The 57671-nt window shown below is 50.8% G+C and carries 34 protein-coding genes (1 of these 34 running past the window's edge); 15 read left to right on the top strand and 19 right to left on the bottom strand.

From position 1 onward, the window contains the following. The 6 genes from B036_RS0114035 to B036_RS0114010 form a co-directional block, all read left to right on the top strand. Positions 1-4242 carry the 3' portion of a T9SS type B sorting domain-containing protein gene (locus B036_RS0114035; protein ID WP_044102750.1) on the top strand. It extends 924 nt beyond the left edge of the window, so 4242 of the gene's 5166 nt are visible here — the last part of the coding sequence; the start codon falls outside the window, past its left edge; it ends in the stop codon at positions 4240-4242. Positions 4243-4384: 142 nt separating this feature from the next. Continuing rightward, a complete protein-coding gene (locus B036_RS29390; protein WP_020569357.1) occupies positions 4385-5776 on the top strand; it encodes a glucosaminidase domain-containing protein in 1392 nt (463 codons plus the stop codon). 73 nt (positions 5777-5849) lie between these two features. After that, a complete protein-coding gene (locus tag B036_RS0114025) occupies positions 5850-6644 on the top strand; it encodes a hypothetical protein (RefSeq protein WP_020569356.1) in 795 nt (264 codons plus the stop codon). Beyond that, positions 6634-7347 (top strand): ComF family protein, encoded by a 714-nt coding sequence (locus B036_RS0114020; protein ID WP_020569355.1) that lies wholly within the window; start codon positions 6634-6636, stop codon positions 7345-7347. Before B036_RS0114025 ends, B036_RS0114020 begins: the two co-directional genes overlap by 11 nt. 221 nt (positions 7348-7568) lie before the next feature. Beyond that, a complete protein-coding gene (gene guaB, locus B036_RS0114015) occupies positions 7569-9044 on the top strand; it encodes an IMP dehydrogenase (RefSeq protein WP_020569354.1) in 1476 nt (491 codons plus the stop codon). Positions 9045-9334: 290 nt separating this feature from the next. Continuing rightward, on the top strand, positions 9335-10435 hold the full coding sequence (locus tag B036_RS0114010) for a glycosyltransferase family 4 protein (RefSeq protein ID WP_020569353.1): 1101 nt from the start codon (positions 9335-9337) through the stop codon (positions 10433-10435). A 191-nt stretch (positions 10436-10626) separates the two neighbouring features. On the opposite strand, the gene B036_RS0114005 is transcribed toward B036_RS0114010, so the two are convergent. Both B036_RS0114005 and B036_RS0114000 read right to left on the bottom strand, forming a co-directional pair. Next, the gene (locus B036_RS0114005; RefSeq protein WP_020569352.1) at positions 10627-11889 is read right to left on the bottom strand and encodes a glutamate-5-semialdehyde dehydrogenase; all 1263 of its coding nucleotides are present in this window, start codon (positions 11887-11889) and stop codon (positions 10627-10629) included. Between the two features lie 494 nt (positions 11890-12383). Continuing rightward, on the bottom strand, positions 12384-13160 hold the full coding sequence (locus tag B036_RS0114000; protein WP_083926208.1) for a T9SS type A sorting domain-containing protein: 777 nt from the start codon (positions 13158-13160) through the stop codon (positions 12384-12386). 316 nt (positions 13161-13476) lie between these two features. Here B036_RS0114000 and pheT point away from each other — a divergent pair, with 316 nt between their 5' ends. The 5 genes from pheT (at position 13477) to B036_RS0113975 (ending at position 20391) form a co-directional block, all read left to right on the top strand. Then, positions 13477-15924, top strand: coding sequence for a phenylalanine--tRNA ligase subunit beta (pheT, locus tag B036_RS0113995; protein ID WP_020569350.1), 2448 nt, complete (start codon positions 13477-13479; stop codon positions 15922-15924). A gap of 193 nt (positions 15925-16117) precedes the next feature. Continuing rightward, positions 16118-16429, top strand: coding sequence for a hypothetical protein (locus B036_RS0113990; RefSeq protein WP_157472161.1), 312 nt, complete (start codon positions 16118-16120; stop codon positions 16427-16429). A 4-nt stretch (positions 16430-16433) separates the two neighbouring features. Next, a complete protein-coding gene (locus B036_RS0113985; RefSeq protein ID WP_020569348.1) occupies positions 16434-16736 on the top strand; it encodes a cell division protein ZapA in 303 nt (100 codons plus the stop codon). A gap of 139 nt (positions 16737-16875) precedes the next feature. Further along, positions 16876-18564, top strand: a complete 1689-nt coding sequence (rny, locus tag B036_RS0113980; protein ID WP_020569347.1) for a ribonuclease Y — start codon at positions 16876-16878, stop codon at positions 18562-18564. Positions 18565-18870: 306 nt separating this feature from the next. Next, the gene (locus B036_RS0113975; protein ID WP_020569346.1) at positions 18871-20391 is read left to right on the top strand and encodes a tetratricopeptide repeat protein; all 1521 of its coding nucleotides are present in this window, start codon (positions 18871-18873) and stop codon (positions 20389-20391) included. Between the two features lie 86 nt (positions 20392-20477). Here the strand turns inward: B036_RS0113975 and B036_RS0113970 are convergent, their stop codons facing one another. From B036_RS0113970 to B036_RS0113950, 5 genes are all read right to left on the bottom strand, one after another. Next, the gene (locus B036_RS0113970; protein WP_020569345.1) at positions 20478-21713 is read right to left on the bottom strand and encodes a T9SS type A sorting domain-containing protein; all 1236 of its coding nucleotides are present in this window, start codon (positions 21711-21713) and stop codon (positions 20478-20480) included. A gap of 361 nt (positions 21714-22074) precedes the next feature. Next, complete coding sequence (locus tag B036_RS0113965) at positions 22075-23127, bottom strand: M20/M25/M40 family metallo-hydrolase (RefSeq protein WP_020569344.1); 1053 nt, start codon at positions 23125-23127, stop codon at positions 22075-22077. Between the two features lie 9 nt (positions 23128-23136). Beyond that, positions 23137-24489, bottom strand: a complete 1353-nt coding sequence (locus B036_RS0113960; RefSeq protein WP_020569343.1) for a TolB-like translocation protein — start codon at positions 24487-24489, stop codon at positions 23137-23139. Between the two features lie 10 nt (positions 24490-24499). After that, entirely contained in the window at positions 24500-25879 is a 1380-nt protein-coding gene (locus tag B036_RS0113955; protein WP_020569342.1) for a dihydrolipoamide acetyltransferase family protein, read from the bottom strand. 206 nt (positions 25880-26085) lie between these two features. After that, entirely contained in the window at positions 26086-27516 is a 1431-nt protein-coding gene (locus B036_RS0113950; protein ID WP_020569341.1) for a carboxylesterase family protein, read from the bottom strand. A 229-nt stretch (positions 27517-27745) separates the two neighbouring features. Between B036_RS0113950 and B036_RS0113945 the strand changes: the two genes are divergently transcribed. Together B036_RS0113945 and ribA are read left to right on the top strand one after the other, a co-directional pair. Then, entirely contained in the window at positions 27746-30175 is a 2430-nt protein-coding gene (locus tag B036_RS0113945; RefSeq protein WP_020569340.1) for a zinc-dependent metalloprotease, read from the top strand. Positions 30176-30617: 442 nt separating this feature from the next. After that, positions 30618-31358 carry a GTP cyclohydrolase II gene (ribA, locus tag B036_RS29385; RefSeq protein ID WP_020569339.1) on the top strand — a complete coding sequence of 247 codons (741 nt, stop codon included), beginning with the start codon at positions 30618-30620 and terminating at the stop codon, positions 31356-31358. Between the two features lie 135 nt (positions 31359-31493). On the opposite strand, the gene B036_RS0113935 is transcribed toward ribA, so the two are convergent. Beyond that, a complete protein-coding gene (locus tag B036_RS0113935; RefSeq protein WP_026231979.1) occupies positions 31494-33743 on the bottom strand; it encodes a S9 family peptidase in 2250 nt (749 codons plus the stop codon). Between the two features lie 251 nt (positions 33744-33994). Between B036_RS0113935 and B036_RS0113930 the strand changes: the two genes are divergently transcribed. Both B036_RS0113930 and B036_RS0113920 read left to right on the top strand, forming a co-directional pair. Beyond that, positions 33995-37144, top strand: a complete 3150-nt coding sequence (locus B036_RS0113930; RefSeq protein WP_020569337.1) for a VPS10 domain-containing protein — start codon at positions 33995-33997, stop codon at positions 37142-37144. A gap of 249 nt (positions 37145-37393) precedes the next feature. Beyond that, the gene (locus tag B036_RS0113920; protein ID WP_020569335.1) at positions 37394-37852 is read left to right on the top strand and encodes a DUF695 domain-containing protein; all 459 of its coding nucleotides are present in this window, start codon (positions 37394-37396) and stop codon (positions 37850-37852) included. A gap of 221 nt (positions 37853-38073) precedes the next feature. Here the strand turns inward: B036_RS0113920 and B036_RS0113915 are convergent, their stop codons facing one another. From B036_RS0113915 to B036_RS29370, 11 genes are all read right to left on the bottom strand, one after another. After that, a complete protein-coding gene (locus tag B036_RS0113915) occupies positions 38074-41052 on the bottom strand; it encodes a CHAT domain-containing protein (protein WP_020569334.1) in 2979 nt (992 codons plus the stop codon). A 364-nt stretch (positions 41053-41416) separates the two neighbouring features. Further along, the gene (locus tag B036_RS0113905; protein ID WP_020569333.1) at positions 41417-42742 is read right to left on the bottom strand and encodes a YHYH protein; all 1326 of its coding nucleotides are present in this window, start codon (positions 42740-42742) and stop codon (positions 41417-41419) included. Positions 42743-42752: 10 nt separating this feature from the next. Further along, positions 42753-43769, bottom strand: a complete 1017-nt coding sequence (locus B036_RS0113900; RefSeq protein WP_026231977.1) for a hypothetical protein — start codon at positions 43767-43769, stop codon at positions 42753-42755. 119 nt (positions 43770-43888) lie between these two features. Beyond that, complete coding sequence (locus B036_RS0113895) at positions 43889-46324, bottom strand: outer membrane protein assembly factor BamB family protein (protein WP_020569331.1); 2436 nt, start codon at positions 46322-46324, stop codon at positions 43889-43891. Positions 46325-46790: 466 nt separating this feature from the next. After that, positions 46791-47591 carry a CPBP family intramembrane glutamic endopeptidase gene (locus tag B036_RS0113890; RefSeq protein WP_020569330.1) on the bottom strand — a complete coding sequence of 267 codons (801 nt, stop codon included), beginning with the start codon at positions 47589-47591 and terminating at the stop codon, positions 46791-46793. 434 nt (positions 47592-48025) lie between these two features. After that, entirely contained in the window at positions 48026-48664 is a 639-nt protein-coding gene (gene pdeM, locus B036_RS0113885) for a ligase-associated DNA damage response endonuclease PdeM (protein ID WP_020569329.1), read from the bottom strand. Between the two features lie 28 nt (positions 48665-48692). Continuing rightward, positions 48693-51149: a ligase-associated DNA damage response DEXH box helicase gene (locus tag B036_RS0113880; protein WP_020569328.1), complete on the bottom strand. Its 2457-nt coding sequence runs from the start codon at positions 51147-51149 to the stop codon at positions 48693-48695. 195 nt (positions 51150-51344) lie between these two features. Further along, the gene (locus tag B036_RS0113875) at positions 51345-52934 is read right to left on the bottom strand and encodes an ATP-dependent DNA ligase (protein ID WP_020569327.1); all 1590 of its coding nucleotides are present in this window, start codon (positions 52932-52934) and stop codon (positions 51345-51347) included. Further along, positions 52931-53977 carry a ligase-associated DNA damage response exonuclease gene (locus B036_RS0113870; protein ID WP_020569326.1) on the bottom strand — a complete coding sequence of 349 codons (1047 nt, stop codon included), beginning with the start codon at positions 53975-53977 and terminating at the stop codon, positions 52931-52933. The genes B036_RS0113875 and B036_RS0113870 overlap by 4 nt, the downstream gene beginning before the upstream one ends. A 655-nt stretch (positions 53978-54632) precedes the next feature. After that, positions 54633-56945, bottom strand: a complete 2313-nt coding sequence (locus B036_RS0113860) for a T9SS type A sorting domain-containing protein (protein WP_020569324.1) — start codon at positions 56943-56945, stop codon at positions 54633-54635. 362 nt (positions 56946-57307) lie between these two features. Beyond that, the gene (locus B036_RS29370) at positions 57308-57559 is read right to left on the bottom strand and encodes a transposase (protein ID WP_455014819.1); all 252 of its coding nucleotides are present in this window, start codon (positions 57557-57559) and stop codon (positions 57308-57310) included. Positions 57560-57671: the final 112 nt, after the last annotated feature.

The raw sequence follows: 57671 nt of genomic DNA, 5'->3' as shown, positions 1-57671 counted from the left end.
TGGACCGGGCCCAGGGTAGATTCTCTGCTCAACATCACCGACGGTGAGGTCGTTATCCCCAACCTCCCCGCCGGCGATTACGTATTCACCGTTGTCGACCTTGAAAGCACTTGTACGGAAGATTGTCAGGTAACCATCTCCCCCCCAGACTGCGATGACCTGAGCGTAAACATCGTTGATCAACAAAACAGTGATTGTGATGGTGGGCTTAACGGCAGGATAGAAATCACCTTCTCCGGCAGCTTTAACCCTGTTCTAACCTGGAATGGCCCGGGGGTAGATGGTTCTTCCCTGACAACCCTGGAAGACCTGGGGCCGGGCACCTACGCCTACACTGTTGTTGATAGTCGGAACTGTTCCGAAACAGGTAGCATTATGTTGATTTCCGAACCCTCCTTCAACTTCAATTGTGGTGGCGTTGACGAAACGTTGCCTTTTCTGGATGATGGACTGATCGGGCTCAGTCTGACGGGAGGAGGAAGCCCCCCCTTCGTACTAAGTTACGTGGCTATTGACCAGGCAGGTGATAGCCTGCCACCCGTAAACAACCTCATCGTTACCGATGGGGATACGATTCGTAACCTTCCCGCCGGTGCTTATTTCCTCGAAATCGTGGACCAGACCGGTTGTACCAGGACCTGCGTTGCAACGATCGGAGAAGCGAATTGTGATATTTTCCCCAATTGTACGCCTCAGGATCCATTATCCGTGAGTGGCAATGGAAGCGTTACCCTGAACTTTGACAGCGGGCCCGACTGGTTCATTACGCTGAGCGGGCCGAAGGATACAACTTTTGTTAGCTCAACTCCTAACGTTTTCCTGGACGACTTGCCTCAGGGAAACTACGTCGTAAGCGTCTACAATACAGAAGGTTGTACGGGGAGCTGTACCTTTTCTATCGTTCCTCCACCTTGTACTTTGTCCTTCAACTCCTCCTTCAGTCAACCGCGTTGTTTTGCCAATGATGATGGTCGCATAGCTCTTGACATTAACGGGGCCGGAGCGGGGTTAATCGTTGATTGGAACGTAGACGCTTATGATGGTCGCTGGGTCGTCAATAATTTGCCTGCCGGGACCTACATCATCAACATTTCAGACCAGACGCAGTGCCCGCTTGAGCCCGACACCATCATACTTACCGAACCGGCGTTGCTTAGCGTAGACCTTAGCCAGGTGGATCCAATTCTATGTTTTGGAGACAGTACCGGTAGTTTACTGGCAACCGTTGTTGGTGGCACAGGAGCCGTTGTTTATGATTGGTCGGTAGATTCTTTGCCGGGCACAGCGACCGTTGATGGCCTCATAAATGGCACTTATTCTGTAGTGGTAACCGACGCCAATGGGTGCCAGGCTACCGACAACATTATCATCACACAACCACCTTTGCTCACCATGAATTGCAGTGCTACTGCGGAAACCATTGCGGGTGTAATGGACGGCACAGTATCAGTCGGGAACGCAGGTGCAGTAGGTGTTGTAATGCTGAGTGGGGACCTGGGCTCCTTCTCGCTGAGCGCGAACTCAGATACAACCTTTACCGATCTGAACCCAGGAACATATGACCTGATCATAACGGACCAGAACGGGTGTACAACGGAATGTTCCGCCATTGTCAACCCTGGCCCATGTCAGATCGGTTTAATGACGTCTACCGTCCAGCCTGATTGCGACAACCCACTGGGCTCCGCAACCGCAACACCAACTAACCCCTTCGGTCCCGTCTCTTATCAATGGAGCAACGGTGACACGCTGGCGGTAGCAGATAGCCTGCGCGCTGGTTCCTACCGGGTGACCATCGTTGACGCTTCCGGATGTGAAGCGACCGGACGCGTAATCATCTCACCCTTTACCGATACTCCTGGCCTCACGACTTCCGGAATTACCGGTGTGTGTGACGACGGCTGCACTAACCTGCAGCTTGGCCTGTCGGGTACTCCGCCGTTTGCCATTAACTATGCCTTCAGCAGACCTGGCGAACCCGAGCAAATACGCACCATTAACCGTTCGACCTCCGGACAGGAGTCCATTTGTCCTGCTGACCTGGGACTGACTTCACTTCAGGACGTCACCCTCAGGCTACTTGACATTACCGATGGAAACGGCTGTTTACGGCCCATTGACCGTAGCCTTCCAGTGGCGGTATTCCCACAAGCTATTGGCCGATTGGACACGGTTCTTTGTGTGGGGCAACGTTTAAATATTTTCGGTGACGTTTTTGACGAAAACCGGCTAATGGGACAAACCGTCCTTCCGTTTCCATCCGTCAACGGCTGTGACAGTACCTTGCTCGTCAACGTTCAATACTTTGCACCTGCGTTCAGCGCCTTTGACACTACCCTCTGTATCGGCACCCAATTAAACTTCTTTGGCCAGACATTTAACAACAACCGTCGTTCCGGAAGCGTAATAGTTCCCACACCTTCAGCAGGTGGTTGCGACAGTACGGTGCTGGTGACTGTTGATTTCTTCGCGCCATCAATCAGTACACTTGACACCACCCTCTGCCCCGGCCAACGACTGAATTACTTCGGTCAAATTTTCCACTCCAACCGGACTACCGGAGAAGTCGTCGTGCCAACACCATCAGTAAACGGATGTGACAGCACGGTGATGGTGACGGTAAACTTCTTCCCGGAAGCCATGGGCGTATTGGATACCACGATCTGCAATTACACCCGTCTGTTTTATTTTGGGCAATACTTCGACATCAACCGTCCACGCGGTATGGTCCGCCTTCCCATTCCTTCTGCTGCTGGCTGCGACAGTACGGTAATGGTGAGCGTCGATTTTCACCCAGAGGTAATTGGTGTGCTGGATACGGCCATTTGCGAAGGCACAACCCTTCAGTACGGCGATGTACTGTTCGAAGGCGCGGCGAATAATGTGCTTACCCAGCTCGACATTCCGGATCGTTACGGTTGTGACAGCCTTGTTTTCGTCACCGTTAGTACCATCCCTATTCCTGAAGTGAGGATTTCAGGAGATGGGATTATTTGTCCGGGAGGAGAACTGGAAATTAACTTTTCTTATGATGGGCCAGGGATTGCAACGGTCATTCTCAGCTCAAACCCTACGGAAAGAATTACCCTTGTGGCGGGTTCGACCACCATCAACCGGCTGGTTCCGGCGGGCTCCGTGGTAACCATAATAGACGTGACGGGTGAAGGTCCCTGCCCGGCCATCAGTTCAGGAAGCATCACCGTCAGAGAAACAGACCTGGCGGTAAATATTGACATCCTGAGCGGAGACGGCGTTTTTGCCGTAAGCTGTGCCGATGGTTCGGATGGAGAAGTATTGGCCATACCCAGCGGAGGAGTACCACCTTACACCTTCCAATGGAATAACGGTGGAGAAAATGCGGAGCTACGGAACCTGCCGGCCGGGAATTATAATGTTCAGGTAACGAGCTCCCGGGGTTGCCGGGCGGAAGCCAGGATAGGACTAACGGCCCCCGAAATTCTGGTTTCCGTACTCTCGGAGGTAGATGCCAACTGTCGTGACACCTTGCCATCAATCATTTTAAGAGACGTACAAGGCGGCGTAAGTCCTTACCTTTTCCGTATTGGTAATAACAGTGGATTCAGGCCGATAAACAATTTACCGGACACCTTGCTGTTGCCCGTTGGCCGGTCTTTGTTAGAGGTAGAAGACGTCAATGGTTGCCTGCTTTCAGAGACCTTCACTTTCGGCCCACCTCCACTTGCTGAGGTTTTTGCTACGCCTTCACGCACGATCATTGCACAGGGTGATAGTGCCAACATTAGGGTACTAACTAACCTGGACGTGACGGGGTTTCAGGTTAGCCCATGGCCAGACTCCATGATCTTCAACGACAACTTTTTTGTCGGCCCGACCGAGAATACAACTTATCAGATTTCGGTGATGGATGAGTTCGGCTGCTTTGCTTCCACTATGGTGGAGGTAATCATTGATGATTTTGTTCCAGTTTATGTTCCAAACGTCTTCACTCCTAACGAGGATGGGGTCAATGATCTTTTCCGGCTCTATGCCAGACCGAGGACGGTGCTGAATTTTTCCAATTTCACCATTTTCAATCGTTGGGGAGCAATGGTCTATCACCTTGAGGATACAGTAAGCCCCACAGATGCCTCCTGGGGCTGGGATGGCTTTGCACCGAATGGTGACATCAACGAGCAAGACGTTTATATTTACAAGGTAAAAGTGCAATTACTCGATGGCCGGACAGTCGAATTGGCAGGTGACGTACTACTCTTGAGGTAGTATTTCAGCTCATCGTTTGCTTAAAAAGTCTTAAACTCGATTTCTTTCCCTTAAACAAATGTAAAAACTCAATAAGTAAGGCACCGATTACACCCTGTTTTATCGTTAAACACGCACCGATATTCATTTAGAGCATAGAGACATGATTAAGTACATATTCACCAGCCTGCTTTTATTAAGCTCCCTTGGCATTGCCACTGCCGCTACACCAGAAGTTCTTCTTGACGAAGTGATGACTTCATCCGTTGTTGACCAAGCTGAGTACATTAAACGCTACAAGGAAGTAGCCATGCGGGAAATGGAACGCACCGGTGTTCCGGCCAGCATTAAACTTGCCCAAGGCTTATTAGAAAGTGATTCCGGCAAGAGCAGACTTGCCCGCAGCGCCAATAACCATTTTGGGATCAAGTGTGGCAGCCAGTGGAATGGTGACACGTATTTTAAGGAAGACGACGACTATAATGAGCAAGGGCGTCTGGTCAAAAGTTGCTTCCGTCAATACAGAAATGCAGAAGCCAGTTTTGTTGCTCATTCTGAATTTCTTCGAGATCCGGCAAAGTCTTTCCGTTACGGGTTTTTGTTCCGTCTTGACCCTGTTGACTACAAAGCATGGGCAGAAGGGCTTCGTCGTTCCGGCTATGCCACTAACCCTGACTACCCCAAACTGCTCATTTCTTTGATTGAACGGTACAACCTCAATCAATACGACCAGTCAAGTGTTGTTGTTGAAACGCCTGAAGTCGTACTCGAACCAATTGCAGAATTGCAGCGCGGTATTCTGCGGACAAACGATGTCAGCTACTTTGTTAACGATGCCCCCATCAGCGTACAGGACATCGCCCGCCAGGTAGACGTAAGTGTGAGCCGCCTGCTCGACTACAATGAAGGCCTGCTCCAGCAAAATCAGAATGTTGATTCTGGTGACCGTGTCTACTTGCAGAAAAAACGTAACGCTTATCGCGGATACGAGAAATACCACGTAGTGGAAGAGGGAGAGAATCTTTACGACATTGCACAGCGCTACGCCCTCAAACTAGAGAAACTCGCCAAGCGAAACCGCCTGCGCGAAAACAGTGATCCCGCCACCGGCGAACGCATAAAACTACGTGGCAGCAAGGTTAAGGAGCTCGTTCGCCTTGAAGGGGAGCGTGATCCGAACGCTCCAACGAACAATGTTCCTACCGGAGACGACGGCCGTATCCTCATTGACGACCCGACGGATACCAACACCCAACCAACCGTGCCAAGACCCGGTACAAATGTTCCTACGACTACGACTCCCCGGCCTACGACTCCACCAACGACTAATCCAAGCCCGATTCCCCCGGTTGTATTGCCACCAGCCGTAACGAACCCTCCTGGCCAGCCGACAACTACTCCAACAAACACCACAGAGCAGTTCCACAGCGTATCCGCCGGAGAAACACTTTATGCCATCAGCCGGCGGTATGGCCTGACGGTAGATGCGCTCAAGCAGTTGAATCGCCTGACGGGCAACACTATTTCCATCGGCCAGCGCCTGCGGGTTCGGTAGTTTTATAGTCCGGTAAAAGTTTGTCTGGCGGCTACGGTACGACTTACCTTAGCCCAACAACAAACCATTTTCCGTGCGGCTAAAACTCTCTTTACTTCTGTTACTGACGATTTCATTCGGCAGTAACCAGCTCATCGCTCAGGACCTAGAACAAGAAGGTGAATATGGCGTCGATTGGGGTGGCTATCTCTTTGGCATCAAGGGCGGACCGAGCCTTGGCAATCAGGATTGGTCCGGGTTAGAAACGGAATTATTGCTCGCTTACCACGGTGCATTATACTACGAAACCATTCCTGCCCAAGGGAGATTTAGCTTCTTTGGCCAGCTGGGATATCACGTCAGAGGCAGTAAAATCAGTCGGCGGCGAGGTTTCACCTTTAATGGCGGGCAGGTCACCTTGCCAGCAGATGATTTTCGCTTCCAGAATGTCTCGGCCGCAATTGGTGGCAAATCTGTTTTCGCCTATACGCGTGCTGCAGATATTTACTACGTTTTAGGATTAAGAGTAGACTACACACTCAGCAACAACTTGAGCGAGTACAATGACCTCAGCAATAGCGTAAGTGCCGCCTTTAGGCTAAATTACCCTATCGAGGTCGAGGAGCCTACCAGGTCCGTCAGGCCAATCATGGCTGGTGCAATTTTTGGTGCCGGCGCACTCATTCCCATCTCCGATAAAACGAGTGGATTTATCGAAATCACCGCAAATCCCGACTTTACCTTTCAGTACAATCAAGGGCCAATCGAGAACGTGATCGATCCATTTGGCGGCGCACCCCGAACAATCGGTGCCCGGCAAATCCGAAACTTCACCATCGAGATCAGCTTCGGGCTGCGCTTCATGCGTAAGTGGAAATATGTCAATTAAGCAACAATTTCGCACCTTGGGCGAAGGGCTCTCCGGTCTGCTTTACCCCCGGCTCTGCCTCAATTGCCGGCAGACGGTCACCCGTGGCCAACCCACCCAACTCTGCTTTTCCTGCCAAAGCGACCTTGCGCTGACCGAGCACTGGCTGCTGCCCGAAAATGAACTTACGGATCGGCTGACTGGTCGCCTCCCCCTCACCTTCGGAGCGGCCCTGCTCTTTTTTAATACGGGTACCGTCTGCCAGCAGTTGATCCATGCCTTAAAATACCATCACCGACCAGATATTGGCGTAGAATTAGGTCAGCGGTTAGGAGCCTTGCTAAAAGAACATCCGGCACTTCAGGACCTGGACGGCCTCGTCCCCGTACCAATACACCCTGACCGTCGCCACCAAAGAGGGTACAACCAGGCGGAAGAAATTGGCCGGGGCGTTTCAAGGGCACTCGGAAAACCAATGTATGCGGATGCGTTACGCAGAAGAAGTTTCAAAGGTTCCCAAACGAAGAAGAGTCGTTTTGAACGGGTTGAAAACACCCGGGATTCTTTCATTACCGGCACCGGTGATTTTACCGGAAAGCATCTCCTGTTGATTGACGATGTACTGACGACCGGCGCTACACTTGATTTTTGCGGTAACATACTGTTGGAGCACCACCCGGAGTTGCGGGTTGGGATAGCTACTTTGGCCATCACTGCGGGGTGAGCGGGTTAAGTGGATAGAATTTGTACACTTACTCCTGAATGCAGGAGTGGCCAGCCCGTGCTTACAACTTTTTAAAAAGTTTGACAAGGCCCAAATCGAAGCCCCGAAACCCGCATATTTCCTCTGGTCCAACTTTTTAAAAAGTTGGACCAGACCAGCACAAGAAACTCTTACACCCAAAAATCCATTTTGAAATTCGCCGATCTTCCCTACCTTTGCGCATGGAAACGAACTATCCCCCCAAGTTTGCCGAGCAGGGCCTCACTTTTGATGACGTCCTCCTTCTCCCCGCCTATAGTGAAGTACTTCCCCGCGAAGTCAACCTTTCAAGCCAGCTTACCCGTGGGTTGCGACTCAATGCCCCCATTGTGTCAGCAGCGATGGATACTGTAACTGACGGTAGATTAGCCATCGCCATCGCCCGCCAGGGTGGCATCGGTATCGTCCATAAAAACATGACCATTGCGCAGCAGGCCGAACAGGTCCGTATGGTCAAGCGTTCGGAATCGGGCATGATCGTCGATCCGGTAACCCTTAAGGCTGATGCCTCCGTTGCCGACGCTAAGGCGCTGATGCAACGCCACCGCATTGGCGGTATACCAATCGTGAACGACAATTTCCATTTGATTGGCATCCTGACTAATCGTGATTTACGCTTCGAGAAGGACGGAAATCGTCGGATCAGTGAAATCATGACGATCAAAAACCTGGTCACGGCTCCCGTAGGAACAACTTTAGACCTCGCAAAAGATATCCTCCAGCGTCATAAGATTGAAAAACTCCCGGTCGTAAGTAATACCGGCCTGTTGGAAGGCCTCATCACCTATAAGGACATCATGAAGGTGAAGGATTATCCCAACGCCTGCAAAGACAGCTACGGCCGACTGGTCGTTGGCGGTGCTATCGGTGTCACGGCCGACATGCTGGAACGGGTGCAGGCCCTGGTAAACGTCAATGTGGATGCCATTACTGTAGATACGGCCCACGGCCATAGCCGGGGTGTATTAGAAGCAGTTACCCGGGTGAAGGATGCTTTCCCTGACCTGCAGGTGATTGGTGGTAATGTGGCCACCGGCGCAGCGGCTAAGGCACTGGCCGATGCCGGTGTTGATGGCGTAAAGGTCGGTGTAGGGCCGGGCTCCATCTGTACCACCAGAATCGTAGCCGGGGTCGGTGTCCCTCAACTTAGTGCCATCCACAACGCCGCAGAGGCCCTCAAGGGTACCGGTATTCCAATCGTAGGCGACGGAGGTATTCGGTATTCTGGTGACATCGTGAAGGCGTTAGCGGCGGGTGCCTCGACCATCATGGCGGGAAGCCTGTTCGCGGGGGTGGACGAAAGCCCCGGAGAAACGATCCTGTTCGATGGCCGTAAGTTTAAGGTCTATCGCGGTATGGGCTCGCTTGGTGCGATGAACCAGGGCAGTAAAGACCGGTACTTCCAGGATGTGGAAGACGACGTAAAAAAACTGGTTCCGGAAGGGATCGAGGGCAGGATTCCCTACAAAGGCAGCTTGGCCGAGGTGGTGACTCAGTATCTTGGCGGCCTTCGCGCCGGCATGGGGTACTGTGGTGCACACACCATCGAAGACCTCCAAAAAGCACAGTTTGTACGCATCACCGGAGCAGGTATGATGGAAAGCCATCCGCACAATATTACGATCACTAAGGAGGCTCCGAATTACTCCCGGAGGTAGTTAAGTAGTCTACAGTCAGAGAGTCAAGTAGCGGGGGAGTTGGACAATGTATTCCAATTTTGCTCTTTAACTCTTCTTTGCACCTGCGGCCTCGCTTCATTATTCCGATAGTTAAGAAGTTTGTAGTCAGATAGAGTAGGACTGTACTAAAGACTACTTGACTGTAGACTATTTGACTAATCAGGCGAGATCGCAGGTGCAAAAAGAGGTTTTGCAGCAAAGTGCGCGCGCGCCAACACTGTCGTTAATTTCCATCAATCCGGTACCGTACCGACAAATTTCCATCAACGATGTCAACATCCCTCCTAGTCGTCAGTGATTACCGGGACAGCCTGAACGCCGTTCGTCCGGAGGGACGCTGGTTCATCGGCCTGGTCCGCGATTATGGTTATTCCGTCACAGTAATGACCCGACGGAAAGGCGCCAACTACATCGGGGAACTGGAAGCCGGGGGCGTCCGGGTGATCGACTGGCACCCCGAGTCGAAATTCGGTGCAGCAGACCGCGATGGCATCCGGGCCGAGCTACAAGCCAACCATTATGACCTGCTCCACCTGTTCAACAACAAAAGTATTGTTGCTGGCATTCGCGCCGCCAAAGGCTGGCCGGGTAAAGTGCTGACCTACCGTGGTTACACTGGCAACATCCACTGGTGGGATCCAGGCGCTTACTTTCAGCACTTAAACTCCCGGGTTGATGGTATCATCTGCGTCAGCCAAGCCGTAAAAGACAGTTTTGACCGACTACCCTTCTTCGACAAAAGTAAAACCCTCGTCGCTGGCAAAGGGCATGACCCTGAATGGTACACGGACATTATACCCATTAACCTCGAAGCCGAGTTCAACATTCCGCCAGAACGGATCACCATCATTATCGTTGCCAACGCCCGCCGGATGAAGGGAATGGATTATCTCGGCACTGCTATCCGGCGGCTCCCGCCGGAGTTGGGCATTCATTTCCTCTTCGTTGGTCGCGGCCTCGAAACACCCGAGATTAAATCCGACCTGGCCGATAGCTATTATGGCCATCAGTTTACCTTCGCCGGATTCAGGACCGATGTACTCCGGATTCTCGCCGCCGCCGACGTAAGTCTACTCCCCAGTGTCAAAGGTGAAGGCCTTAGCAAGGTCCTCCTGGAAAGCATGTTCCTGGGCCGCCCCACCATCATGACCGACATTGGTGGTAATAAAGGACTGGGCATCAATGGTGAAACCGCCTTGATCATTCCCGCTCGGGACGATGAGCCCCTCACCACTGCCATGACCCGGATCGCCGAAGACGAAACGCTCCGAAACCGATTGGGCCCCGCCGGCAAAGCCTACATTACAAAGCATTACCAGGCAGACCGGACGGTGCGGGAGTTACATGAAGCTTATGAGAAAGTCTTGTAGTTCGATAGTTTTATAGTCTTGTAAGCTGCCGCAGGGGGATGCTCGCTACTGCTCATGAGCCCGTGGTTTATTTGGGTAATACCCAGACCATTAATCTTCTCACTTAAAATGAGCTTGTGGATTCTTAAACCCCAAAACGATCGAAGCGAGCAGCCTAATGCGGTAGCTTACTAGAGCACCCGACTATAAGACTACCTAACCTGCCCTTCCCCCCTAACCAACCACTTATAGCTGGTCAGTGCTGCCAGCCCCATCGGCCCACGGGCGTGAAGCTTTTGCGTACTGATCCCGATTTCTGCGCCTAGTTCAAACTGCCCGCCGTCGGTAAAGGCCGTACTGGCGTTGGCGTAAACGACTGCTGCATCCACCTCTTTGAGGTAACGTTGAATATTTTCAGTGTTATTGCTCACTATGGTTTCACTGTGCCTACTGCCGTAGCGTTCAACGTGAGCAATGGCTTCGCTGATGTCGTCAACGCATTTGACAGACATCTTCATGCTCAGAAATTCGGTGCCAAAGCTTTCTTCCGTAGCCTCCAGTAGTTCTCCCGGATACAGGCCGATGGTAACGGCAAACGCTTCCGGATCGGCGTAAACCACACAGTTATGGTCTTGCCCCAGCTCATAGATCAAGTCATGAAGTACACCGAGGTGGTCCCGATGTACCAGCAAGCAGTCCAGCGCATTGCAGACACTGACCCGCCGGCTCTTAGCATTGGTAATGATGGCCTTTGCCCATTCCAGATTGGCGTCGGCGTCGACGTAAACATGGCAAATACCGGCTCCTGTTTCAATGACCGGAACCGAGGAATTGGCCCGCACGAAATCGATCAGACCCTGACTACCCCGGGGAATGATAACATCAACCAGCCCGTCAGCCTTGAGAATGGGAACGAGCGCTTCGCGCTCCGCCGGAGCGAGGTAGCAGGCAGGTGGCAACCCCGTAGACGCTAACGCCTCATCTATAATTAACTTGATGGCTTGGTTACTGTCGCGGGCGTCCCGACTCCCCTTCAGCACCGAAGCATTACCAGCCTTGAGGTTAAGTGCGAAGACATCGAACGTAACGTTCGGCCGGGATTCAAAGACAATACCTACTACGCCAATTGGTACGCTGACCCGGCTTAGTTCCAAGCCATTTGCCAGCGTATTAGCCTCGTGTACAACGCCGAGGGGAGAGGGTAAAGCAGCCACCCGCCGCAGATCTGCCGCAATGGCCCACAGCCGATCTTCATTCAGCAACAGGCGATCGTATTTTGGATTTTCCGGGTCCATCCGGGCTAAGTCAAGTGCATTGGCCTGCAGAATACGCCCCATGTTCGCTTCGGTCAATTCCGCCAACTTTAAAAGGCAGCTGTTCAAACTCGACGGAGATACGCGATTTAGCCCTGCGGCTGCAAGCCGCAGGTTGGCAAGTTCTTTAAGAATTTGGGAGGAAGCGTCAGTAGAAGTCATCGAATGTTTAATTGCTGTAGTAGGAACAACAAAGTTAGCGGCCTGGTCGGTCCGGACAATATCAGGTCTTTATCGTTTTACGGTTTATAGGGGCAGACACTCGCTGCGTGAGGTTGAAAACGCTTCGCTCGGTAGACGGCCTTCGGCCTTGTAGACGCGCTTCGCGCTTGTAGAAGGTAGACTGACTAAACTTTCGTTGCCTGGAATAAGGAAGGACAACGCAGTCCCAGGTCACAGCGGTGCCCCTATGGTCTGACGGCGCTAAGCGTCGTACCGCTAGCGGCTAGTCCGCTACCCCGGACTTCGTCCAGGGTAACCATTGTGTATTCGCTACGCAAAGTTTGGGTCCGCTAAATTTCTAAAAACTTAAATTACGCTTTACTAGCCGTGATGTACGAGCGAGGCGAGTACAGCCGTGCGGTAGCCTACCCTCTACTTATTACAAGCGCGAAGCGCATCTACCGGAAATTGAACGAAGTAAAATTTCGTCTACATTAAGCTCCGTACTGACGGTGTAACAACCGCAGCGTTTTCAGCTTTTTACCCTTATCGTCGTAAATAGAGATCAGGTATAAACCATCCGGTAGCCCTTCCACGTCATAGCCATTTTTACCGTCAGGACGATCAAATTTACGGAGGCGGTTGCCGAGGGTATTAGAGACTTCAATCCGCCCAAGCTTAGTACCTGGAGGAGCTTCGACGAAGAAGCGGCTCTCCTGGGTTGGATTGGGAAAAAGGCGGACGGAGGTTGGTGTCGGTCGCGCATCATCGTTACCTCCGGAGACATTTGAGCCGTGAATCCCGGAAGTGGAAGCGGACCGCTTTACGATTTCGGAAGTAACAATAGCCTTTCCGAGAAGCTGTCGGGGATCGTTAAGGTCTGAGAACTGAACCTCTACCCTCCCGTCTCCGGCAATACCAAATGGTTGTAATACTACTTGAAACGTAGCCGAGGCACCAGGATCAAGGTTTATTGTATTATCCGCTGTATTCGTATCAGATATAACGTAAGGGTTACTACGTCTCTGACTGTTAAACGTGCCATACTTCCATTCGGAAGGCTTACCAATTATGACCTGCTTGCCGGTGAGCAGCATCGATCGTGGGGAATCATTGGTCACCGTTATCGTGGTGATGTCCTGGTAACCATCGTCGAGATCATCCACAACTACATCCTTTACCACCGTGGCTGGTTCCACACGTAAAGCACTACGCTGAGCGAAGCTGCAAATACTCAGGGCCATAAGTAGTAAGAGTAGATGTACTTTCATAGTAAAGTTTCTGGGAGACCGTTTTACTTGTAACCGGAGAACAAAGGTAAGGTTAACAAAGATGGCACAATAATATGAGGTATAGAGAAAAAAAGTCACGACATATGAAAAAATTTAACCTTTGAAGGCCATTAAATTAAGCCATCCGGGCGCAACTTCTCCATTTCGGTGCTTAGTTACCAGGTAACTTCAGTCATGTCCTACCCTAAAAAAGTGGTTATGGCAGGATATTTCGCTGAAAGGCGATCATGCCTGTGAGGGTTCCTCTGGCGCGGGTATTTAAAAACCCGCCAAACCTTTTTTACCTTTGCCGCCTATGAAAGTGTCCCTCAACTGGCTCCGCCAGTATTTAGCAATTGATATCGAACCAACAGCCATCGGCAAAGTACTTACCGGCACTGGGCTGGAGGTAGAAGGCATGGAAAAAGTTGAGTCCGTTCCCGGCGGTCTTGCAGGTGTGGTCGTTGGCCATGTACTGGAGTGTGGAAAGCATCCCGGGGCAGATCGCCTGTCCTTAACAAAGGTCGATACCGGAGCGGGCGAGCCCGTCTCCATCGTCTGTGGAGCACCAAACGTTGCCGCCGGCCAACACGTAGTAGTAGCTACCGTCGGTGCTATGTTGCACCCAATGAGCGGCGATCCCTTCAAAATCAAAAAAGGCAAGATCCGGGGAGAAGTTTCTGAAGGAATGCTTTGTGCGGAAGACGAACTCGGGTTGGGCGAAAGCCACGACGGCATCATCGTTTTGGACAAACCATTTAAGCCCGGCACTCCCGCCGCTGAAGTTTACGAGCTTGAAGAAGACTACGTTTACGATATTGGCCTGACCCCCAATCGCTCCGACGCGACCAACCACCTGGGTGTGGCCTTTGACCTGGCGGCGGCGCTCAACGTTAATCACGATAAAAGTGTGGCGGTTCAACGGCCCGACATCAGTGCCTTCAATGCAGGTAGTCGTACACCGGTAAAAGTCACCGTAAAGGACCCAACCCAGGCACCACGCTACGCGGGCCTGACCATTGAGAACCTGACCGTGGCCCCCAGCCCTAAGTGGCTCCGGACCCGGCTACAGGCCATCGGCGTGCGGCCGATCAATAATGTAGTAGACGTTACCAACTTCGTTCTGCACGAACTTGGCCAACCACTGCACGCCTTCGATTTGGACAAAATCGGTGGCGGTGAGATCGTTGTGGAAAAGCTTCCGGAAGGAACAAAATTCCTCAGCCTCGACGACGTCGAGCGCTCCCTCAGCGCTGACGACCTGATGATCTGCGATGCCAACCATCAGCCAATGTGTATCGCCGGAGTATTCGGCGGTGCGAATAGTGGCGTGAGTGAGGGCACCACAAAAATTTTCCTCGAAGCGGCACATTTCGAAGCGGGAACTACCCGGCGCAGCAGCATGCGCCACACCCTGCGGACCGATGCCGCGCGAGTATTCGAAAAGGGCAGCGACCCCAACATCACGGTCTACGCCCTTAAGCGGGCCGCACTCCTGCTGGAAGAACTGGCCGGTGGTGAAGTAACCAGCGAGTTGCTCGACCTGTACCCTAACCCGGTTAAACCGCTGGAGATTAAGGTCCGTGATCAACGGGTGGTGGATGTAATTGGTGCTGATTTGGCGCGGCCGCAGGTGCAAAGCATCTTGAAAAGCATGGGAATGAACATCGTTAGCAACGATGACGACGGCTTCGTCGTGGCAGTCCCGACCAACAAGTCCGAAGTCCTCCGGGAGATCGACATAATTGAAGAAATTCTCCGCATCTACGGTTTCGACAATGTTCCGATTCCGCAGATGATTACCACGGCGATGATCGTTGCTCCGAACCCGGATCCCAACTACATCCGCGAACTAATTGGCGACCTCCTGGCCACCAATGGTTACTACGAAATGATGGCGCTGTCCCTCGACGAAAGCCGGTTCTACGGCGAAGTGGAAAAAGACAAGCAAATGGAAGGGTTGGTGTACATCAACAACACCTCCAACGTTCACCTCAACGTCATGCGCCCGGGAATGCTACAAAGCGCCCTCGGCACCGTAGCCCACAACCTGAACCGCCAGCAAAATGACCTGCGGCTCTTCGAATTTGGCAGAAGCTATCATTTAGAAGGCGAGCAGTACAAAGAAGTTAACCACCTGACCCTGACCCTAACCGGTCAGCAGAAAGCGGAGACCTGGCACCCTACCCCGAAGGGGAAGAACGAAGTTGGGTTTTACACCGTGAAGGCAGCCGTTGAGCTCGTCTTCCGGCGGCTTGGCATTACCGGTTACCGGACCGACGAGGCACCGGCTGATGAATTCAGCTACGGTCTGCGTTACCACAAAGGGCCAATGGTTTTAGCTGACTTTGGCCAGGTCCTTCCCCTGCACCTGCGTGCCCGCCAAATAAAATCTGATGTCTTCTACGCCGACATCAACTGGGACAACGTCCTGAAGGTGCTTCCTAAAAAGCCCGTTCAGGTTTCCACGCCGGGTAAATACCCCTCGGTCCGCCGTGACCTCGCGCTTATCCTCGATAAGCAAGTCAGCTTTGCCGATATCGAACGGCTCGCCCGGAAAGCCGAGAAAAAACTCCTTACCGACATCAATCTGTTCGACGTTTATGAAAACGAAGAACAACTCGGTGCGGGTAAGAAAAGTTACGCCGTCAGCTTCCAGCTGGAAAGCGACGAACAAACCCTCAAGGACAAACAGGTAGACAAAGTCATGTCTTCCATAGAAGGCAGCCTCAGTAAACAATTGGGAGCTGAAGTACGCCGATAACACGTTACAGGTTGCACGTTACAGGTTGCAAGTTGCAGGTTGCAAGTTGCAAGTTGCAAGTTGCAAGTTAGCATACGCTAAAGACGGCCATGGACGTTAGGAAACCTTGTAGTATCTTGCGACCTGCAACTTGTAATCTGCGATTCACCATTTGTATTACATGCAATTTGCAACCTGTAACCTTCAACATGATATGGAACCTCTAGCCTTACTAGATGGTCTGGAAATAAAACTCCGGCAATTGAACGCCTCCGCTGATCGCCAACGGGCGGACTACGAGCGCGTGCTTGCCGAAAATCAACAACTCAAGCAAGTGCTCGATCGCCAAACCGGCATCGTGAACTCGCTGAAGGATAAATTAGAACGCAGTCAGCCCGCAGCTAAAGCTGAAACGGATACGGATACCCCTTCTGGTGGTGCCGCCATCAGTAAACAGCAGCGGGAGACCATCGAATTCTGCCTCCGTGAGGTAGACCGATGCCTGGACTGGCTGCAACGGAATTAGCATTATGGCAGAATCCGCCCAGGATAGCAATCCCATCATCTTGGTCATCGCCGGCCGACCTTACCCATTGCGCATCGCCGCTCGGGAAGAGGAGGGCCTGCGTGCACTCGTCAAGGAAATCAACGAACGATTCAATGATTTTCAAGTCAAGTACTCAGACCGCGACAAACAGGACTGCCTGGTTATGACGCTGTTAACTTATGCTGATGAGCTCCGCAGTGCCCGTAAAATGGCTGATACCAGCCTCGAGGGAGAGCTGGCCCACCGTCTGCAGGCGTTGAATACGCTGGTGGACGGTATGCTGTAGAGAAAATTTATCCTCGTGGGCCGTTTCTGCAGCCCCACTGATTGTTGATTGTTTGTAGCGCCGATGCTGTCGGCACCTTATCTGTACTGCGGCAATAACCGACAGTGCAATTTCTTTCATCTACACAATCACAACTACAATGGAATACATTTTAGGACTTGTCGGTTTGGTACTGGGCGTTGTCGTCATGTACTTTGTCGGAGCTGGCCAGCGCAAAAAATTGCAGGATGGCAACACCAAGCAAGACCAAAGTTATAAGCTGGTAGCGGAGAAGGCTATTGCCGATGCTAAATTAAAAGCTGAAAAAACGGTTTCCGAAGCCAAGCTGAAAGCTGAAAAAACCTTTGCGGAATTTAAGGAGAAGCAAGAGGCTTTCAAGAAAGAGAAGATCAAGGAAAGCCGGGATAAGTTCCAAAAATTCAAGGACGAGTTCAAGCAAGAAAAAGCGGACGAACTGGTTGAGCTGAAAGAAAAGCGGGAAGCCCTGCGGGAAGAAGCTACGGCCATGAAGGAAGAGCGGGCCGGATTCAATTCCGAGCGCGCAGACATTGCCCGAGAGCAGAAAGCCCTGGTTCAGGAGGAGCAGAAACTTAATGAACGGACTAAGCTACTCGATCAGGAACTGGCCCTCGCCAAGCAAAAGCAAGAAGAGCTGGAAAGCCAGCACGAGCGCTTCACCAACGAGTTGGAAAAAATTGCCGGCCTCAGCCAGGCTGACGCCAAGACCCGACTGCTGGAAGACGTAAAGAACAAGACGGCCAACGAAGCCCTGAACCTCAAACGGGAACTCCTGGAAGAAGCGCGGGAAGAAGCGGCTAAGGATGCCCGTAAGATTGTCATCAACACCATCCAACGGATGTGTGCTGAGATGACCATTGAAAACACCGTTTCCGTATTTGCGCTTGACAACGACAACGTTAAAGGCCAGATCATCGGTCGGGAAGGCCGGAACATCCGGGCCATCGAAGCAGCAACCGGTGCAGAACTTGTGGTAGACGACACACCGGAGACGATCATTATCTCCAGTTTTGATCCGATCCGCCGGGAGATTGCCCGCTTGTCGCTGAAGCGTTTGGTCACCGACGGTCGTATCCACCCAGCTCGTGTAGAGGAAGTGGTGAATAAGACCCGCAAAGAGCTGACGCAGCAGATCATGGAAATCGGTAAGAAGACGGTGGTGGAGTTGGACATTCATGGCTTGCCAACTGAACTCGTCCGCTACGTCGGCCGTATGCGCTTCCGGAGCAGCTACGGTCAGAACCTATTGAAGCACTCTGTGGAAACTGCTCACCTCTGTGCCACCATGGCGGCCGAGATGGGCCTCAACAAAAAGCAGATCAAGCTGGCCAAGCGCGCCGGTTTGCTGCACGACATCGGCAAAGTAGCGGAGGAAGACAGCGAACTGAGCCACGCCCTGTACGGCATGGCCTTGTGTGAGAAGCTTAAGGAAGATGCCATCGTGGTCAACGCGGTAGGTGCTCACCACGACGAGATCGAGATGAACAACATCATCTCCTGCATCGTACAGGCGTGTGACGCCATCAGCGGCGCCCGGCCGGGCGCCCGGCGGGAAGTGCTGGACGGCTACATCAACCGGATCAAAGAACTGGAAGAGATTGCCAAGAAGAACCCCGGCGTCGAATCTGCTTTTGCCATGCAGGCCGGTCGGGAACTTCGCGTTATGGTGGAAGCCGACAAGGTATCCGATCAGCACGCGAACGAACTGAGCTTCAAAATCAGCCAGGAGATTCAGGAATCTATGCAGTACCCTGGCCAGATTAAGGTGATGGTGATTCGGGAGACGCGAGCGGTTAATTTCGCTCGCTAAGCGCGCGGTTTAGACGCTCGCTGCGCTCGCTTGTAGACGGTTGCTTCGCAACCTGGTAGACGCCTGCGGCTTGTAGACGCTTCGCTTGTAGGCTACCGCACGGTTCTGTTCGCTGCGCTCGTCTGAATCTCGATTCTCGATTTTGGAGTCTCGATTTTAGATTGGCTGCCGCACGGTTCTGCTCGCTGCGCTCGTGGGATAACCTAGTGGACCTGTCGGTGAAGTAGTATCTTGTAAGTAGTCTGATTTATCAACTTCACTATACATTTATCTTCCATGTCATCAGGTTACTTCCGCCAGCTTCTAATGCTCACATTTCTTGTGTTGAGTCCCCTTGTCTGTCTTTACGCTCAGGCGGATTATGCCGATAGTAAACTAGCCTACGGTAATCTCCCCGTCGGATTTTCCCATCATCTGCAAGTCGATAGTAGCCGGGTTTACCGCCGCGTCCAGGACTATACAGAACGGCTGCAGTACCGGGAACTACCCGTCAGCCGCTGGTACCCCGCCCAGGCGGAGGCGGCAAAGCGCATGCAAATTGGTGACTACCTGCAAGTGCTTAAGGAGGAAGAGGAATGGGAAAATTTACCAAATGCTTTCGTGCTTGACTGGTTCAACTATCCACGGAACGCGGTTACTGAAAAAAACAGTACTTACGCCACTCAGGCGTTTGCCGATGCGGTCCCCAAGGCGGGAAATTATCCAGTAGTGCTCTATGCCCCCAGTTTCCGAGCCTCCTCCAGCGAGAATTTTATGCTTTGTGAATACCTGGCCAGCCACGGCTACCTGGTACTCTCTATCCCTTCCCGAGGACCTGGCAGTATAATGCCAACGGGGGGAACGGCGGAGTTCGCTGGTGCACAACAACGCGACCTTGAATACCTGTTTGGCTATGCAGGAAGGCTCGCGCAGGCAGATTTGGATCGTGTATACACCATCGGATTCAGCTTCGGAGGACTCGCTAATATCCCGTTCGCCATGAACAACCGATTTATCGATGGAGTCATTAGCCTGGACGGAAGTATCAAGTACAACCTACCAGCTGCCACTGCTCTTCCACAGTTTGACCTGCTGCGTATGCGAGTGCCCTTTGTCCACTTTCGACAGAAGACCATACCCGAAAAGGTCATTCAGGAAGATGGCATCGATGATTCAACCGCCGAACAATTCGCTTTCCTTGATTCTCTTCGCGGGGTACCGGCCTACGAGTTCAATTCGCCTAACCTTACCCATGGACATTTTGCGAGCTACGGCATACTGTTTGAGCCTCGGGATGATCGACAGGACCGCCCCGCACCCCTCATCCTTAGTTCCTACGCCAGGCTGTGTGAGGCAGTGCTGCACACTTTACACGCTATGGAATCCTACAAAGCTACCGGTGTCTGGGATGCCGAAGCATATGAAAACTTAATATTTAATACCAACCACCCGTTGCTTAGAAAAACTGATGGCCAAAAGCTTCCATCTGTTACCGTCAATTATTTCTTTGACGCAGTACGCACTGCCGGTTTTGGAAAAATGGACAGCGTCTACAATACTTTTTTAGAATTGGACCCGACATTCACCATTCCCCAATTACCCCTGAATAAGATTGGTTTACAACTCGGCCTGAGTGATAAAGATGACTTACGAAAGGCTGGTATCGAGGTACTTGATTTTGCCGTCCAGCGCTATCCTGATTCTGCGAATCTCCATGATAGCTTAGCTACTTTATGCCAATACCAGGGGCTGAAAGACCGGGCCATTTATCATTTCAAAAAATCTTTAGCGTTATTTCCTGGAAATGAAAACGCTAAAAATCAGCTGCGTAGGTTAGGGGCGTACTAACGAATTTGGTTAAAGAGCACGCCCTTGAGCCTGAGGCCATCGGAGGAAGCTGGAGACTGGTTCATTACAGACAAAGGCAGCGACATTTACCTTACTACAATCCTGCTTCCGAACAGTACCGCATCAGCTACCACTGTAAGGTGGTACATGCCCGCCGGCACATCAGCGAGTTCTACATCAAATTGTCCCTGGCCTCCGGGAATTTGCTGGGAGATTAACTGCTGTCCGTTAACCGCATGTAATAACAGGGTTTTATTTTCTGCGGAGATCGGTATCTTGACGGTTACTCTATCGCTGGCAGGGTTAGGAAATACGGCTAATTCAACTCGCCTTGCATCCTGCGTGCCCGTCAAATTAAATTCTAAGGGCCAGCCCATATCGGCAAAAATACCCAGCGTTACTGGTCCGGGATCATGTACGGCCTCTCCGGCCGATAAAAATGGTGTCATGAGGGCATTTTCGTCACCGGCCCGGTAAGTAGCTTCGTTGAGGTGGCTAACGCTGCTTCCTACGTCAAAAGTACCTGGTGCAAAAAGTGGTACAACACTACCATTGTTTTCTCGTACCGCCAAAGGTCCATTGAAAACCAGATCATTATTTGCAACGGCCATCAGGAGCTCATCAGAAGGATTCGTAAAAAGGCCAGGGTCCGTAAGTGGCAGGCCCGATTCGGTTTCCAGAAACAGATCGTAAATAATGAATCTGCCACCGAAACCAATGGATAGCTGATTTTCGTTGATGGTGTCTACACTGGAAAGGAAACCGAGCCCATGGCCCAGCTCGTGCAGCATTACCGACACCAGATCGATCTGCCTTCTGGGCGTATTACCATCTATCCCGAAATACCAGTTAGCCGTTGAGTTGGCATTTACATTGATGTCTGCATCTTGCGGATCATTTAAATCCACACCAGAAATCGCTTCTGCCAGCGCAACGGGATACCAGGTATTTGTTTCTGCCCCTTCGAATCCACGAAAAAGTGTTGCCGGCCCCGCACTGGCCAGCAGGCGATCATCGTCGCGATCCTGCCAATCAATGTTCACCCGAACGTTAACGTCAGAGTCGAGGTAACTCCCCCATACATTGGCAGCGAAACGCATCGCAGCCTGGGCTACTGCCGGCACGTCTTCGCTGAAAATAAGATCAAATTGCGTTTTCACCTCCGCACTTCCATTGAGAAAGGCTACGGGTGCGGCCCAGTAGGCATTGGCTGCAGTATCCCGCATAGCGCAAGTAATACCATAACCGAGGCTATCGGTCTGGCCGGACAAAAACGCCAGCCCGGGTAGAAAAAAAATGGTCAGAAGAAGGGAACGCAGCATAGTCCGGAGTTATACCACAATAAGGTAACTCCATTGTTGCTTGTTCTACTGTGATTCACACAAAATTGTCGTGCCCCGGCAGAAATCGTACGGACAAAGTCACTAAAGCATCTGGTAATCAGGTGCAAAAAGAATGGGGAAAACGGATTAAGTCCGTTTTCCCCATTTTCGTAAACAGCCTATAAAACAAAACTACTAGTGAGAATAAAGTGAGGCTGTAGAATCTTTCATCATCAAAACTGAAGTTAAAACGGCAGGGGGGACAAGAACGCTGCTTTGAGTTAAAAAAAGTTTTTTGCCCGTGCGAAATTTGACTTTAGTCTTACGAAAAACCTAATGGATTATAGTCTAATACTACGCGCTAAGCGGAGAACGCCGCACGCAATAACGCCACGTACATCCGCCGTGCCGCCTCGATCTCTTCAACGTAGATGAACTCATCAGCCGTGTGGCTCCGCGCACTATCCCCCGGTCCCAGTTTCAGGGTGGGAAAAGGCATCAACGCCTGGTCACTCAGGGTGGGAGAACCGTAGATTTTCGCTTCCGGGCGGACCTTTTGCCCGGCCCGAACTAACGAATGATTAAGTGGAATTCCGCTGGACTGCAGCCGCAGGCTGCGGGCTTTGAGATCCGCAGACGAGCAAACCGCCTGCAGTTCCGCCACCGCTTCTTCATTACGGTAAGCCTCGTTGACCCGCAGGTCAATCAGGAAGGTAGCCCGGTCGGGCACCACGTTGTGCTGTGTCCCCGAATTCAGCACGGTTACATTGGCGCTGGTTGGTCCCAGCAAATCACTCGGCCGGGTAAAGACATGGTTACGGATGGCTTGAATATCGTCGAGGGCCAGGTACAGCGCATTCACCCCTTCTTTGCGGGCAGCGTGCCCGCTGACACCCTGACATTCCCCGTCGATGACAACCAGACCACGTTCAGCTACGGCCAGATCCAGCAAGGTTGGCTCACCAACAATGCCCGCATCAATGTGACCGAGAAGCGGTAACAATGCAGCAATACCATTGGGACCGGAAATTTCTTCTTCCGCCGTGGCCGCAAGAATAAGATTGCAACCAAACTTCTGGTCGTTTTCCAAGGCAACGAAGGTGGAGATCAGGGATACGAGGGCACCGCCGGCATCGTTACTCCCCAAGCCGTACAACTTACCGTCAACGACTTCCGCGTGGTGCGGGTCCCGGGTATAGCCGGCAGCGGGCTTGACCGTATCGTGGTGAGAATTCAGTAAGATCACCGGCTGACCTTCCCGCCAGTTTCTGCTGCGGAGCCATACGTTGTTGAGGTGTCGGGTTGGGATAAGTCCACGGTCCTTAAGGAAGGCTTCGATCAGGTCAGCCGTGTCGCTTTCCTGGCGGGACAGCGAGGGGGTCGAGATTAGGGATTTCAGGAGGTCCAGGTACATGGGCTAAAGTTACTGCATCTCCTCCCTGGGCTCCACATAGTAAACAATGTAAATATCCCGCTTACCCAGCCCGTCCTTACGATCACTGGCCAGAAAGCCGGTGAAAGTATCGCCAGCTAGCCGGAAGTGCGTATCGTCGCCCGCTGAATTGAGGGGCATACCGGCATTTTCGGGAATGGTAAACTGGTTCTCTGTACCGAGGACCCGGAAGGTCCGGACAACATCGAAACCACCGACACTGTGCTCGGGATCATTGCTGCTGAAGTAAACGGTCCGGCCGTCACGTGCGATGAAGGGGCAGATTTCGTCGTAGGGGCCGTTGACGTTGGGGCCCAGGTTAACGGGCGGGCCGAAGCGCCCGCCGGGCAGGCGAGCCATCCGGTACAGGTCCTGTCCGCCATAGCCACCCGGGCGACTACTGGCAAAGTAAACCCCATCGGCTGCTCCGAAGAAGGGCGTCATATCCCCCTGCCGACTGTCGATGGGTACACCGGCGTCCAGGGTCACCAGTTCGTTATTACCGTTAGCCCGGAAGGTATCCACGAGGTACCGGCCTTCAGTAGCCGAATTGCCCCGGTAGTAGAACAGCTTCTGTCCATCAGGGCTGATGTCCACCAGGCTTTCTTGTGCCGTAGTATTAATGAAAGGATTCAACGAAGTCGGTGTCGCCCAGCCCGAAGCTGCGTTGGTGCTCACCACGATATCACTTTGTACCCTTCCGGTGGCGATCTCGGGACGCACCAGGCTGAAGTACAATCGTCCGGATCCCTGAGGGCTGGGCACCGGCCCGAATTCATCATTTTCGGTATTCACGCGTGGGCCCATGTTCTCCGTCACCATCTCGTCCGTTACGAATCCTGCACGAATGCCGTTGTCGACGTTACGCAACAGATTGACCACGGTTCTCCGCTCCGGCCCATCAGAATTCAGGCTGCGGAGGTAACGTTTGTACTCCGTTGCGGCCCTGGTAAACTGGTGCTGTGTATGGTAAATCCTACCCAGGTAAAACCAGATCAGGGGAAAATCATCTTTCTCCCGTTCCGCCAGTGCCAGCAAGCCGGCTTCGGCCGCCAGCAGGTCGTTGGCATGAAACTGGCTTACGCTCAATAACAGGGAGGCTTCCGTGTCCCCTTCGATGCCTTTGATGGTTTGTAGCGTTCGGACAGCGCCGGTGTAGTCTCCGGTGGTGAACTCGCGGTTGGCGCGGTCTAGTTTGTCCTTGCGCTGGGCGGTTAGGAGAAAGGGGAGAAAGGTTAAGAGGAGTAAGGGAAAAAGGAGACGTATTACATCATCACAAACGTAACCGGCAATTCGCCTTTTACCTAAGGTCTTAGTACTTACGATTTCCTTTTCTCCTTTCATCCTTTTACCTTTAAACGTCCGTCCTGTTCTTATCAAAAGCTTCCAGGTAATCCCCTACCCTGCGCAGGAAGCTACCACCCAGCATACCGTCGACCACCCGGTGATCATAGCTGAGGGACATAAACATCAGTTGGCGAATGGCGATCAGGTCGCCGTATTCCGTCTCTACCACGGCGGGCTTCTTACGGATGGCCCCGACGGCCATAATGGCGACCTGTGGCTGGTTGATAATGGGGGTGCCCATCACGTTACCGAAGGTACCGACGTTGGTCAGCGTAAAGGTGCCTCCCTGAATATCTTCCGGTTTCAGCTTGTTTGCGCGGGCGCGGTTGGCTAGGTCGTTTACTGACTTGGCGAGCCCGGTGAGGTTGAGTTGGTCGGCGTTCTTGATCACGGGTACGATGAGTGCGCCGGTTGGCAGGGCGGCAGCCATGCCGATGTTGATGTTCTGCTTTCTGATGATGTTGGTTCCCTCGACAGAAACGTTGATCATCGGAAAGTCCCGGATGGCCTTGGCGACGGCTTCGATGAAGATCGGGGTAAAGGTGATCTTCTCACCGTACTGCTTCTGGAAGCGATCCTTTGTTGCGTTGCGCCAATCGACAATGTCCGTCACGTCCACTTCGATAAAACTGGTCACGTGGGGGCTGGTCTGCTTCGACATCACCATGTGGTCAGCGATGAGCTTACGCATGCGGCCCATTTCGATGATCTCGTCGGCTCCGCTGGCGGCGGAAGTTGCAGGGGTTGCAATTGTTGCGGGCGTGGCAGGAGGCGAAGTCGTTGCGTTCTTTGCCGTACCGTTGATGAAGCTGTTGTCCCGCCGTTTCAGGTAGGCCAGCATATCCGATTTGTTGACCCGTCCGTTCATGCCGGAACCGGGAATCTGGTCCAATTCGGCTTGGCTGATGTGTTCGGCTTTGGCCATCGTTCGCACCAATGGGGAGTAAAAACGATCGGAGGAAGAAGTATTTACTTGCCCTACAGACTCCCTGACTCCCTGGCTCCCTGACTCCCTGACTGTTTGACTAGCAAGGGGCGCGGTCGCAGGTGCAGGCGGAGGTGTAGGAGCAGCGGGAGCCGGGGCGGCAGCTGGTGCATCGCTGACGGCAGCGCCGGTCGCGGGGCTGTCAGCAACCGTGGCGCCAGCCTCGGTTTCAATGATCGCAATCACTTCACCTACGGCCACGGTAGCATCTACCTGGAACAGAATCTTGCTGATCGTTCCGTCTACTGGAGAGGGTACTTCACTGTCGACCTTGTCCGTCGCGATCTCCAGGATCGTATCGTCTACTTCCACGGTATCACCTACCTGCTTCACCCAGTTAAGGATCGTTGCTTCGATAATACTCTCGCCCATTTTGGGCATGATGAGCTCTACTTGAGCCATGTGTTGTTGGTTTTTGTCTTGGTTCGGGGCTGGTTAGGCCTGATTTGGTTGGGTACGCAAAATTACGCTTTTTATGGGGGATGCGCGGCCGGCTGTCCCCTTTTCCTCAAAGCTGTCGGACGAACATTTGAAAACTGTCGCTGCGCGACTGCTTTCAAAAGAATATGCTTGACAGTACTTCGTGCCCGTCAGGCAGCCAGCTTACGCTAACGCTTCACAAAAGAAACGACCTCACTACCAAATTTTCCAGACACCACTCCCGCGTAAGCCCCCGGGGGCAAAGCAGATAAATTGATTTTCACCTCAGATTGCCGGTAAATTTCAGTACTTGCCATCTCAACGCCCAGCATACTGAATATTCTCACCCGAACCAGGTTGTATTCCTGGTTAAGTGTCAGGGTCAACTCATCATTGACGGGGTTCGGAAAAGCAGATTTTACAATGCGTCCCCTCCATTCAGCTCCCCGTACGCCATCCGGAATACAAGCACCCATTTGACTGGCGAAGTAAGTGGCCATATTGGTCATCCGGAACCAGTACCGGTCCAATGCGTGGCAGCCTAAATTAGGATCTGCCTGTTGAATGCAATTGAAATTGTTACTGCTTTGGTCGTAGAAGTACTCAGTCGTTGATACGCCACGGACTTCCATCGTATCAATCAGCCGTTTAACGCCAAGCGAACCGTACGTTAGGGGGCGGTTGATGATGTATCCGCAGTTAAAAGGAAACCCCAGGAAGCAATTTACGAAACCGCTCAGCAGCCGGGTATGGCCGATCGGCACCACCAGGTCACAAGGCTGATGGTACATATAGAGTGCAGGTGCTGATGTTTTATGTGTCTTCAGGATATTATTGAAAACGCCGCCGTAGATGTTCCCTACACCACGAACCTCATAATCCTGGATAAGTGGAAGGTTCAGGTCTCCGGAGTAACTACCCAGTGCCGGCCGGCTCAGATCCATACTGTCGATACTTTCTGCCAGTTCATATCTTCTGATACAAGTATTTTCGTAACGAACGTTGGGCTTGGGCGCATCCGGGTAGGCTGCCACAAGGTCCGTCAGCACTTCCGACTCATCATCGATGAAACCGACCCCCATAGCCACGAAACCGCCAGCGCTCTCCCCCACTACGAAGACGTTACTCGGGGCGATCTGGTATTGTCCTGCATTATTGATCAGGTAGCGAATTGCGCCGTTTACATCCTGGACTCCACGGTGATTGGCCCGATAGAATTCACTGGAATCGGTCATATTGAAGCAATTCCAGCCATCAACATTACAGTTAATATCCCGGTCAGTATGAAACTGCCCTAACCGGTAATTCACCGAGGCGGTTACGTAACCCCGCTTGGCAAAATCCTGCCGTAGCCTTTTTGGATACCCTTCGTTCTTGTCACCGGCAAACCAGCCACCTCCGTGAACAATGACCATTAATGGCCGTCCGCATCCCGGAGGAACATCATCTATCGGATAGGAAACATCCAATTTAAGGGTGTCCTCGTAGCCCGCGAAGGTTGTCGCTGTGCCGTAGGTAACGTCAAACTCCGACTGAATTTGGTAAGTGGTATCGACCCAGGGTTGGGCGGACAAAGTCCCGCAGGCAGCACATAGGACGAATAAAAGCAGCTGTTTCATTTCGGTATGTTTTGGTGCTGAAAGGTGATTAAATCAATAACGTTGAAAACACTCATTAGGGGATTGAGCGCAGTTAAAGTTAGTCCTTTGCTCCGCTAACCTTCCCCTGCACCTGCGACCACGCAAAAAAAAATGCCGGCTCTTACCAACAATTACCCCTTAGTTGCGATTAAGAGATGTCTACTCCTACAATTGTCATACATTCGATTAACCTAACCAAATAGCACAAATGTTAAGATTACTCCTCCTGCTGGCCCTCTTCGCCAGCTCTCCCCTGGTCTACGCCCAGGAAAACGACGCTCCGACGGAAGAAGAAGCCGAAGAAAAAGAAGAGAAAAAAGAAAAGAAAGACCCCTACAAAGAGCTCCTCAAGGACGCTGAGGTCCAGGAAGGTCTTTTCGACGTTATCAGTAAAGACGGTAAGCTGATGTTCGAGCTTCCGATCGCGCTGCTCGACGAAGAGATCCTGATCGTAAGCCGGATCAAAGGCTTCGTTAAGGGGCTGAACTTTGGCGGTGCCGGTACCAAAAGCCGGCCGCAACAAGTCGTCCGCTGGCAAAAACACGGTAAAAAAATTCTGCTGCGCAGCGTTAGTTACAACAGTGTTGCCAACGCCGATGAACCAGTTTACGAGTCCGTTCGAAACAACAATTTCGAGCCAATCGTCGCCGCTTTCGACATCAAGGCCTACGGTAAGGACAGTATGTCCGTTGTTGCCGACGTCACCTCTTTCTTCACCACCGACGTAGAAATGATCGGTGCGATGGGCGACTCCCAGCGGAAGAACTTCGGTATTAAAGGACTCGACAAGTCCCGGAGCATGATCATGTCTACCAAGGCTTTCCCCAGCAATGTGGAGGTTCGCCACGTACTCACCTATAACGGTAGTAAACTGCCGGACAACCAGGTGACGGGGACGTTGTCGGTAGAAATGAACCAAAGTTTCATCCTCCTGCCCGCGGAGCCGATGCGCCCGCGCGCCTTCGACGCCCGCGTCAACTACTTCAGCATTCGCCAGACCAACTACAGTGCCGACGCTCAGCGCGCCGAGCAGCAACGGTTCATTACCCGCTGGCGTCTCGAACCCGTTGATATGGAAGCGTGGAAACGCGGAGAACTGGTCGACGTGAAGAAGCCCATTGTCTACTACATTGACCCCGCAACACCAGAAGATTGGGCCCCCTACATCGCCCAGGGCGTTGACGACTGGGCCAAGGTCTTCGAATCGATCGGCCTGAAGAACGCCATCATGAGCAAACGCGCGCCGACCAAAGCCGAAGATCCTGATTGGAGTCCGGAAGACGTTCGCTACAGCGTCATCCGCTACGTAACTACCGACATCCAGAATGCCCAGGGCCCACACGTACACGACCCCCGCACTGGCGAGATCCTGGAATCAGACATCATCTGGTACCACAACGTGATGAACCTGCTGCGCAACTGGTACCTGATCCAGACCGCAGCGGTGAACCCGAAAGCCCGTACTCCTCAGTTCAAAAAAGAAGTGATGGGCGAGCTCATCCGCTTCGTATCTGCTCACGAAGTGGGTCACACCCTTGGCCTGCCCCACAATATGGGGAGCTCTCCCGCTTACACCGTTGCTCAGCTGCGTAGCCCCGGCTTCGTTCAGGAAAACGGAACGGCACCGAGTATCATGGATTACGCCCGCTTCAACTACGTGGCGCAGCCCGAAGACAAAGACGCTGGCCTGCACCCCAAGATCGGTCCGTACGATTACCACGCCATCGCCTACGGTTACAAGCCAATGCCCGAAGCCAGCAGCTGGGCGGCAGAACGGCCGATGCTGAACAAGATGATCAAGGAGAAGGCGAATGACCCGCGTTTCCGCTTCGGCGTTGCCGACCGCATCGACCCCAGTGCCCAGACGGAAGACCTTAGCGACGATGCCGTTTTGGCCTCTGACCTGGGCATTAAGAATCTGCAGCGCATCGTACCGAAGCTGAACGAATGGATGGCCGAGGAAGGGGAAGATTTCGACAACCTCGAAGAAGTCTACGACAACGTTATCGGTCAGCTGCGTCGGTACACCGGCCATGTGTCCAGCAACGTAGGCGGTGTTTACGGCTGGCAGCGAACGAGTGACGAGAACAAGGTGGTGTACGAAACGGTACCTGCCGCGAAGCAGAAGGCCGCCGTTGACTTCGTCAACCGCCAGATCTTCACTACGCCGGAGTGGTTGCTCGATCAAGCAATTCTTAGCCGGATCTCCGCTAGCGGAGTTGCCGACAAGATCGAAGGCCTCCAGGCTTCCGCTCTTCGCAACCTGATGAACACCGATCGCCTCAACCGGTTGGCAGAGCAGCAGGCTTTGAACATGAATGCCTATGGCCTGATGGACCTGATGAACGAGACCAAAGCTGGCGTCTTCACCGAAGCGAATACGAACTCGGCCTTCGGTCGTACACTGCAAGCCAATTACGTCGACGGTGTGGCTAGCTTGCTCAGCAATGACAAGGCGGATGCTGATGTGAAGGCGGCGGCTCGTGCCACGCTCACTGGTTTGCAGACGATGGTTCGGTCCATGGTTCGTTCCGGAGCTGCCGGGCAGAGCCTGGTCAGTGGCCACCAAATGGAATTGTCGCACAAAATCGACGTTGCCCTGAAGGGGATTGAGTCGATGATGGGAAAGGGGAAGTAAGTCGCTTCGCTCCGGTTGCAGGGGGTGCAGGGTCGCTTCGCTCCGGTTGCAGGGGGTGCAGCGTCGCTTCGCTCCTGTTGCAAGGGTTGCAGGGTTACAAACCTTATGCACTCCTTGATCTCCGCTTACCCTCCTGATAAATAATAACTGCCGGTGCTGGATGATCCAGTGCCGGCAGTATTATTTTACCGCCGGGTCTTTTTTGGCGCGGGCGCGGGTGCAATGAAAGGTTGTTAATCGCCAGCCCATTCACGGATATTTTCCTATCAGGCGGTTACACTTCTTCCAAGACCAACGGTGGTACAATTCGGCTACGGGCAATGCTGGCAAGCTGGTGGCCTTACCGAACGTCTCCAAGGTGCAGAGCACCTTTTTGCTTAATCAGGTAAAACGATCAACGGTGTTTCCCTTATCCTAATGGAAGCCGGCAACTGGCCCAGGAATGTCTTCTAACGTCACCGCTTCGCATAAAATCGATTCTACGCAACCGCTGGCCCCTTCGGGTGTTCCAATTGCAGCAACCTGCTTTCAGCAACTTGAATATCCCTTCATGGTCGAACACGGCGACCCCATCCTGCTTCCTTCCACATTGGCCAGCGCGGCGCACCGACGCGCCGAAGCACTGATCCCAACACCCTACGGTAATTTCCGGATGATCGCCTATTCTGATGATCCCGAAGCTTACGCACCCCACATCGCGCTGGTTCATCCTGACATGGATCCGGAAAGTGAAGTCATTGTCCGCATTCATTCCGAATGCATCACCGGAGATCTGTTTGGTTCCAAACGATGTGATTGTGGCGAACAACTCAACCGCGCGATGCGCATTGCTTCCGCTGGCAAAGGGATCGTGATTTATCTCCGTCAGGAAGGCAGGGGCATCGGCATCATCAACAAGCTGAAAGCCTACCAATTGCAAGACCAAGGGCTGGACACCATCGAAGCTAACCTCCACTTGGGTCTCGAGATAGACGACCGGCATTACGAAGTGGCTCAGGGGATGCTGCAGGATCTTGGTGTCAGCAAGATTCAATTGCTGACCAATAACCCGGAGAAGATGGAAGCCTTTGGGGAAGGACCGGTCGAGGTCGTCCGCAGATTACCCATCATCATCGATCCGGTGAAGGAGAATATGGGGTACCTGCATACTAAGGAGTTTAGTATGGGGCATTGGCTGAAGTAGACGGCCTACGGCCTTGGTAGATTGATAGGGCTACAGCAAGTAGATGCTCGCTTCGCTCGTATGCCATTGAGGCCATTTTGTTTCCTTGCTCCTTACCCATTGCGCTGCACCTGCGGCCCCGCCTGAAGTAAAGCTTCACTCCCACGTAAAGTCCCAGGTAGGCGTAACCCCGCGCAGGTGCTCCAGAAAGTAATTGATCCGTCGCTTGGCAAAGTATTTCGAGGCCGTCCCCTGGTATCCGTGCCGTTGGCTGGGCAGGATGAGCATATCGAATTCCTTATCGGCCTTAATCAGCGCCTCGGCCAGCTTAAAAGTTGCCGAAGGGTTCACGTTCTCATCGATGCCCCCGTGGGTAATCAGGAGTTTGCCGCGCAAGTTAGGGGCCATCGTGATGTTTGACTGCTCCTCATACGCCTCATCAACCGGCCAACCCATATACATCTCCGGCCACCAGGCTTTCTCCATGCGGTGGTCGTGGTCGGCCGAACTCGCCACCCCGACTTTATAAAACTCCGGATAAGCCAGCAGTCCCCGCCCTGCGTCGTAACCACCGGCAGAGTGGCCGTAAATGCCTACCCGCGTAGTATCTACCCAAGGGTTTTTACGCCCAAACTGGCGGATGGCCGTAACGTGATCCGTCAGGCCACCACCCAAATTTTTGTAGCTGTAGTCATGAAAGGCCTTTGAACGTCCAGAGGATCCCCGTCCGTCGACCATCACTACTACGAAACCCATCTCCGCATAGGCCTGATGGCCGAATGTGCGGTCGAAACGCGTTTGGAACAACTGGGTATGCGGCCCGGTATAGCTTGCGTCGATGACCGGATACTTTTTGGCGGGGTCGAAATTACGGGGCTTCCACGCCTGACCATAAATTGTCGTTTTCCCATCGTCCGCCAGAGCGGTAAATACTTCGGGGCCGACCCAGCCCGGAACGCCCACGACGCTAGCTGTAGCTAACTCCGTCACGATGCTCCCGTCTGCAGTGGAGCGCAGCACAGTAATAGTTGGCGTTGTGATCGTTGAAAAATTATCAACAAAATAATTCCCATCGGGCGAAAGACTGACTTCGTGGTGGCGGTCTTCCGGCGTCAGTAAGCGCAGGTCGCTTCCGTCAAATGAAATGCGGTAAAGGTGTTGGAAGTAAGGGTTACGCCTGGCTTCTTTTCCGGAAGCAGTGAAGTAAATTGTCTGACTATCCTCGTCAATTTGCTTGATGTCGTTGAGGTAGTAGCCCCCCCTGGTCAGTGCGGTAATCGCTTTGGTCTTCAGATTTAGGGCGTAGAGCTGTCGCCACCCGGAACGCTCGGAGAGGAAGAATATCCGGTCGCTGTCTTCCGCCAGCCAGTAACGGAAGTCGTCGATGTTAGTAACGCTGGTTTCCACAAGGAGGGTATCCAGTTGTTCCTTTGCCAGGTCGAAGCGAAAGATCGCCATTTCCTGGTAGCCGCGTTTCGTCCATATCAGGTAAAACTGGTCAGGGTGCTTGGACCATTCCCCATAGGTATTATTAATGTGGGTACCTCGGGGCAGCGAGGGGCGGACGGATTTGCCCGTTGCTACGTTAAAAAACACCGGGTTCACGTACACCATCCCGGTGTCGCCCGGCGAGCCACGGTAGTAGGACAGCAGGCGGGGCCGGTAGAGGGTATCGACGCTCCAGTCCAGCAGGTACATTTTATTAGCGCTCCGCATATCGACCAAATTGGCTTGCAGCCATTTGCCATTTTCCGACCAATTAACGTAGAAGTGTTCGGGGCGTTTTCCGTTCTCTCCTTCCATGATGTCGCCCCATCCATAGTAGGTCGCATATTCCAGCAACTCGCGGCCGTCGGTGGTGAGTTGCTGTTCGCTGCTGTCGGCAATTGTAGTGAGGTAGAGATTATGGTCTTTCACGTGGGCGAACCGGCTTTTGTCGGGTGAAGTGCCGGGGGTTAGAGCCGAGGGTTCTTCCTCCGGTGTTGTTGCTAAAGTGCCGTTGGTAGGGTCGTAGGTAAACTTCCGCTCCTCCGCCTGGAAGTTGATCTTGCTGTCCGTTTGGTATTCAATGGCCTTCAGGGGCAGGGTGTCAGCACCCACTGTTTTCCCCAGGGAGTCGCTGAGTAAGCGGGCCAGCTCCCCGTGATTGAACAGGTCTTCAGCAGCACCGTCGGCCAGGCTGATTTTGCGGAACCGTTTTTCGCCCGGTCCGTTTGTTTCAAACCAGAGGCCGGTGCTGTCGGCAAACCAATGCGGTTCTACGTACGCATTGAACAGCTTTTTGTTGTTGACGTTTTCCCGAAGAAAGGCGGTTGCTTTTTCGTAGTCGGCCGTAGTCAGTTGCTGTCCGGCCAGGTTCAGGCTGAGGGTAAACAATAGAAAAAGGGGTAGGTGAAATCGTATCATCTTTAGTGGGTTGGTCGTATTAAATATAGTGACTAATGGATCAGTTGGTTGGTTGGAGCTATTGGTGTGTTGGGGCTGCCGCATGGGGGGCTCGCTTCGCTCGTTCAGTATTCGCCCCTTCTCCCTTTTTTCCACTCACTAATTGGGCGAGGTCGCAGGTGCAAGGAAAGGATTAGGCAAAGCAGTGCCAACATTCACTCATTCTCTGATTCTCCCATTCACTTCCTATCTTCCCAGCAAATTGCTTTGCCATGAGACTAGTACTGTTACTCCTTCTTTCCTGTTGTTTCATCCCCCTTTCCGCTCAGCCTGAAGAACCGCCGACTTTTGCGGATGCTTACGCCGGTCTGGAATTCCGCAACATCGGCCCCTTCCGGGGCGGGCGCAGTAACGCCGCAACTGGTGTTCCCGGCAACCCACTACGCTACTACTTCGGTGGTGTAGGCGGTGGCGTGTGGCAAACGGATGATGCCGGTCAAAGCTGGCGTAACATCACCGACGGGCAGTTCAACACCAGTTCTATCGGCGCCATTTCCGTAGCGCCCAGCGACATCAACGTGATCTACGTCGGCACCGGAGAGCACGCCGTGCGCGGCGTCATGACCTCCGCCGGAGACGGCGTGTACAAATCCACCGACGCAGGCAAAACCTGGACCCATTTGGGACTGGATGACAGCCGGCACATCGCCGAAATCCGGGTACACCCCAATAATCCGGATTTGGTGTACGTCGCCGTTCAGGGTGCACTCCACGGAGACAGTGAAACCCGCGGAATTTACCGCAGCAAAGACGGAGGCGGCAGCTGGGAGAAAGTCCTCTACGTCGACAATACCACCGGCGCAGCCGACCTCAGCATTGACGCCTCCAATCCACGCATTCTTTACGCTGGCATGTGGGAACACCGGCGTTTTCCCTGGGCCGTTAAGAGTGGTGGTCCCGGTAGTGGCCTCTATAAATCTACCGACGGCGGCGACAACTGGGAACGGCTGACCGAAGGCCTGCCCGACACCCTGGGCAAAGTGGCGATCGACGTCAGTCCCGCCAACCCCGAGCGGGTCTTCGCCAACATCGAAGCCGAAGGTAAAAAAGGTGGCGTGTACCGCTCCGACGATGCCGGAGAAACGTGGTCACAGGTCTCCAGCGACCGGGTCACCGTAGCCCGGGCCTGGTACTACATCGAAATCTTTGCCGACCCGAAGGATGAAAACACCGTGTATGTCCTTAATGCGCCCGTGCTAAAATCCATCGACGGTGGCAAAAGCTTCCGGACCATTCCGAACCCGCACGGCGATCAACACCACCTGTGGATCAACCCGGACAATAACCAGAACATGATCCTGGCCAACGACGGCGGGGCATGTATTTCCTTCAACGGTGGCGCCAGCTGGAGTACCCAGCAAAACCAGCCTACTGCCCAGTTTTACCGGGTGATCACGGACGAACAGTTCCCGTATAAGATCTATGGTGGCCAGCAAGACAACTCCGCCATCGAGATTTCCTCCCGCACCCGGGGGGGCGGCATCACCTGGAAAGACTGGCGCTCGACAGCTGGTGGAGAAAGCGCTTTCATCGCTTTTGACGATCCAAAAAATCCGCGTTACGTCTACGGTGGCAGCTACCAGGGCAACATCTCGGTGTACGATAATGAGACGGGGACGGAAAAAGACATCATGGCTTATCCCGTAGCCGGCCTGGGTACGTTGGCCAAAGAGATGCGCTACCGGTTCAACTGGAACGCACCGATTGTGGCCCAGGTACAGGACCCTTCCATCCTTTATCACGGTGGTAACGTCGTACTGCGCTCCGCCGACGGCGGAGACAGCTGGAAAGAGATCAGCCAGGACCTGACCCGCAACGACACCACCAAACAGGAAGCCGGAGGCTACCCCTTCACCAATGAAGGTGCTGGTGGAGAGAATTACAACACCATCAGTTATATGGTCGCTTCTCCGCATCAGGCAGGGGAAATCTGGGTAGGCACCGACGATGGTCTTGTGTGGCGAACGACCAATGAGGGCACCAGTTGGGAAAACGTCACTCCTCCCAACATTGGCGAGGTACTCATCAATTCTATCGAGGTATCTCCGCACGACGCGAATACTGCTTACCTGGCCGTTACCGCATACAAATCCAATGACTTCCGGCCGGGGATGTACGTGACCACCGACGGCGGAAAGACGTGGGTGAACCGGGTGAGCGGCATCGAGGACGAGTCCTTCGTTCGGGTCGTACGTGAAGACCACCTGCGTAAAGGGTTGCTGTATGCAGGTACCGAGCGCGGTCTCTACGTTTCTTTTGACACGGGCCTCAACTGGGAAGCCTTCCAGCTCAACCTTCCCGTCAGCCCAATCCTTGACCTGACAATCCGGGATAACGACCTGGTAGTGGCTACTTCCGGTCGTGCCTTCTGGGTATTGGATGACCTCAGTGCCATCCAGCAAAGTGAAGGTAAGTTGTCAGATGCGCCGATCCTATTTCAGCCTAAACCGACTTACCGGTACAACCTCTCCGGTGGCGGTGGCGGAGAATTCAACGGTGATGATCCCGCTGCTGGCATCATCTTCGATTATTACCTGCCGGAAGAGATGGACACAAGTAACCTGAAAGTCGAGGTACTGGCGGCGGATGGTACGGTACTTCGCAGCTACTCCAACCAAAAGAAGAAGGGTTTCAAAAGCTGGCCCGGCGGGCCACCGGCCCCGCAGGTCATCCCGGCCAAAGCGGGTGTTAACCGTTTCAACTGGGACTTGCGGCGGGAGCAAATGCCCGCAGTTGAGGGCGTTTTCATTCTTGGCGATTACCGGGGAGGGATCGTCCCGCCCGGCACCTACACCGTCCGGCTTACTGCGCCCTCCGACACTATGGAGGTGAAGGCCGAACTCCTGGCCGATCCGACACTGGAGGCTACTCCGGCAGATTATGCTGCCCAGCAGGCCATCCTTCAGCCCATCGAAGCAATCGTTAAAGACATCCACGGTTCGGTCAACCGGATGCGGAAGGTGAAAGGGCAGTTAGAAAGTTTGAATGTGCTGATGAAGGAATTTGATGATACTGCGGAGCTGATTGCCTCCGGAAAATCCATCATCGATCAGATTACTGCCTGGGAAGAAAACCTGATCCAGCCGGACCAGAAGACCTTCCAGGACGTCATCAACTTCCCCAACCAGCTCAACGCGGAGCTGATGAACCTGAAGAGCCGGGTTGACGGGCCGGTGCCGGCGGCTACCGCCGGCGCTAAAGTGCGTTTGGCAGATTTAAGGTCCGTTTGGAGCCTGCATCAGGTCGCCCTGCAAAAAATCATCTCCGAGGAGGTGGCTGGGTTTAATGCTAAGTATAAGGAGATGGGGCTACCGGCGTTGATATTGCCGGCGGATCCGGGGGCTAAGGTGCGGAAGCCTTAGGGTGCGCTGGAGGAACCATTAAGGCCCTCAGGAGAAGGACGTGAGCGTAACCATTAAGGACATTTAGGCATTAATATTTTCATTAAGAAGGGGAGTTAATGGAAGTAATAATGGATACTGCTCTTTTTCTTTTGGGCGCGGTCGCGGGTGCAGTGGAGGTTGGGAGGCAATTAAATCCCCTGGGTTACAGCATTTCCTTAGCACTAGTCTTCTGGATAAAACTTTACGCTAGGTAAAAAACATAGTGTTATGAGAAAACTTCGAGTAATCTTACCTGAAGAAGCCTACACTGGGGTTGAATTTATACAAGATCAATTTTTAGGAATTGCGTCAATAAACACCAGCCTTGTAGGCTTCAATTCTAAGGAAGTTTTCCGCTGGCATTTATCTATCTTATTTGACTTACAAAATACTAATGCAGCGAAGCTACCTACTGACAAGGAGATTAAAGTTTTAGACAAGATTGAAGACGAATACCACAACCTCGTGATTGGTCCTAGTAAGAAGAAACCGAATGGTTTGTTTTTAGCCCGAATCTTTTGGAATAATACGGCAGAATTAATTTGGCGGGTATATTCCCCTGAAGAGATTCATGTTAAGCTTTCGGGCATTCTGAAGGACGAAAACTATACCCACCCGTTTGACTATCGAATTGATGACGATAAGGAATGGAAGCTGGCTGAGTGGCATTTAGATGCCGTTGGATAATCACTCTTTGACTCCGAAGGTGTCTAATTTTACCCGGGGACATTGTAGCCCTAGAACCGTTGCGGCGCTGCGCGCCGCCTCATTGGCGGTTCCTCCATTACCCCGGGTTTCGGCGTACCGCCTCACCCGGGGCAATTACAGTTCGATCCCTAAGGGATCATTAGAGCCATAAGGTATTACAGGAGCTTACCACCTGTCTGGGAGTTGGTTCTACTGCTCCTCTATCCCTTCCCCTGCACCCGCGTCCCCGCCCAAATTCCACCAATTAACACCAATAGTCCACCAATCCAGAGCGGCCAGTTGCTTGCACCTTTGATCTCAATGGTTCCTGCTTCCCCGTTCAGCGTCATCGCCGACCAATAGTAAGGATGGGCAAACTCCCCTTCGGATCGCTGTCGCTGCTGGGCCTCCGCCAGGGCTTCGGCTCTTGTTTTACCTGCGGCCAAATGCTGATAAAAGCTGACCATTAAGTTTTCGGTCGCGGCATCATCTACCTTCCAAAGGGAAGTGAGGGTGCTTTGAGCACCAGCTGCGGCAAAGGCACTGCCGAGGCTGAGGACACTTTCTCCCGGGGCCACCTTTCCCAGGCTGGTCTCACAGGCAGAAAGCACCACTAATTCCGCCTCAATCGGCAGGGTGGAAAGATCGTTGAAGTATAATAATTCATCTTCCTCCAGTTTATTTCCTCCCTGGGCGAAAGCGACAAAGCTGAGGTTCGCGTCATCGGGGTCAACCATTCCATGGCTGGACAGGTGCAGGATACGGCTACCTCCCAGGGCCATCAAAAAAGCATTCCGGGTAGCTGCTTCGTCGTAGTACACTTCATTTTTTGGCACCAAACCCGCAATGGCTGCGACCTCGGAACGGTTATGGCTTAGCGGGAGCAAGCCCGGCAAGGCACCGTACGCATCAAGACTGAGCGATTTAGTAGAGCGCAGGCTCCGCAGCCGGCTTACTTCTCCCGGAGTAGCCTCTCCACTGAAGGAAGGGGCAAAAGCCAGCAGGTCTTCAGTAAACAGCGAAGTTTCACGCTGCTTTAACTCCAATAAGTAGTGAATGGAGTAGGCCAACTGAAGAGAGCGGCCGGTTTGCAGGTAAGGCAGGGTGGCGTAATTAACGTCTTGCCCGTTACCGGACAGTGGCAGTGCAGCAAATGGGAGGTAATTGAGGGAGCCATCGGGGATGATGCACAGCCGGTTGCCCAGCGAAAGGTCACCGGCCATTAGCCCGGGAAACAATATATCTCTAAGGGCTGCCCCTTTGTCCACGAACGACTTGTCCAGCTCCCCCTGATTACCCCGCAGGCTTTTCTGACGGTAAGCGCTTTCCTGAATGGCCTTTCTCCAGGTATCGATGGATGCTTGCAGGCCGGAGGTCACCTTTAGTTTTAACATTCTGATTGAGCCATCGGGCAACAGGTGAAAAAGAAAACTTTCGGGTCCCGTCCGGGCATCACCCGCTTCGTTCAGGTGAAACTCCAGTAGTTCGATTTCCCCGGCGGCAAGAAATGCTTGTACTTCACTACGATCAAGGGTGGAAACCTTTTCTATTTTTCGGTTCGGCTCACTCCGCAGGATCAAAGACAGGCGCAATTTTGCGTCCGCCAGCGCAACTTGTTGTTCCGGATCACCCACCACTTCTCTTTCGAGTACGGCGATCTTCCTGCGCAGGTCCTGTTCCCGGCGGTTGCTCAGTGTCCGGTTGCGGCGCAGGGCCACCAACTGGCTGTAGGCCTTGGCCTCTTCGCTGAGAGAAAAGGCATCCCAGAGGTACTGCTCGTCACCTTTAGTCTGGTGCAGGTGGTAGAGCAAGTCGATGGCCTGGTCATAATACTTGCGTACTTCTGAACTTAGCGCATAGCGGCTCCCGTCGGAATTGACCCGTTCACGTTGACGATCCTGCAATTCGAAAATTTTCCGCAGATCCGCCAGGGCGTCTTCGGGTTCTCCAGCCTCGAGCAACATCGTTGCTCGAGACGCGTAAAGAGAAAATCCTTCCCGCAAATCGATGATGCTGTCGGTGACCATCATCGGGTACCTCCCGGAATAAGTGACGCCTCCTTCCCCCGAAAGCCGGACCATCGCCTTTTCAAAATAAACCAGCGCCTCCTCGGTCCTCCCTAGTTGATTCAGTATTCGGGCATGGTCTCTATAAGTGGAAGCTTCCGTAGCGGGATAGTCCGGATTGAATGGATACGTCTCCGTTATTTCGATGAGCCTCAGAGCTTCGGGGAAGTCCTTTTCATCAAAGGCAAGCGTAGCGAGGTTGGCATAAGCGATGTTGATGGACGTCGGATTTCCGGAAATACTGTCGAGCAGGGCAATCGAACGCCGGTAATACGCCGCAGCGCGTTGCGTTTCTCCCTGCAGGCGGTAGTTAGAAGCGACGATGTTTACGGCATCGGCAGCCATCGAAACCGCGTCTTTTGCCGGTATTACTGCCTGCAGGGCGTAGCCTGCGGCGATTGCGGCCTTTCCGGTACGGTTGGAGGCGCTGAATTCCCCGAGGAATTGAAAATTATCGGCCGCATCGTAGTACACCTGGTATTTGTCGATCGGTGTAGGCTTACTCATCGTTTCGAGCAGATTGACCATGGCGACGGTCGCGCTACGAACAAGGTCAGGGTCATTACTTTCTTTAGCAATTATGCCCAGGAGTTTGAGGCTGCGCAGCCAGTTGGTGCTGTCCTTTCGTTCCAGCTGGTCATAGAGTTCGACGGCTTCGCGGAGCAAATACGTGGCCGTATCGGGGCGGCCGAGCCAATGCATCGAGTTGGCCAGGTTGTAGCGGGTATGGGCCTGATCGTTGTGAATTCCGGGATAGCAGCGGTCCCGGATGCTGATCGCCCGAAGGTATTGCGGAACGGCGTTTACATCGTCGTAAGTCTGGTAGAAGGTCATGCCAGCCATGTGGTAAGCCAGGCCGGAAAGGCTGTCCACAATCAATTCACCGGACGCACGATGGGCCAGGGAGTCGATGGTCTGGCGGCACATGGCGTAGTTCTCCTGGCCGTACCAGTTGAGGGCGCGTTGGAACTGTTGGGCGCGCAGGTCGTCGGTTTTCCTGGCGGTGGCGGCCAGCTTGTCGGCAGGTTCGTTACTGAGGTTTTCCGTACCGGATTGTTGAGCAACCAGGGGTGAGGCAATACAACAGAGGACCGGCCAAATGATCAGATGTAGTAGACGTGAGAGCGTGTACATAAGTAAGGGGGATGGCTAACGCTAAGGTAGGGGTTTTGAGGCGGGGGGGCACGGGGGGTGGAATAACCACAAAGGCACTAGGTACATTGAGGGCTACACGAGGGGAAACGAACTATCGAGAGCCGCGCCTAATGGGAAGCGTACTGGGCATCATCAACTCCATAGGCGTCCCCGTCGCAAAAGGCCGAATTGAGCTTGGTCGTGCCCGGTTTTTACAGCTATTTAGTTAGGCATCAGTAACTGTTGCTAAGATGCTAAGGTTTTGCTGGGACGCAAGACTTTTACACCGTTTGACGGTGTGTATAGAAACGCAGTGGCGGTATTGGGGAGCCATTGTCGTTCTCCAGGATGCTGTCGGTAGTATTTATTTTCTTTGAAAGTTCAACAAGTCACTTGTGCCGTCAGGGCTAACAAATTCAAAACTGTACAGCCCATTATCGTCCCATCCATAGATAATAATATGGGTTTGGTTATCTATCGTATAAGTCAATTCGTACTGATTAAACTGTATTTTTTTAAAATTCGTAATTACTGCACCTCGTAATGGACGTAGCGCAGGCCTGACCTCTTTTGTTTTTGCTTGTGGTGAAATCTCATTTTCAGGAGCTTTTGTTCTTGGATTTATCTCTACCATTCCCCGCATCCCCGCTAACAAATAAGGGTACTCCTTGACCGTATGATATTGATAAGAACTATCAGCGTTGAATCTGCCTAAATATTCATCTAGTTGCTGAGTTGTTTCTCCATAAAGTGGAAAACCATCCAAAGCATAGGCAATTGGTTTTCCTTCTCCAACACGTGCCTGAAGGTGCGTTGGCGGTAAGTGGTAGTGATAATCATCTGCTCTTCCACAATGCCCGCCCCAATTATCGAGTTCCCCGATGGCATTGGCATCTTCTCCACGGTTGTTCAAAGGATTAAAAATAGGGATGCCATTGGCTGCTATCGCAATAGCCCCCTTCATAAAGTTCTCTTTGGTAGAAAGTGGATTGGCGGATAATCTTGGTTGAATGGGAATGGCCCAGCTATTGTTTCCAGAGTAATCATGAGGAATCGGGACTTGTTGTTGCCAATTCGTGATACCTGTCATCATTTCATGTTCGGGTATGCCGTTAGATTCGATGTAAAAATATTGCTCATCGTGGCGGGTATTGACGTTATCAAAAGCCCCAAAAACAGACTTCAAAAATGCAAGGCCATTGGCGGGCACCTTGGAGTTTAAAACTTCTGAAGTTCCTTTTGCAGAATTTGTATTGTCGCAAGCGACCATTATTAAAACAAAAGCTAATGCCCCGTAAGCAATTTTGAAATACTGCCCCTGTTTTTTAATTCCAAAAACGTAAAACAAAAACAGCACAACAGCAAGCTGCATTAGCCAACTTAAGAAAGATAGAAAAGCAGTATAGGAACTTGTACTTATTGATTGATTTGCCGCTCCTATCCAATTAGACTTATTCAAAACATACTGCTGGTCTCGATCAGAAAGTTCAGAGATATCCAGTGTAATAATTGTATGGTTATCACTTCTCAAATAAACCGTTCCCTCTTCGTGCTTTACGAAATCGGCCCGAAGTATTTCTTCTCCTTTCTTTAATTTCCAAATTTGACTTTCAGTACCGTGCCCACCATCATGAGCAAACAAGCCAAAAGCTAACCCCTGGATGAGTATGATAAATATAATTCGAGTCATAATTGGTAGTTTATTTTACGGTATATCGTACTAGAACTTCATTATCTAAAACAACATTTGTGGACCAAATAAAATTTGCATCGTTAGTTGGATCATCAAAAATATTGGTAAAGTTGGTGTATGATGATTTGTTATCTACCCCGATTGTTTCGTTAGAAAAAGTAGTTGCGTCAGGCCAATTGGTATCATCAAAACCAGGCATTGTCCAGCCTAAAGGAATTTCCCAATGCAAGGCAAAAAATGCACTTCCATCCTGACCACCACTGTCATCACAGTCTTTAGAATATCTAACGTTATCTCTTTCCTCCACGCAGCTTAAATCCTTGACAGGGGCAGTATAAAAGGTTTGTGCTTTCCAATTCTCATTCGTAGTGGCGATAATATTGTTTTGTTCATCTTTCATTACTACTACCACTCCACCATCTCCAGCATGGTAGGCTTTCCCCCTGTTTTCTTCGCAACCCACGCCAAGATGTTCCTCCCAATCCACTAATTTCATAGCAATAGTAAACGGTTTTTCAGCCTTAAATCTCACTAAACTGGAATTAAATTCCGTGAATGGTACCTGATCTTTACCGACTGCTACACCATTGACATACATTTCAAAATAATTATCAGCAAAAATATAAGTAGTAAAAAGTGCTCCGTCCGAATCAATCTCGATAATATCCGAACCGTCCAATTTGGACAATGCATCTTGTGCGTTTGAATAAGTATTTCCAGCACAAGAGTTATGTAAATCAGTTGAGAAAGGAAAATCGTCGTTCTGAAAATTCGTATTGGCAGGAACTATCCATTTCTTCCCATCCGAGGAGCCAATTTCACCCAAATCTGTTTTTCTTCCTCTGTTACATTTATAGATGTTTTCGGCTGTAATTTTTGCCAATCCCTGAGTAACACTTGCGGTTCCCTTATAGATTGAGATATCTGACGTATTCGCTGTATCTGTATTGGTCGATTTTGGCTTATTTTCAGCACAATTCGACATCAGTACAATTAAAGTTAGCAAAAGGAATCTTACTTTCATTGGATATTTTTTTATTATTTATTACCTACGACGGGTACCAGACGTTCCTACCCTACTCTATTGGCTGCTTTCATATTACAAATTGATGTTCACCAACAGTCATTAATGTTCTACTATTTTCAAAATTTAAAGACAAGCCGAACTGCTGATCGTTCCTTGTCCGAAAAACGGACGAGGAAGGAGCCCCTTACGGGCAAATTCAACGTTTTAAAAACTTGATTCCGGTCTGTTTTTTCCGCTTTAAAAACAGAAATAACGCGTCCGTCCATGCTCAAAATTTCAAACTTCACTGTCCCTCGAAAATCATTCTCCAGCACAATGTGGAGCGGCTGGCCCGCAGCAACCGGGTTTGGAAAAATCCGAAAATCGCTTTCATCGAGTAAAAAACGGTTTGAAACGATGCCTGATTTATCAGTTTTTATGATGAAAACATCGGCGCTGTTTGCGTTTGGGCCCTGGCCGGTGAGCAAAAGTGAGCCATCGGGCAGCATTCTTTGACCGCTTATCCGGTCCATGTTAGGTTGCAGGCTGATCGTTTTTTGGTCGAGTAAATCGAGGTTGTCGTTCAATTTCAAAACCTCCAAAAGATTGTCGTCGGAGAGTGCAGAGAGTACGACATTGCCTTCGGCATCGCGGTACAACCCTGAATGAATCGAATAATCCTTAGGAGTAAGTGGCAGGTTTTGCACTGCCAGGATAGCGCCTTGCTCACTGATTTTATACAGCTCAAATTCGTCCAGCCCGTCGCCTACATATTTTGCCCTCAGGGCCAAAAAGCCTCCGTCGCTGGATGGGAGCACATCGGTAAGACTGCCACTATCCGAAATGATTTTTTCGAAAACCGGTGCCCCCGTCAGTAAATCAAGCCGAACGAGTAAACCCTCAGTGGCATCCTTCCTGCCCACTGCTGCTACCGTCCCATCACCCAAATCCACGGTGCTTAACGGCCTCCACTGCAAACCCGAATCGTTGATCTGGTCTTCGAAAATGCGCCTTTTCCACATTTCGTTGCCATCGGCAGCAAAACCCCGCACTTCCCAGTACCGTACGATTGGCCGAAAGGTTGCAAACGGGGAAAAAACGACGACGCCGCCATTTTGCAGTGGTGCGCTGAGTGATTGGGTAGCAATGTTCCCGATACATCTGAAATCCCGTTGCCAAAGCAAGTCGCCATCAGGGTTCAGTTTTTTTACACTGATGCTGTCGCTACTGTGCCCCATTAAAAACAGGTTACCGTCGTCGGCGCTACGCATCTCTAAATTCCAGTATCCGCGCGTGCCGGTGAATGCTTTTTTCCAGATCTCCGCGCCGTCGGGGCTGATTTTTCGGAGTACGATGCCCGTTTTTCTTCCTTCAAAATAGGTGATGTTCGCCAAGTAGCTGTCGCCATCAGCGGCAGTTTCAACCCATGCCAGGTAGTCGGTATCATTGGGCGAAGGGCTTCCGAAAGTATTTTCCTGTAAAATCTGGAAGTCGTCGGCACTCCTTTGTGCCGAGTAGCCATCGTAGCTGTACCAATTCTCGCTGGTCGTACCTACCACCGTGAACGTGCCATCGGGAAATAAAACGCCGTCGTTCAGCAAAACAAATTGCGAGCTTTGGGATGGGGAGAAATTGTCTTCCCCGGTGATGAACGCCCCTGTTTGGTTATCCAAAACCTGGTAGGCGTGGTTGGAAAACAAGGCGATTTGGTTGTTTGCAGGGATTTGCAAGAGCCAGGAATCCAAAAAGCCATTTTGAACTGCCGGAAAGGGCAGGACCGTTTCCCAAACCAGCTGCCCGTCGGCGGCAAACTTTTGCATGCCGTCGTAACTTCCACTTCGCGCCGCTACGTAAACCGACGTATCGGCAGCATCCACCGCTAAAGAAGTTCCGTGGCTGCCGCTCGTCAAATCTGTCGGGAATTCAAGCGTCGTCTGCCAATTGGTTTGCCCTTCTGCATCGAGTCGGTACAAAACACACCTATCCGGATTATTAAGGTTTTCGATAAAAAAGCAACCACCATCGGGTAGTGCTTCTACGTTTTGTCGGTTAACGGGGTTGGCCGAAGTCGAAAAGGTGCGCTCCCACACTACTTCGCCCAGCGCGTCGAGCCGCCTGAGGATGCCCGTTTCCTGGTGAAAAATCAGTACGCCGTTGCCCACGGCTTTAATGTTCAGGTGGATTTCGCCATTTCCGATGAAGCCAAACAAGCCCGTTCTTTCAAAGATCAACTGTCCGTTGGCATCCAGTTTTTGAAGAAAAACCTGCCTGTTTTTCCAGTCGCTCCCCGGGCGGCTGTCGCCGGCGAGCCACATTTCGCCCGTCGTGGTATTACGCGAAAAATCAGAGAGCCGTTCGTTCCGGTCGGGGTTACCTAGCGTATCTGACCAGATGATTTCGCCCTGCGGGTTGAACCGGACGAGCCAAAAATCATCGTGAAATCCGTTGGCAATCGTCCCGGCTGCCCAAAAATTGGTACTATCGGCTCCCGGCTCGGCAGCGATGAGTATTTCTTGTTGATTGGGTTCGCCATACCACTTTTTCCAATCGGTCTGCGCCTGGGTCGTCGTCAAACCAGCGAGGCAAAAAATTAGCACGAGTAGGGACCCAAACCGTAAAGGTTTCGGATAAGGTTGACCTGAGAGCAGCAGCGTTTGCGGGCGTTCAGCGCCATGGTATGTCCTAAACCACTTCGTAGTCAGTATATTTTTCATAGAAATTCCAGTTAAAAGGGAGCGTGTTTTTCAGTAAACGAATACTTCTTAGATGGACAACTCGAAATGTCTCCAACATTCGCAACACCAACTCTGCGGCTGACCAATATATGCTAATTTGGTGCTTGCGTTACAAACGACTTGCGCCGCTCCAACACCAGCTTTGCTATTCCCTCTCTGATTCCATTGCCTGGAATCCTGTGGCCAACTTCGCAAAGGGCAAAAGTAGCTGGGCGGGGCCGCAGGTGCAACGTTTGGGTTCGTTTTGTCGGGGATGTTTTTGGGGTTTTAAGGATTATGAGCTTTTTTCCTTTCATTAAATAATTCATGCTGAATTTTCTCGATTTGCAAATATTGCCTTTAGCCAAGGGCTAAAAACTAATCCGTTCAAGTCAAGAACCGCATGAACCAGCATTGTTATCCAAATATTTTCGGTAATCATGTACACAATAAACATTAATAATCCTACAAAAAAAGTAACAAAAACCCCTGCCATTCCTTGATAATAGTGTACTAATCCGAACCAAATTGTTGAACCGATAATTGCAATTAAGACGGAACTAGTTACACTATAAATTAATATGGGAGCCAATACTCGAAAGAATATTTCTTCAGAAAAACCTGCATTAATGGATAGAATCGCCCCCCAAATTCTTTCTTTATAATTCTTAGGTATTAAAGCATCAAGGTTCCTGAAGTTAATTTCTTCCGATTCAATGTTGTTCTTCGATTTTCTATCTTTATAATCCTTATATTCTTTCAAGAATGCACCAATTGTTCCTCCAAATAATAGAACGGGGACAATACTTATCATAATTCCTTTAAAAAATCCGGAGATAAAATCACTCTCATTCATTTCACCAATAGACTTTACGGACTTTGAAAAATCAACAAGAAAATCTGGCATTACTTTCAATGAATAAATTTGCCCTATAATCGACAAAATTATCATTGACAACAATCCATAAATAATGAAGGACTCTATCGCCCATCTTTTGAAAAATTTTTGACGATCACCAGTCTTTTGTATCGACTTGAAGACATCATATTGGTTTTTATCTCTTCGAGAGATAAAAGTTGTCACTACAAACAACATCAATAGTATTATCAGATTTGTATGATTCATTTTTTCTAATTACCCATAATGCGAGTCTGTATGATAAGTCCCCACCCAAAACCCAATTTTCAGGCTTCGATCAGCTCACCGTCCTCCGTGACCCCTCACAAAATACACAAAAACATCAGCTTCGTTAGTCCACCCTACCGGAAGAACGCAGTAGCTTCAGGCCATGCTTAATCAGAGATCGAGCGTCAGGTTCCGTCAGGCAGATTTGGATGTCGTCGTTTTCTAGTAGTTTTTTTTTCGCTGGGATACGTAGTTGGTCCTCCTTGCTTTTAAAACTTGCATAGCATCCTGCGGCCGCGCCACCAAATCCGACATATTCTCGCTGTCTCCGTGCTTGTCCTGGCGGGAAAACGCATCCGGTGCTTCGTTGATCCGCCTATAGGTCCGGTCCAGATGACGTTTGAGTTTGGCATTGTTGAAGCTTTTCTTCGCCTTTACATTTCCAACACCTCGTCCTCCAAAACCACAAAGACCCGGTCGCCTTTTTGGGGTTGTACCAACGCGAGACCGGTGAAGGCACCAAATGCAGGGAGCACTGCCTGGGTAGGTTCCAAATAAAAGCAAGGTAGTTTCAATAGTTGTTTGCCCATTCCTTCCAATAAAACGCCGGGGTGCAAATGACCATATAAATTATACAGGCCTTCGGGAACGGTTTCCAGCGGATAGTGCGAAAGAATAAACGGTTCAATAATGATCGGTGGCTGATGCAGGGTCAATATCGAATCTGCATAAACCTGTTCAGGTAAAATGTCATGATTTCCCTTGACTAATTCGAAACTGACTTCAGAAAATTGTAACAGGAATGCTTCGAATTTATTCCAGATTATATTCAGGGTACTGTGAAACAGGTCGCCCAGAATAAGGACCCTGACGGGGTGGAAATGCGTAATCAGCTGGCGCAGGTTTTGTATGTTTTGCTCGAATAGGGCAGGTGGAGCAGCGATACCTTTCTTTCGAAAATGAGCAGCTTTACCGAGATGAAGATCTGCAATGAACAGTATTTTTTTATTCTCCCAAAAGATTGCCTTATTTGGATGTAAATGTAACGTTTGGTTTTTCAGTAAAATGGTCATATTGGGTATTGCCACCTATTTTCAGGGCTTATCTAATTATTTTTAATTTCATTTTGCTGATTCTTTCCCGCAAGGTTTCGCTGGAGACTTTTTCTCGCAACCGGTCAACTATGATCGGGAAGGTCAACGGAGCAGGTCGATTGATTGATTTGATCATCAATTCCAGTTCGGTTAATCGATCCAGTGTACTACGTAGCCGGTTTTCTTCTAACTGAAAACGCATGACTTCTTCGTTGGCTTGCTTAACCAATAAGTTGTCGGGTTCATGTTGCTGGAAGACCTCAAAGAATAACTGGGAAGAGGACTGCAGGTGCCGGGTACTCTTTTGCATCCCCGGGTAACCTTTGTAAATCAACCCCGCGATACTGGCAATATCCCGGAATCTGCGTTTGGCCATTTCTACCGCGTTGACACTTTCCAGAATGTCTTCCTTAAGATTTTCGGTCGTGAATAAGCCCGGCTTAAGGACAGTTTCCAGATCGATCGACTGATCGCTGAGCAGTTCAAAACCATAGTCATTTACGGCAATGGTAAACGTAATTTTGATCTGTTGTGAAATCCGCCAGGCGATCAGGGTGCTCAGGCCTTCATGTATAAACCTCCCCTCAAACGGATAAAACAGCAAATGGTAACCTTCCCTGTCTTTGAAATACTCAATCAACAATTCATTTTCGGCAGGTATGCCGGATCGTTTTTTTTGAATATCCGTAAGCGGTCGAAGTTTTTTTAATTCCTGCGATGACAGATCGTCCCGTTGTATCAGGGTCATTTGGTGCCGCAGTTCTTCCGAAAGTTGAGAAGAAAAAGGCATCCGCCCGCCCGCCCAGGAGGGGGTAATCCCTCTTTTTTTCTTACTCGCTTTCACCCGGGCTTCTATTCCCCTGAAACGGACCAATTCCAATACCTTTCCACTAAACATGAACACATCACCCGGTCGTAAGCCGGAAATAAACCGCTCTTCTACCCGGCCAATTTTCGATCCGTTTCTATACTTCACTTCCACCATTGTATCACTTACTATCGTACCAATGGAAAGTCGGTGACGTGTGGCCATTGCTTTATTGACGATATAATATTTGCCCTTGTACAAGCCTACCCTATTATACTCATCGTAGGCATCCAGAGAGGTGCCACCCGTACAGATGAAAGCCAGGCACCAGTCCCATTCTTCAGGGGTGACGCTTTCGTAACTATACGTTTTCTTTACTTCTTCATAGATTTGAAGCGCATCAAAACCACCTGAAACGGAAAGGGTCACCAGGTACTGCACCAACACATCAAAAGATCGAATGTAAGGTATTCTGCTTTCCAGGTTTTTGCGGGCTACTGCCCGGCGCAACGCCGCTGACTCCACCAGTTCCAATGCGTGAGTGGGAACAAAATGCACAACGCTGGTCGCTCCCGGTTGATGGCCACTCCGCCCGGCCCGCTGCAAAAAGCGGGCAACTCCTTTCGGACTCCCGATCTGGATGACCGTTTTGACCGGACGAAAATCCACGCCCAGATCCAGGCTGGAAGTACAGACGACCAGTTTTAGTTTTCCTTCATGCAGTGCTTCCTCCACCCAGTCTCGCTGGGTGCGGGCAATAGCGCTGTGGTGCATAGCGATTAGTCCGGCCAGGTCAGGCTGAAGCGCCAATAACTCCTGATACCAGCGTTCACATTGATTCCTGGTATTAGTGAAGAGTAAGGTGGTGGTACTGTCGTTGACAATATCCAGCACTTTTTCTGCCAGAAAGATACCCAGGTGACCCGCCCAGGGGAATCGCTCGATGTCATCCGGCAGCACCGGTTGAATGTCAATCTTCTTTTCGATCTTGGAACGGATGAGTTTCCAGTTGTCCTTTTTATAATCCGCCCCAAACAAAACAGCTGCCGCATCCTCCATATTCCCAATGGTGGCAGATATACCCCAAACTTTCAAGTTTGGCAAAAGCGCTTTCAGTCTCGACAAAGCCAATTCTACCTGTACCCCCCGTTTAGAACCAAGCAGTTCATGCCATTCATCGGCTACGAATACCTTGAGGTTATTAAAAAAGTCTTCGTAGCCAGCCGTAGCCAGCAGCAGGTGCAGACTTTCAGGCGTGGTAATTAAAATTTCCGGAGGCCGTTTTTTGATTTTAGCTCGCTCAGCACTGGAGGTATCGCCGCTTCGAATTGCGACTTTCCAGTTGAGCCCTAAAGCTTCGATGGCTTGTTCAGCAGAAAGTTTAATCTCCTTGGTCAGAGCTTTGATGGGAGAGATCCAGATGGCCTGGAGGCCGTTTTGAGCGGGTATTTTTTTTTTCTTCTGGTGTTTAGCAATAAATTCTAAAAGGATGGGAACAAGTAATGCGTAGGTCTTTCCACTACCCGTTGCTGCGTTCACAACACCGTTTTTCCCCTGCAAATAAGCTTTCCAGGTTTGGACCTGAAATGGGAAAGGGGTCCAACCTTTTTGTTGAAACCACCGGCTTCCAATTTCGATTTGCTCCTTTCGGGTCATGTGTTTTTTTATTGTTAGTAATTAACGGGTCAATTGGGCGCAAACCAATTTGTTGCAATAACTCGTAACATTTATTGATTTTAAAAAATGAATAAGCCCTAAAGCCAGGGCCGGCGGACGAACCACAATCATAAGGCTAGTTCATTTATTTAAACCCAATGAGCGCTTACGCCGAGCCATCACTGTGTTCGATGGTTAGCCATATAGTTCCAACATACTTTTTAAGTCGGCTAAGGTATTCGCTTCCTCTATCTTTTTGTCGGTACGCCAGCGCAACATTCTGGGAAAGCGCAGGGCGACCCCAGACTTGTGCCGGCTCGATGCATTAATGCCTTCAAAGGCAATTTCAAAAACCAACTCCGGCTTTACACTTCTTACCGGACCGAAACGCTCTTTTGTGTTTTTGCGAACCCATGCGGTTATCTTGTTAAACTCCTTATCCGTCAGTCCGGAATAGGCTTTTGTAAATGGAACCAACTCTTCATCGTTCCATACGGCGAAAGTATAATCGGTATAAAGGTTGGCCCGCCGACCGTGGCCCTGTTGTGCGTAAATCATGACGGCATCAATAGTGAGCGGGTCTATTTTCCATTTCCACCAATCGCCCTTTTTGCGCCCGGATCGATATGACGAATCCAGTTTTTTGATCATCAGTCCTTCGCTCAGGTGTTGCCGGGAATTGGCCCTTTCCTCAGCGGTCTGTTCCCATTCAGAAAATTGAATAACCTCTGAAAGTAAAAGCACTTCACTGGGGTTTTCTTTGACGACCTTCTCTAATAGTTTTCTTCTTTGCTGCAAGGGGCGAGTCCGCAGGTCTTCTCCTTCCAACTCCAACAGGTCATAACACATCAGCACGACGGGAGCAGATTCCAGGATTTTTTTGGTCACATTTTTACGACCGATTCTGGTTTGCAAAACATTGAAGGTTAGTGGTTGGCCAGCTTTATACGGGAGTATCTCGCCGTCAATAACCGTGCCGTCGGGCAGCAAATCAGCTAAGTGATGATACTCAGGGAACTTGTCAGTGACCAGCTCTTCTCCCCTCGACCACACAAATAAATTGCCTTCTCTGACAATGACCTGTCCCCGAATGCCATCCCATTTTCGTTCTACCTGCCAATTAGCAGGATCTCCCAGTGTGGCAGGTTCACTTTCAAGAGCGTAGGCCAGATAAAACGGATAGGGCCTCGATACATCATCCAGGGGGTTTTCGCTCCTGATCAATTCCTCGTAGGTTGTGTTGTCAGGCGTCCAATTCCCCATCAGGCGATGCGCAATACTGTTTTCTTCCTGGCCCTCAAATTGAGCCAGAGCACGCATCATTAATTTTTGGGAGACCCCTACCCGAAACCCACCGGTAATTAGTTTATTAAAAACAAATCTTTCCGGATAGGCCATCCCCTCCCATGCTTTTACGACAACTTCTTTCTTGAGCGCATCCTCTTGTTTTTCAAGGCTCTTGATGACTGCTATCCAATCGGAAAGAGAAGCGTCGTGTCGTGTTGTAGGCGGAGGCAATACGAGCGCAATCGTTTCGGCCAGGTCACCCACAACATGATAACTTTCTTCAAACAACCACAGTGGAACGCCCGCCAATTCTGCTGCCCAAACCCGCATCAGGCTGGTTTTTACCGTTCGTTTGGGCCGACGGTGAGAGAGGATGGCAATGGCCCAAAGGCGATCCTCATCATTCGCGCGTTCAAAGAAGTCTACCAGGGCAGCTACTTTTTTTAAAGTCTTGGTAGTTTGATCAAGTTGGGTGAATAATTCAGCGAAATTTTTCACAGCGTAGTGTCTTTTTCATCACTGGGTGTATCGTCCTCATCAATACTTTCTCCGGTGAATTCTGTTTGAGCGGCCTCTGCGTCCAGTCCGAGCTCAAGCAGATATTTAGTGTAAATGGAAGTATAGCCATGCGTAACAATTACCCGACTGGCTTCCGTTGCTTCAATGGCTTTATTGAGGTCTTTCCAGTCGACATGATCGGATAAAACGAAGCCACGCTCCACCGCTTTTCTTCGCCGGGCGCCACGTAAGGTCATCCAGCCCGAGGCAATCGCAATGGATATGGGTTTAAATTTTTTCATCCACGCGCTATTGAGTGCAGAAGGAGGTGCCAACACCAGGTTAGTGGGATAATCTTTTGATGAGATGTCGCCGGTCACACGAATAGTATCGGGAAGTGGAATCCCCTGCAAACGCATCACTTCATTAATATTCTCTACCGCTCCGTGGGTATAAATTTTACCAATGGAACTATCCAGTCCCTGCAGGATGCGCTGTGCTTTGCCGAGCGAGTAACCGGTAATAAAACTGACCTTACCTTCTGCTGCATTTTTTCTCCACCAGTCATTGATGTCTGCAAAAACAGCTTCCTGGGGTTGCCAGTCATACACCGGTAACCCAAACGTCGACTCCGTGATGAAGGTGTGGCATTTGACCGGTTCGAAGGCCTCCGCAAGTCCGTCGTCTTCCAGTTTATAATCGCCGGAAGCCACCCAAACTTCTCCCTTATGCTCCACTCTTATTTGTGCAGAACCGAGTATATGACCCGCCGGATGAAAGGAGAATTGCACCCCGTTGACGTTTATCTTTTCGCCGAAGTTGATGGTCTGTAAATTAATGTCCCCAAGACGGTATTTTATGGCTGGCCCCGCAGTCGTACTGGCCAGGTAAGACCGATGGCCATACCGGCTATGGTCGGCGTGCCCGTGGGTGATCATTGCTTTTTTCACCGGTCGCCACGGGTCGATGTATACATCTGCCGGCGGGCACCAGATGCCTTTTGGGGTGAATTGCAGGAGATCAGTGGAGCTTTTATGCTTCATGGAGGTATAACTTACTTTTTGCCGTAAGTGTTCCCAGCTAGCTTTTGTCCGTGGTTTTATTGGGTACAAAAACCAACTTGTCGCGCTAACCGGTAGCACTGGAGCGCTTACGCCGGGCAAGTGCGACAAGTTGGTTTTCGCGCGTTTCAATAGAGCCTATTCTGCCCCTGTACCCCGATGCTGCTACGTTCCACTTATTTCGGGCTGCACGGAAAAGAATAGACTTTTCGTTAAGAATAAGAAGAATTTGGGCGGGGCCGCAGGTGCAAGGACAGTTTTACCTGCCTGGGGACAAAACCTGATGCTTTATTTTCGGGCCTATGCCATTGTTCTTTGCGGGGGGCTTGATCGGGCTGGCAACTGAGCAAATCCGACAAAATCAACGGAAAGGCTGGCTTCCGCTTGCCCGTCAAAGCCATGAGCAGGGTTTTCGCGCCATTTACCTCAGGGACGTAAGCGCTTGCGCCCAAACTATTGAGGTATTGACAGGAAGGCACAATTAAAAAAGCCATATTGAATGTGATTCAATATGGCTTAGAGCGTGTCTGAAATTTTAGCAAACTGATTTTCAGCGATTTGTGGTTCTGGGAATCAGGAAGCTAAAATTCAGACACGCTCTTAAATGAGCAATGGCCAGTAAGCGTTGCTGATAAAGTTACTCCTTTATCAGCTTCACTGATTTTGTGCCTTTCGCAGATTTTAATTTTACAAAATAAATGCCCTTTGTTAATCCATTAGCATTAATTGACGCTGTCGTTGAATTTGGACTTAGAGCAGTTACCAGTTTCCCTTGAACATCAAATACTTGAATTAGGTCAATTTTTTGCTTGCTTTCTATATTCCAAAAATTATTGGTTGGATTAGGGAAAACATTAAAATCAGCACGATCAAAGTCATCTACTCCAACAGCCACTCCTTTATAGAAATAAAGATTATCTATATAAATAGCCGTTGTAGAACCATTACCGCCATCAAACTTAAATTGAATAGTATTGGTAAGGTCACCCGTAATGCCTTCAACAGGAATTTCTACACTTTGCCATCCGCCATCTCCATTTGGAATGGCGTGTGGAATTTCTGTTCCAGAACTTATGACAGTTACATTAGGAGCTACCCCGTCTACTGTCCAAATATCTAAATGTAAAAACTCCATTGCAGTTATATCCTGAACACTATTAAGCTCAATTCCCTGATAGTTGAAATTTGGATAGGCCAGTACTACATTTCCTGAACCTCCTGCTCCGGTAGGTTCGAAGGATGAGCTGGCAGAAGCAAAGCCACTTTGGTTCCAATTTGGATTGTAATTAGCACCAGTTATATTGTCATATGCCTCGCTAAAAATTGAAATCACATCTCCCGCATTTCGAACTGGCGGTGTTGGTGCATCTATGTTAGGTGCTCCAATGTAATAAGACACCGTATACGTTTTAGTAGTGGTACCATCCTGTGAAGTGACCACTACGGTAGCATCCCCGGGAATTGCCGTAGCCTGTGTGATAACTGCTGAAGCTGATGCATCTGAAGTTGTGGCTAAAGTAACCTGAGGTACTACTGTTGTTCCTCCAGGCAATTCAATGGAGTAAGATTCAGAATTAGGGGTAAAACCTGCAACTGCAGTTCCGTCTACTTCCAAAGCACTTAAAGTCGCATCTGTTCCCGTTGCAGCCTCAGATTTCCAGAAATATAGATTATCTACATAAATAGCCGTTGAAGAACCATTACCGCCATCAAACTTAAATTGAATGGCTTTGGTCAGATCGCCCGTAATCCCTGCAACAGGAATTTCTATACTCTGCCATTCGCCATCTCCATTCGGAATGGGATGTGGAATCTCTGCCCCGGAACTTAAGACAGTGATATTAGGTGCTACCCCATCAACCGTCCAAATATCTAAGTGCAAAAATTCCATTGCAGTGATATCCTGCACACTGTTAAATTCAATCCCCTGATAGTTGAAATTTGGATAGGCCAGTACTACATTACCTGAACCTCCTGCTCCGGTAGGTTCGAAGGATGAGCTTGCAGAAGCAAAGCCACTTTGGTTCCAATTTGGATTGTAATTAGCACCAGTTATGTTGTTATAGGCATCACTGAAAACTGAAATAACATCTACTGCATTTCGAACTGGTGGCGTTGGTGCATCTACATTAGGCCCTCCAATATAATAAGATACCGTATAAGTTTTGGTAGACGTACCATCCTGTGAAGTTACCACTACGGTAGCATCGCCAGGAATTGCTATAGCCTGTGTGATAACTGCCGAAGCTGATGCATCTGAAGTTGTGGCTAAAGTAATTTGAGGTACTACTGTTGTACCTCCAGGCAACTCAATGGAGTAAGATTGAGAGTTAGGTGTAAAACCTGCAACTGCAGCTCCATCTACTTCCAAAGCACTTAAAGTCGCATCTGTTCCCGTTGCAGCTTCAGTTTTCCAGAAGTATAGATTGTCTACATAAATAGCCGTTGAAGAACCATTACCTCCATCAAACTTAAATTGAATGGCTTTGGTCAGGTCACCCGTAATGCCTGTAACAGGAATTTCTATACTCTGCCATGCGCCATCTCCATTCGAAATGGCATGAGGAATTTCTGCTCCGGAACTTATGACAACTATATTGGGAGCTACACCACCAACCGTCCAAATATCTAAGTGCAAAAATTCCATTGCAGTGATATCTTGAACACTGTTAAATTCAATCCCCTGATAGTTGAAATTTGGATAGGCCAGTACTACGTTTCCTGAACCTCCTGCTCCGGTAGGTTCGAAGGATGAGCTTGCAGAAGCAAAGCCACTTTGGTTCCAATTTGGATTGTAATTAGCACCAGTAATGTTGTCATACGTATCACTAAAAATTGAAATTACATCTACTGCATTCCGAACTGGTGGTGTTGGCGCATCTACCGTAGGGGCTTGAGAGAACCCGAATGTGCTAACAAAAAGAAATAGTAAAAGAAAAACTTGTTTCATTGTTGAAATTTTAGATTAGCTTTTTTGTGAATTTTCAAGACCACCCTTTGTGGCCACTCACAAAATACGCTAAATCTCTCTGTCCTTAAGGTACATTGTATGACCAAAAGGGCCAGGAGCCCAGAAAAACGCCCCTTTAGCCGCTCAAACAACTCTAGTGCGCCAAAATTAGACATCGTTCTCCTGATGTTGTTGCAGCAAGCCAGCAAACTGAACTCCCCATTGACTTTTCCAGGCCGCATATCAATCCGGTCCAGATGTCGCTTCAGCTTGGCGTCGTTGAAGTTCTTGTGAGCTGCGCTGCTGCCTACGGCGGTGCGGCATTCTGCGCATGGACTTTCGTGCCGTCAACGGCGATCCGCTTACCGCCAATCAAATCCCACTCCTTCAATAACGGGGACGTATTCGCGAAATACTTGCTTTAAATGCTTTGGATGAATTCTCCGGAACTCCGCAATCGTTTTCTGATTCGGTTGCAAATGCCCGGTGAGCCACATCATCTCCACGTTAAGCCGACATTCCCGCGCCAACCGGCGCGAGCTGCNCACGCGGTTGAGGTAACCGTACAGGTATATAATCAATAATACTTCAGGGCCGTAAGCGCTTGCCCCCATATTATTGATGGGCTGGAAATCTAATTCCAGTAAATTCAGTTGATCGACAAAGGCGGCAATTACGCGAACTTCCGAGTCGGGAGCTATCATGGCTTCCAAATGCGTCGCGAAG

The organism is Neolewinella persica DSM 23188 (genome assembly GCF_000373105.1).
Classification (GTDB): Bacteria; Bacteroidota; Bacteroidia; order Chitinophagales; family Saprospiraceae; genus Neolewinella; species Neolewinella persica.
The sequence above is the reverse complement of the archived record's forward strand: the minus strand, read 5'-3'. Positions and strand labels throughout refer to the sequence as shown.

What these genes read in the sequence shown, in the direction of transcription:
- B036_RS29390 (WP_020569357.1), top strand. Translation starts at nt 4,385, where the DNA reads ATGATTAAGTACATATTCACCAGCCTGCTTTTATTAAGCTCCCTTGGC.
- B036_RS0114020 (WP_020569355.1), top strand. Translation starts at nt 6,634, where the DNA reads ATGTCAATTAAGCAACAATTTCGCACCTTGGGCGAAGGGCTCTCCGGT.
- guaB (WP_020569354.1), top strand. Translation starts at nt 7,569, where the DNA reads ATGGAAACGAACTATCCCCCCAAGTTTGCCGAGCAGGGCCTCACTTTT.
- B036_RS0114010 (WP_020569353.1), top strand. Translation starts at nt 9,335, where the DNA reads ATGTCAACATCCCTCCTAGTCGTCAGTGATTACCGGGACAGCCTGAAC.
- B036_RS0114005 (WP_020569352.1), bottom strand. Translation starts at nt 11,889, where the DNA reads ATGACTTCTACTGACGCTTCCTCCCAAATTCTTAAAGAACTTGCCAAC.
- B036_RS0114000 (WP_083926208.1), bottom strand. Translation starts at nt 13,160, where the DNA reads ATGAAAGTACATCTACTCTTACTACTTATGGCCCTGAGTATTTGCAGC.
- pheT (WP_020569350.1), top strand. Translation starts at nt 13,477, where the DNA reads ATGAAAGTGTCCCTCAACTGGCTCCGCCAGTATTTAGCAATTGATATC.
- B036_RS0113990 (WP_157472161.1), top strand. Translation starts at nt 16,118, where the DNA reads ATGGAACCTCTAGCCTTACTAGATGGTCTGGAAATAAAACTCCGGCAA.
- B036_RS0113985 (WP_020569348.1), top strand. Translation starts at nt 16,434, where the DNA reads ATGGCAGAATCCGCCCAGGATAGCAATCCCATCATCTTGGTCATCGCC.
- rny (WP_020569347.1), top strand. Translation starts at nt 16,876, where the DNA reads ATGGAATACATTTTAGGACTTGTCGGTTTGGTACTGGGCGTTGTCGTC.
- B036_RS0113975 (WP_020569346.1), top strand. Translation starts at nt 18,871, where the DNA reads ATGCTCACATTTCTTGTGTTGAGTCCCCTTGTCTGTCTTTACGCTCAG.
- B036_RS0113970 (WP_020569345.1), bottom strand. Translation starts at nt 21,713, where the DNA reads ATGCTGCGTTCCCTTCTTCTGACCATTTTTTTTCTACCCGGGCTGGCG.
- B036_RS0113965 (WP_020569344.1), bottom strand. Translation starts at nt 23,127, where the DNA reads ATGTACCTGGACCTCCTGAAATCCCTAATCTCGACCCCCTCGCTGTCC.
- B036_RS0113960 (WP_020569343.1), bottom strand. Translation starts at nt 24,489, where the DNA reads ATGAAAGGAGAAAAGGAAATCGTAAGTACTAAGACCTTAGGTAAAAGG.
- B036_RS0113955 (WP_020569342.1), bottom strand. Translation starts at nt 25,879, where the DNA reads ATGGCTCAAGTAGAGCTCATCATGCCCAAAATGGGCGAGAGTATTATC.
- B036_RS0113950 (WP_020569341.1), bottom strand. Translation starts at nt 27,516, where the DNA reads ATGAAACAGCTGCTTTTATTCGTCCTATGTGCTGCCTGCGGGACTTTG.
- B036_RS0113945 (WP_020569340.1), top strand. Translation starts at nt 27,746, where the DNA reads ATGTTAAGATTACTCCTCCTGCTGGCCCTCTTCGCCAGCTCTCCCCTG.
- ribA (WP_020569339.1), top strand. Translation starts at nt 30,618, where the DNA reads ATGTCTTCTAACGTCACCGCTTCGCATAAAATCGATTCTACGCAACCG.
- B036_RS0113935 (WP_026231979.1), bottom strand. Translation starts at nt 33,743, where the DNA reads ATGATACGATTTCACCTACCCCTTTTTCTATTGTTTACCCTCAGCCTG.
- B036_RS0113930 (WP_020569337.1), top strand. Translation starts at nt 33,995, where the DNA reads ATGAGACTAGTACTGTTACTCCTTCTTTCCTGTTGTTTCATCCCCCTT.
- B036_RS0113920 (WP_020569335.1), top strand. Translation starts at nt 37,394, where the DNA reads ATGAGAAAACTTCGAGTAATCTTACCTGAAGAAGCCTACACTGGGGTT.
- B036_RS0113915 (WP_020569334.1), bottom strand. Translation starts at nt 41,052, where the DNA reads ATGTACACGCTCTCACGTCTACTACATCTGATCATTTGGCCGGTCCTC.
- B036_RS0113905 (WP_020569333.1), bottom strand. Translation starts at nt 42,742, where the DNA reads ATGACTCGAATTATATTTATCATACTCATCCAGGGGTTAGCTTTTGGC.
- B036_RS0113900 (WP_026231977.1), bottom strand. Translation starts at nt 43,769, where the DNA reads ATGAAAGTAAGATTCCTTTTGCTAACTTTAATTGTACTGATGTCGAAT.
- B036_RS0113890 (WP_020569330.1), bottom strand. Translation starts at nt 47,591, where the DNA reads ATGAATCATACAAATCTGATAATACTATTGATGTTGTTTGTAGTGACA.
- pdeM (WP_020569329.1), bottom strand. Translation starts at nt 48,664, where the DNA reads ATGACCATTTTACTGAAAAACCAAACGTTACATTTACATCCAAATAAG.
- B036_RS0113880 (WP_020569328.1), bottom strand. Translation starts at nt 51,149, where the DNA reads ATGACCCGAAAGGAGCAAATCGAAATTGGAAGCCGGTGGTTTCAACAA.
- B036_RS0113870 (WP_020569326.1), bottom strand. Translation starts at nt 53,977, where the DNA reads ATGAAGCATAAAAGCTCCACTGATCTCCTGCAATTCACCCCAAAAGGC.
- B036_RS0113860 (WP_020569324.1), bottom strand. Translation starts at nt 56,945, where the DNA reads ATGAAACAAGTTTTTCTTTTACTATTTCTTTTTGTTAGCACATTCGGG.